Here is a 55,675-nt window from a genome sequence, read left to right as displayed (position 1 = left end):
AGCTCCTCGAGCACGTTGAACATCTTGGCGGCGTCCACGAGCCCGTCCGGGTCGCGGACGACGATCTCGACCCCGGGACCGACGGCGGGCAGCCGCCCGGACAGGATGCCCTCGGTGCCCGCGCGCTCCTGCGCGAGGTCGACCGCCGCCTGGGCCTGACCGGTGCCCGACTGCAGCTCGTCGCGTGTGCGCGACAGCTCGGCGACCTGGTCGGCGAGCTGCTCGGAGCGTTGCGTCACCTCGTCCAGGAGCCGGACGAGGTCGTCCTGCCGGGCGGACGACAGCGGGTCCTGGGCGGACTGCTGCACCTGGACGACGAGGGCGAAGCCGAGCGCAGCGCACAGCACGGCGGCGAGCAGCTGGGACCTGTTGGCCCGCGGGCGCATCGCACCGGCCAGCGCACGCCAGCCGCCGGCCGGTGGCGGCCCGTCCGGCGGGGCGACGTCCTCGCGGTCCGCCTGCGGCTCCGGCGGCACCACCGCGGACACCGCCGGGACCGATCCCGTCCCGGGGCCCGGCCAGGTCCCCGGCACGCTGCCGGCGGACGTCTCGCGCGGTGGGGCCCCACCGTCCGGGCCGACGATCGAGGCCACGGGCACCGACAGGTCGAGGGGGTCCAACGGCTCGTCCGACGGCCCGGCAGGCCCATGGGCGTCGGCGTCGTCCGCGGGGTCCGGCTCGGCAGGCTCCGTCGCCTCGGAGCCCTCCTGCGCGTCCTCCGGCGTCGTGGCGTCGTCCGGGGCCCCAGGAGTGTCCTGCGACCCGTCGCGCTCGCGGTGCTCGTCGCTCATGCTCACGCCCTGAACAGGTGCCGTCGGATCGACGCGGCGTTCGAGAAGATCCGGATGCCGAGCACGACCACCACCGCCGTCGACAGCTGCGAACCGACACCCAGCTGGTCGCCGAGGAAGACGATGAACGCCGCCACGAGGACGTTCGACAGGAAGGACACGACGAACACCTTGTCGTCGAACAGCCCGTCGAGCTTGGCGCGCAGCCCCCCGAAGAGCGCGTCGAGCGCCGCCACGACGGCGATCGGCAGGTACGGCTGCAGCGCGACCGGCACCGTCGGGTGCAGGACGAGCCCTGCCACCACACCGATCACCAGACCGACCACGGCGATCATGGACTCTCCTCCTGGCTGTCTTCCACGCTGTCTTCCACGTCCGGCTCCCACGGTTCTGCGTACCGCAGACCCTGCCCACCCACGCTCGGCAGGTCGATCTCGTCCACGGGGTTCATGCTCGACCCGATACCCCACTCCGAAGAGAGGTACTGGGTGTACGCCGGAGCGCCGGTCCGAGCGTACGCGGCCTGCATGCCTTCCGGGTCACCGATGGCACGCACCACGTACGACGGGCCCGGCAGGGGTACCAGATCGACCAGGATCGCCTCGCCCGCGTGCCGGATCGCCGACAGCGACGTCAGCCGCTGGTCGCCCACGCTGATCGCCTCCGCACCCGACGCCCACAGCGCGTTGACCACCGTCTGCAGGTCCACCGCCTGCACCCGGGTGTCCGAGGGCTCGACGCCGCCGAGGTCCGCGTCGCTGTCGCTCAGCGTCAGCTCCAGGCCCGGCCCGGACACCGCGGTGGCACCCGTCACGACGCCGTCCAGCCGCAGCTGGTCCAGCAGACCCTGGTCCGCGGCCGACAGCGCCTCCGCCTGCAGCTGCTCGATCTCCTCGGTGAGCGCCACCGTCTGCGCACGCAGCGCTTCCGCCGACGCCTGACGCTCGGAGATCTCCTGCTCCAGCACCTCACGGGCCGACGGACCCTCCGACGGCGCACGCAGCTGCTGGGCGGCGGCGACCGTCATGAGCCCCAGCAGCACGGCGACGAGCAGGAGCAGCAACGGACCCGCACCCCGCGACGGGACCTCGCCCTCCGCCCGGCGGCGCGCAGCCTCCGCGTACCCCGCGTCCAGGGGCTTCTCCATGACCTCGACCAGGAGCGTCATCGACGCGTCCGGCCGCCGGGCCGGCGGCACCCCGGTCATCCCCGACCCTCCGCACGGCCGCGCTCGCGCAGCACGAGCCGGCGCGTCTGCACCAGATAGTGCCAGCCGGCCAGCCAGTACAGACCGATCCCCCACCAGGCGAACGCCCACCCCACCGCGTGGGAGACGGTGCCCACCACACCCGGCGACTCCGCCAGCAGCAGCAGGGGGAACGCGTACAGCAGTGCGAAGGTCCCCGCCTTGCCCACCATGCTCACCGCCAGCGGGCCGTAGCCGTGACGAGCCAGGACCGGAGCGAGACAGGCCAGGAGCACGTCACGCAGCACCACCACGGCCAGCACCCACCAGGGCACCACGCCGCGCCACAGCAGACCGACGAGCGTCACCAGGATGAACAACCGGTCCGCCGCAGGGTCCAGCACCTGGCCGAGCTTCGTCACCTGGTCGAGCCGGCGCGCGAGGTAACCGTCCAGCCAGTCGCTCGCGCCCGACACCGCCAGCACGACCAACGCCCAGACGTCCTCGCCGGACACGATCAGCACCGCGAACACCGGAACGAGCGCCAGGCGCACCATGCTCACGACGTTCGGCACCGTCCACACGGCCGCGTCGCCCTGCCCTGCCTGCACGATCACCGCCTGTGTCCACCGAGTCCCCTGCCGCGCACATCCTACGCAGGGCCGGGCAGATCCTGCCGCAGTGGGCAAACTCACCGGCCTCCGGCCCGCCGCTCGGCGCTCGCGGCCCGTACGATGGGATCAATCCATTCGGAGTTCGTCGTCTTCCCGCGTGTTCGTAGGCCCTGGCAGATCAAGCAGACAGCCAGCCAGGTGCAGGTGTGTGTCCGGGACCGAGCGACCGCCGCGCCCCACGGCGTGGCAGGACTCCCCCCGCACCCGACGAAACGGTCACCCTTCGCCATGAGCACCCCTGACTCCACGCTGCCCACCGAGCCCCAGGTCACCTTCGCCGACCTCCACCTTCCCGCACCGCTGCAGAAGGCCGTGGACGACCTCGGCTTCACCACCCCCTCCCCCATCCAGGCCGAGGCGATCCCCGCCCTCCTGTCCGGCCGCGACATCACCGGTGTCGCCCAGACCGGCACCGGCAAGACCGCGGCCTTCGGCATCCCGCTGCTCGCCGCCCTCGACCCGGCCGCCGACGTCTCCCGCGGGCACGTCCAGGCCCTCGTCCTGGCCCCCACCCGCGAGCTCGCCATGCAGGTCGCCGACGCCGTCGAGAGCTTCGCCGCCCACCTGCCCGGCGTCCGGGTCCTGCCCGTCTACGGCGGTGCGCCCTACGTGCCCCAGCAGCGCGCCCTGCGCGACGGCGTCCAGGTCGTGGTCGGCACGCCCGGTCGCGTCATGGACCACCTCGAGCGCGGCTCGCTCCACCTCGACACCGTCAAGTTCCTCGTCCTCGACGAGGCCGACGAGATGCTCCGCATGGGCTTCGCCGAGGACGTCGAGAAGATCTTCGGCCAGGCCGCCACCGAGCGACAGGTCGCCCTGTTCTCCGCGACGATGCCGCCCGCCATCCGCGCCGTCGCCGACACCCACCTCAACAACCCGGTCCAGGTCGCCGTCTCGCGGCAGTCCAGCACCGTCACCGCCGTCGAGCAGACGTACGCCGTCGTGCCGTTCCGCCACAAGGTCGGTTCGCTCGTGCGCGTGCTCGCCACCTCCGAGGCCGACGCCACCATCGTCTTCACCCGCACCCGCGCCGCCGCGGAAGAGGTCGGGGTCGCGCTCGTCGAACGCGGCGTCTCCGCCGCCACCATCTCCGGCGACGTCGCCCAGAAGGAGCGCGAGAAGATCGTCGAGCGGCTGCGCAACGGCTCCCTCGACGTCCTCGTCGCCACCGACGTCGCGGCCCGCGGGCTCGACGTCGACCGCATCGGCCTCGTCGTCAACTTCGACATCCCCCGCGAGCCCGAGGCCTACGTCCACCGCGTCGGCCGCACCGGCCGCGCCGGACGCACCGGACGCGCCCTGTCGTTCGTCACCCCCCACGAGCGCGGCAAGCTCAAGCACATCGAGCGCACCATCCGGGCCAAGCTCACCGAGGTGGAGGTCCCTTCCCCCCGCGACGTGTCCGCACACCGCGCCCGCACCATCCTCGGGACCGTGCCCGCACGGCTCGAGGCCGGCCGCCTCGAGCTGTACACCGAGCTCCTGAGCGAGCACCTCGCCCCCCGCGAGGACGGGACCGCGCCCGACGCCGCCCAGGTCGCGGCAGCGCTCCTGGCGCTCGCGGTCGGCGACGACGGCCCTGCCCACCGTGCTGCCCAGGAGGAGCACGAGAAGGAGCGCGCCGAGGTCAAGGGTGGCCGCACCCGCGAGACGCAGCGGGCCGAGCGCGGCGACCGCGACGGCGACCGGACGCACCGCCACCCGCGAGCGGACCGCGAAGGCCGCGGCATCCGCCGTCCGGCGGAGGGCACCCGCTACCGCATCGCCGTCGGGCACACCCACGGCGCCCAGCCGCGCGGCATCGTCGGTGCGCTGACCAACGAGGGCGGTCTGCGCGGTGGCGACATCGGCAAGATCGACATCTTCGGCAACTTCTCGTTGGTCGACATCACCAAGCCGCTGGACGACGCGACGATGAACCGCATCGGCCGCGCCAACGTCGCCGGCCGCCAGCTGCGGATCTCGGTCGACAAGGGCGCCCCGGAGCGTCGTGCGCCCCGCACGGAGCGCCGCCCCGCCCACGCCGCGCACTGAGTCGGGCGGCTCAGGGCCTGTCGGGGGCCTCGCCGAGCTGACGGGCCAACGCCTGCAACCGGCGGGCCTCCGCCATCCCCCGCTCGCCGTCGGCCCGCTGGATCCCCATGACGGCCAGCGTGCCGCCGTCGGCGAGGTCCAGGGTCACCCAGGGGTCGTTCACCGTGAGCCGCACCGCGACGATCTCGGGCCACGCGACGCGGCGCCTACTGATCACGTTGCGCACGGTGAGCCCGTCGGCGTCGGGTCGCGCGTGCACGCCGCCCAGGCGCCAGAGCAGCCACACCGCGAAGAGCGCAAAGGCCACGAACGTGACGCGGGTCGCGGGACCGAGCAGGACCCCTTGCGGGGCGAACAGCCCGATGACGATGCTCCCGCCGGCGGCGAAGATGCCGGTGACGACGACGGCGACGCGCGTCCACCACGGACGGAAGGTCCGGAACGGGTCCCGCGCGCCGTCGTCGTCCATGGCTTACAGGCGGCTGGCGTGGATACGGGTGACGAGGATGCCGCGGGCGCCGACGTCGTACAGCGCGTCCATGACCTGGTTGGTCTCCGAGCGCCGCACCATCGACCGCACCGCGGCGGACTGGCCGTTGTGCAGCGGTGACACCGTCGGCGACTCGAAGCCCGGCGTGACGGCCACGGCGGCGTCGAGCAGCTCGGTCGGCACGTCGTAGTCCAGCAGCACGTACTCGCGGGCCGTGATGACGCCCTGCAGGCGTCGGGTGAGGATCTCGATCCCCGCCGGGACGTCGTCGCCCGACCGGCGGATCAGCACGGCCTCCGAGCGCAGGATCGGCTCCCCGAAGACCTCGAGCCCCGCGGCCCGCAGGGTGGTGCCGGTCTCCACGACGTCGGCGATCACGTCGGCGACCCCGAGCCGCACCGAGCTCTCCACGGCTCCGTCGAGGTGGACGATCGCCGCCGGCTCGACACCCTGGCGTGCCAGGTGGGTCCGCACGAGGGTGGTGTACGACGACGCGACGCGCTTGCCGGCGATCTGGGCGACGTCGTCGATCGTCCCGGCCGGGGCGGCGAACCGGAACGTCGACCCGGCGAAGCCGAGCGGCAGGTGCTCGACGGCGTCGGCGTCGGAGTCGAGCAACAGGTCACGGCCCGTGATGCCCACGTCCACGGTGCCGGCACCGACGTAGACGGCGACGTCCCGAGGGCGGAGGAAGAAGAACTCGACGCCGTTGTCGGCGTCGGTGAGCACGAGCTCGCGGGTGTCGCGGCGCTGCCGGTAGCCGGCCTCGCGCAGCATGTCGGTGGCGGGCGTGGAGAGCGAGCCCTTGTTCGGGACGGCGATGCGGAGCAACGGGTTACCTCGTTCGGTTCGAGCGGGACGGCGGTGGTACGGACCGGAGCGCGCGCTGCGGTCCGGCGTCGAGCGGGCGACACCGGACCGGGCGCTCACAGATGCGCGTACACGTCCTCCAGGGTGAGCCCCTTGGCGACCATCAGCACCTGCAGGTGGTACAGCAGCTGCGAGATCTCCTCGGCGGCGGCCTCGTCGGTCTCGTGCTCGGCGGCCATCCACACCTCGGCGGCCTCCTCCACGATCTTCTTGCCGATCGCATGGACGCCTGCGTCCAGCTGAGCCACGGTCCCCGACCCGGCGGGACGGGTCCGGGACTTCTCGGACAGCTCGGCGAACAGGGAGTCGAAGGTCTTCACCCCACCAGCCTAGACGGCGACCCCCGGTCGTCCGGGCTCTGTTCCGGTGCTCGGGACGGACGTCACAGCGTGCTGTACGCGCTTGGCACACTATTTCTATCGATGGCACAGATCGGTGACGCAGAAGGGATCGTCCGCCGGCCGGTTCCTGACGGCGCTCAGTGCGTGTGCCGGTTCGCCATCTCCCGCAGCACCTCGATCTCACCCGCGACGTCGTCCGCCCCGAACACCGCCGAGCCGGCGACGAAGACGTTCGCCCCGGCGTCGGCGGCCCGCTCGATCGTGTCCCGCGACACTCCCCCGTCGACCTGGATCTGCACGTCCAGGCCGGCCTCGCTGACCGCCTGCCGGGCGCGCCGGATCTTCGGCAGGGTCCCCTCGATGAAGGACTGTCCCCCGAAGCCGGGCTCCACCGTCATCACGAGGATCAGGTCCACCTCCGCCAGCAGGTCCAGGAAGGGCTCCACAGGGGTCGCAGGCCGCAGCGCGACCCCCGCCCGGGCACCTAGCCTGCGGAGCTCGCGTGCGAGCCGCACAGGAGCCTGGGCCGCCTCGGCGTGGAACGTCACCGACGCCGCACCCGCCTCGGCGTAGGCGGGTGCCCAGCGGTCGGGGTCGTCGATCATGAGGTGCCCGTCGAGCGGCACCGGCGAGACCTGCGCCAGCCGCTCGAAGACCGGCAGGCCGAGCGTCAGGTTCGGCACGAAGTGGTTGTCCATCACGTCGACGTGCGCGGAGTCCGCCGTCGAGATCGCCTGGAGGTCGCGCTCGAGGTTCGCGAAGTCGGCGGACAGGATGCTCGGGTTGATCAGGGCTGCCATGGCTCCCAGCCTAGAGGCGGCGAGGGATCGGCACGTCCGGCCTGCTCGGCGGGCTCAGCCTCGCCCGCGCTCCCGACCCCGTACGGAGTTGAGCCGTGCGGCCTGGCGGACCAGGTGGTCGCGCTCGGGCTGGTTGGTCGCCGCCCGCGCCGCCTCGGTGTAGAGCCGCGCCGCCGTCACCAGGTCTCCGTCCCGCTCGTGCAGGTACGCGGCCGCCGCGGCGTGGCGCGGCAGACCGGGATCGAGCTGCACCAGCGCGGCCAGACCTGCTCGCGGTCCGTCGGCCTCGCCGACGGCGACGGCACGGTTGAGCCGGGCGACGGGGTTGTCGGTGAGCCGCAGCAGCTCGTCGTACCACTCCACGATCTGCACCCAGTCGGTCTCCCCCACCGTCCGGGCGTCGGCATGGAGCGCCGCGACGGCAGCCTGAGCCTGGAACTCCCCGAGCCGGTCCCGCGCGAGCGCCGCCTGGAGGATCTCGACGCCCTCCGCGATCAGGTCCGTGTCCCACCGGCCACGGTCCTGCTCGGCGAGCGGCACCAGACCGCCGTCGGCGCGGGTCCGGGCCGGCCGACGCGCGTGGTGGAGCAGCATGAGCGCGAGCAGTCCCGCGACCTCCGGGTGGGGGTACATCCCCCGCAGCTCGCGCGTGAGTCGGATCGCCTCGGCGGCCAGGTCGACGTCGCCGGTGTAGCCCTCGTTGAACACGAGGTAGAGAACCTTCAGCACCGTGGCCACGTCGCCGGACCGGTCGAGCCGGACACCCGCGACCGTGCGTTTGGCCCGGCTGATGCGCTGGGCCATGGTCGCCTCCGGCACGAGGTATGCCTCGGCGATCTGCCGCGTCGTGAGGCCACCGACGGCGCGCAGCGTGAGGGCGACGGCCGACGACGGCGTCAGGGACGGGTGCGCGCACAGGGAGTACAGCCGGAGCGTGTCGTCGACGGAGGCGGCCGGCTCGGGCGACGGTTCCGCCTCCACCCGAGCTTCCCGCTGCCGGCGGGCCGCGTCCGCGCGGGCGACGTCGAGGAACTTGCGCCAGGCGACCGTGACCAGCCACCCGCGCGGGTCCTGCGGGGGGTCGTCCGGCCACCGGCGCACGGCCTCGACCAGTGCCTCCTGCACGGCGTCCTCTGCCGTCGCGAAGTCCGCTCCGCGACGGCAGAGGACGCCGATCACCGTGGGCGTGAGAGCCCGCAGCAGCGCATCGTCCACCGGGTCACTCCGTGACGGTGGGCGCTGCCGTCAGGAACGGCCGGAGCTCGAGCCACTCGTGGATCGGGCGTCCGCCCGCACCGGGCGCCGCGGACAGCTCCCCGGCCAGCTCAACCGCACGCTCCTGGTTCTCGACGTCGATCACCATCCAGCCGGCGATCAGGTCCTTGGTCTCCGGGAAGGGCCCGTCGGTGACCGGTGGGCGACCCTCGCCGTCGTACCGCACGAACATGCCCTCGGGCGAGAGCGCCTGGCCGTCCACGTACTCGCCCGTGCCCTCGAGCCGGGCCGCGAAGTCGTTCATGTACTGGATGTGCGCGGAGACCTCCTCCGGCGTCCACCGGTCCATCGGGACGTCGTTGACGGCGGCCGGCGCGCCCCGGTAGTGCTTCAGCAGCAGGTACTTGGTCATCGTGCTCTCCTTCGTCGCGGAGACGGCCCCTCGTGGCCGCTCTCACCCCTGGGACGGAGCCCGGTTCGTGTTCTCGACATCCCGCCTCGACCCATCCTGGCCGGGCACCGGTACTCTCGCGCCGTGGACACACCAGCCCCTCGGCCGCTCGTCCGTGCCGCCACCGCTCGCGACCTGCCCACCGTCGCCGCGATCCTCGAGCCGTACGTGCTGCGCACCGCGGTGACGTTCGACGAGGAGCCCCCCGGCGTCGAGGCTTGGGCGGTGCGCCTGGACGACCTCCGAGACCGGGGTCTGCCGTTCCTGGTCGCCGAGGTCGACGACGTCGTCGTCGGCTACGCCTACGCCTCTCCGTGGCGCCCGAAGGCCGCCTACCGGCACACCGTCGAGACGACGATCTACCTCTCCCCCGCGGCCCAGGGCCGCGGGGTGGGGACGCGGTTGCTCTCGGCGCTGCTCGACGCGTGCTCGCTGGCCGGGGTCCGCGAGGTGGTCGCCGTCGTCGCCGACGATCCTGCCGCGGCCGGTTCCCTGCCGCTGCACCGCCGCCTCGGTTTCGAGGTGGTCGGCGTCCTGCGCGACGTGGGCGTCAAGCGCGGTCGGAGCGTCAGCACGATGCTGCTCCAGCGCTCCCTGCGCTGAGGCGTCAGTCGACCGACCGGCGCAGCACCTCGGCGCGCTCGACCACGGTGCGCCACGCCTCGGCAGGGACACCAGGGTGGGCGTCCCGGTCGATCTCGCCCAGCGCCGCCCTGAGGTCGTCGAGGGTGCGCGCCACGACCCGCACGGCGCGGCGCCGTGGCAGTCCCCACGAGACACTCTCGGCGACGAGGTGCTTCCCCGTGATCGCGTCCATGTCCCGCTCGCCCGCCACGTCCATCGCGAAGATCCGCGAGGCGTGGGAGTGGTGGAGGTGCATCGAGACGTCGTAGGCCGGGGCCAGCGCCACGGTGCCGTCCTCGCGGCGCAGCAAGGAGATGTTCTTCGCGTGGGCGTCGGTGTTCCCGACGGCGAGGTTGAGCGCGGTCAGCGCCAGGAGCGGGTCCGGGCGCGCGCCGTCGTCCCGCAGCACCTGGGCGATCCGGACGAGGGAGGGCAGCGCCCGTCCGTGCTGGAACTTGCGCTCCGGGTCGCGGGTGTTGATGCCCAGTGCCTGGGCGGCGTCCTCCTGGTGGATGCGTCGCAGCCCGCCGGGTGCGCCGTCGTCGGGGACGCGGTCGTAGCGGGAGACGACGATGCACCGCATGTCGGCGAACGTCTCGACGTGCGCGTCGATCGTGGTCAGGCCGATGCGCCGGGCGAGGTCGAGGGCCGCCGCCTCGGTGTCGACGAGGTCGGCGGTGGGCGAGTCCGCCGCACGGGCGACCTTGAGGATGTGCGTGGTCGGCTGCTCCGGCGACGCCCGCCACCAGTGCTCGCCGTCGCGCACCAGTCCGATCTTGGGCTCCATACCCGGCAGCGAGCTGGTCAGTCGTTGGCTACGTCCCTGCCCGCCCGCGCGGGCGACGCTCGCGTGCAGGAGCGTGGCGATGTCGTCCGCCTCCAGGGGACGCCCGCCGACGGCGGCAGCTCGCGGTGCGGCCCCGACCGGCACGAACTGCAGCGCGCCCACGGTGTCACCGCCGTAGGCACCGAAGAAGCCCACGGTGTCCTCGGGGTCTACCCCGGCGTCCATGGCCATGTGGTCGCGGACGCGCCCTTCCGGCATCAGCCCGTCGAGCCAGGCGGTCACGCGGGCAGGAGGCGGAGCGTGGTCCGGGTCCATCGGGAGCAGGTGGGACAGGACCCGCGAGCCGTAGCCCCAGCGGGCCAGAGCGTCGCGGTCCCACGTGAGATCGACACGGGGCGCAGCGCGACCCGCGTCGCGCGCGGTGAACCGCGCGACGCGGCTGCCGTACAGCCACGCGTCCAGCTCAGACGTCGTCATCGTCGCCTCGTTCCTCCAGGCGCACGTCGATGCCGAGCTCGTCGAAGATCTCGAACAGTCGGGTGATGTAGAGGTTCCCGACGCCGGACTCGACCTCGGAGACGTACTGCCGGGTCAGGCCGAGCTCGTCCGCGAGCGCCGCCTGGCTGAGGTGGCGGCGTTTGCGTGCCTGGCGGACGAAGCGGCCGAGGTCGCGCGGTCCCCGGGCTCGGGTCCAGCGGGGCATCTCGCCTCCTTGAGTCAGGATATCCATGCACTCGCTTGTGTCAGGTTATCCCGACGGTACCCGAGTGAGCAAGGATTTCCTGGCACTGCACGTCGCCGGATCGCCCGGCAGAAGGCCTGCTCAGGCCGTCCGGCGCAGCAGCGTCAGGTGCATCGCGTCGGTGCCGTGCACGTGCGGCCAGAGCTGGACGTCCAGACCGCCCGCGCCACCGTCGTCGGCCCCCAGGTCGATCTCGGCGCCCGGGACGAGGACGTCGCGCACCACAGCGCGGGCGTCGAGGCGTTCGACGTCGTCGCGGCGGCGCAGCACGTCGTCGACCACCAGGCGTGTCTCGGCCAGGTGCGGCGAGCACGTCACGTACGCCACCACTCCCCCGGGCCGCACGGCCTCCAGCGCGGAGGTGAGCAGCTCGGTCTGCAGGCCGGTCAGCGTGCCCAGGTCGGCGGGCGTGCGGCGCCACCGGGACTCGGGCCGACGCCGCAACGCGCCCAGGCCGGTGCACGGCGCGTCGACGAGCACCCGGTCGTAGGCGCCCGGCTCGTCGGTGCCGACCTCGCGCCCGTCCCCGGTCCGCACGGCCTCCACCGTCTCCTGCGGCACGGCACGCAGCCCCTGGCGCACCAGGCGGGTCCGGTGCGGCTGGACCTCGTTGGCCACGAGCCGTGCGCCCTGCCGGGCCGCGAGCGCCCCGAGCAGGGCGGCCTTGCCGCCCGGGCCGGCGCACAGGTCGAGCCAGCGTTCGTCGCGTCCCTCGAGGGGTGTGGCGGCCAGGGCCAGGGTGACGAGCTGGGAGCCCTCGTCCTGGACGCCGGCGCGTCCGTCGCTGACGGGGCCGAGGGCGGCGGGGTCCGTCCCGGCGGCGAGCACCCGTGCCGTGGGCGCCCAGCGTCCCGGCGTGAGGCGCACGTCGCCGTCCGGGTCCTGGTCGGCGGTCAGGTCGTCGGGCTCGACCAGCCCGGGACGCACGACCAGCGTGACGCGCGGGGCGGTGTTGTCGGCCTCGAGCAGGTCGGCGAGCTCGCCGGTCGGACGCCCGGAGCCGTGCAGGGCCTCGCGCAAGGCGCGGGTGATCCACACGGGGTGCGAGCCGGTCAGCGCGAGCGCGGTGGTCTCGTCCGGCGCCTCGGCGCGGATGCGGTCCAGCCAGTCGTCGAGGCTGGTGCGTCCCACGGCACGCAGCACGGCGTTGACCATCTGGGCGGGCCCGGCCCCCACGCGGTCACGGCACAGGCCGACGGTCTCGGAGACGGCGGCGTGGGCGGGCACCCGCATGCCGAGGACCTGGTGGGCGCCCAGGCGCAGCACGTCGAGGACCTCGGGGTCGAGCTGGTCCAGGGGGCGGCTGACGCAGCGGGCGAGGATCGCGTCGTAGCGGCCCTGCAGGCGCAGGGTGCCGTAGGCGAGCTCCGTGGCGAACGCGGCGTCACGGCCGGTGATGCCCCGCTCGCGCAGCAGCGGCGGCAGCACGAGGTTGGCGTAGGCGTCCGAGGCGTCCACCTCGCGCAGCACGTCGTACGCCGCGGTGCGGGCCGGGTCGGTGGCCCGCCGGCGCTGCGAGGGCGCCTGGGAGGTGCGGTGCCCCTGACCGCGGGACCGGGCGGCGCCACGCTGGCGCCCCCGTGCGTCCCGCCGGTCGTCGCGCTGTTCGGCGTTCATCGGGTCCCTCCCAGGGGTGCGTCGGCGTCGAGCACGGCGCGACCGGCGCCGCGCGCCCAGTCGGCGGCCGGCATCGGCTTCTTGCCGACGGGCTGCACGTCGCCGAGCGCGACGGCGTGGGTGGCGGTGCCCACCAGCACCTCGGCCTTGGTGGCCCGCAGACGGCCCGGGACCAGGTCGGTGACCTCGGGCCGCATCCGCACGGGTCCGATGCCGAGTCGCGGCGGGGGCGTCGCGTCGTCGGCGGCCGGCAGGGTGGTCCACGCCCCGGGTGCGGGCGTGACGGCACGGATGCGCCGGTCGACCGCGAGCGCCGGGTCGTCCCAGCGCACCAGGGCGTCGCCGCGGGTGATCTTGGGGGCGAGCGAGGCGCCCTCGGCGGGTTGCGGCTGCGGTGCGAGGCGGCCCGCGCCCAGCGCGTCCAGGCTCGCCACGAGCAGCTCGGCGCCGGAGACCGCGAGGCGGCCGAGCAGGTCGCCGGACGTGTCGCGGGGGCGGATCGTCTCGGTGGCCGTACCGAGGACCGGCCCGGTGTCCATGCCCTCGTCGAGCAGGAAGGTGGTGGCGCCGGTCACCTCGTCCCCGGCGAGGATCGCGTGCTGCACCGGGGCGGCGCCGCGCCACGCGGGCAGCACCGAGAAGTGCAGGTTGACCCACCCCAGGCGCGGCACGCTCAGGACGTCGGCGCGCAGCAGGTGCCCGTAGGCCACCACGGGTGCGGCGTCGATCTCGAGGTCGCGCAGGCGCTCGACGAACTCCTCGCCGCGGGGGGCGTCGGTGATCACCGGGATGCCGGCGTCCTCGGCGGCGACGCGCACGGGGCTGGGCGCCAGGCGCCGACCGCGTCCGGCCCGGGCGTCGGCTCGCGTCAGGACGGCGACCACCTCGTGCTCGGAGTCGATCAGCGCACGCAGAGCGGGGACGGCGGGTTCCGGGGTTCCGGCGAAGAGCAGACGCACCGTGCAAGTCTAGGGCCGGCGTCGTACCGGTACGCCGAGGTCCGCGAGCGCCGCCCGTAGCGCGCCCGTCCCGGTGAAGTGCACGCCGCGGAACCCCACCGCGCGGGCGGCCTCGACGTTGCGCGGGGTGTCGTCGACGAACACCGCGCGGGCGGGTTCGACGGCGAAGCGCACGGCGGCGAGGCGGAAGATCGCCGGGTCGGGCTTGGCGAGGTGGACCCGGCCGGAGACGACGACGTCGCGCAGGCGGCCGATGGCGGGCGCGGCGGGCACGGCGTGGTGGAAGGTGTCGGCGGCCCAGTTCGTCAGCCCGTACAGGCGCACTCCTGCCGACGCGAGCTCGTCGACGAGCGCGGCCGAACCGGGCACCGGTCCGGTGAGGGTGCCCGGGTAGGCGGTGCGGTAGCGCTCGGCATAGGCGGCGAGGTGGGGGCGGGTGGCCTCCAGGTGGGCGACGGCCTCGGTCCACGTGCGCCCGGCGTCCTGGGCGAGGTTGAACGCGGCGAAGTCGACCTCTGCCATCCAGGCATCGACGTCGGCCCGGTCCAGTCCGTCGAAGGCTCCGTAGGGGTCCCAGCCGACCAGGACGTTGCCGAGGTCGTAGATCACGGCGTCGATCGGTGCGTGGCCGTCGGCGGGCAGGGGGTCGGGCGTCATCAGAGCATCTCCGCGGGGTCGAGCTGGACACGGACCGTGCCGCCCTCACGGCGGGCGGCACGCACGGCCATCGAGGCGCGCAGCTGGCGGGCGAGCTCGGTGCCCTCGGCGAGCGGGACGCGCACGACGACCCGGACGGCCGCGTCGAGGCGGCTGCCGTCACCCGGCAGGTCGACCGGGCCGAGCACGGCGTCGGGCGTGGCGAGATCGACGCGGCCGACGACGGCGCGCACGGCGTCGACCAGTCCGGTGACGGCGGCGACGCGCACGGCCGGCGGCAGGTCGAGCTCGCGCCGTTCGTCCAGCTCGCGTTCCGCCAGGCCTGGCGCGTCGAAGCGCACCAGCGCGCTGGTGGGCGCGGGCGCGGCGTCCCCCACCAGCAGGACCTGACCCTGCGGGGCGGGCCGCACCAGGCTCGCGGCCGCGAGCCAGCGGTGGGCCGCCTCGGTCGCCGTGGCCAGGCCGGTGCCCGCCGTGGCCACCGCGGCGTCGAGCAGCAGCGCGGCCGCGTAGCCGGCGTCGGCCACGGGCTCGGCACCCGGTGTCGCCACCACGAGCGCGGGCGTCGCGTCGACGTGGTCGAGCACGCCGCCGGGCGCCGAGGAGGCCGAGACCCGCACGGGTACGCCGGGGAAGGCACGGCCCAGCTCCTCGGCGGTGCGTTCGGAGCCGACCCGCACGGCCCGCACCCGGTCGTGCCCGCACTCGCCGCAGCGCCACCCGCCGGCGAGGCGGGCGCACCACGTGCACTGCGGCGTCGCGCTCGCACCGCGAAGCCCCAGCGGGCCGTGGCAGTGGGCGCAGCGCGCCGCGGTGCGGCACCGGGCGCACGCCACCACCGGCAGGTAGCCGGTGCGCGGCACCTGGACGAGCACCGGCCCGTGAGCGAGGGCGTCGCGGGCGGCGCGCCAGGCCGCGCTCGGCAGCCGCGCGGCCGCACCGGCGCCCTCGCGGGCGAGCTCTACCGAGGTCAGCGCACGCACCCGCGGCGCCCGGGCCCGCACGACGTCGCGGGGTGCGCCGATCTCCTGCGCCCAGCCGCGCGCGAGCAGGGCCTGCGCCTGGACCGTCCGGCCGGGCGAGCCGAGCAGGAACGCCGCCTGCTGCAGCTCGCTGCGCAGCGCCAGGACCTCCCGGGCGTGCGGGTACGGCGCATGGGGCTCGGCGAGCGTCTCCTCGCCGTCGCCCCACAGCACCACGAGCCCGAGGTCCGGCACGGGCGCGAACATCGCCGCGCGCGTGCCGACCACCACGTCCGCCAGGCCGTGCCGGGCGCGCAGGAACGCCCGGTAGCGGGGTGCGGGACCGTCGTCCGCCTGCAGACGCACCGCACCCGTCACCCCGGCGGCACCCAGCGCGGCGCACACCCGGTCGACGTCCCGGGCGTCGGGTGCCACGACGAGGGCCCGGCGGCCGCCCGCCAGCGCCGCACGCACGGCCTGGGCGACGGCCGCCGCCCAGTGCGGCGTGCGCGCCGGCTCGGCGAGGGTCGGATCGGCGTGCGCCGTCCCGGGGGCAGTCCCCGGGCCGGTCCCGGGGCTGGTCCCGGGGCTGGTCTCCAAGCCTGGCAGCGGCGTCCACACGGCCCGTGGAGCCTGCCCGGCGAGCACCCGGCGGCAGAAGGCGTCCCCGCCCCGGTACGGCGCCCACGCGCCGTCCCAGCCCTGGCCCTCGGGCGGCGCAGGGGGCGCGGGCCGTGGCACGTCGTCCACGCCGTCCCCCTGCTCGGCGAGGGCGGCCAGCACCTCGGCCTCGACGCGGGCGTGCCGCGGCGGCACGGCGAGGCGCAGCACGTCGGACAGCGTGCCCGCGTACCGCTCGGCCACCCGGCGTGCCAGCGCGAGCACCTCCGGGCCCAGCACGGGGTCCGGCGAGACGACCCGCTTGAGAGCCACCAGCCGGCCGTCGTGGTCGGACGCCGCGGCGCGCGCCACGACGTAGCCGCTCACCTCCTGCGGACCGAACCGCGCCCGCACCCGGACCCCCGCGACGGCCTCGTCGGCCAGCGGGGCGGGCACCAGGTAGTCGAACTCACGATCCAGGTGTGCCGGGGCGAGGTCGAGCACCACCCGCGCCACCGGGTCCACGGCGGCCGGTCCCACCGGTGCCTTCGTCCGGCCGCGCCGGCGCGGCGTCGGGGCCGCCGGGACGTCGTCGAGCCCGAGCAGCGCGGGCTGCTCGGGCTCGTCAGGGATCGTCACGACACCATGCAACCATGCGGTACCGACGCGCCCGCCGGCACGTGCGCGAGCGGCGAGCAGCCTCGGGTGCGGCTCACACCGCCGCGCGCAGCGCGTCGACCCGGTCGGTACGCTCCCAGGTGAAACCGTCGAGCTCGCGACCGAAGTGCCCGTAGGCGGCCGTGGTGGCGTAGACGGGGCGCAGCAGGTCCAGGTCCCGCACGATCGCCGCCGGGCGCAGGTCGAACACCTCGCGGATGGCCGCGCTGATGCGCTCGGGCGCCACCGTCTCGGTGCCGAACGTCTCGATGTACAGCCCGACGGGGTGCGCCTTGCCGATCGCGTAGGCCACCTGCACCTCGCAGCGCCGCGCCAGGCCGGCGGCCACGACGTTCTTGGCCACCCAGCGCATCGCGTACGCGGCCGAGCGGTCGACCTTCGAGGGGTCCTTGCCGGAGAACGCCCCGCCGCCGTGCCGGGACATCCCGCCGTAGGTGTCGACGATGATCTTGCGACCGGTCAGGCCGGCGTCGCCCTGCGGCCCGCCGACGACGAACTTGCCCGTCGGGTTCACGATGAGCCGCACGTCGGCGGTCTCCAGGCCGACCGACGCGGCCACCTCGTCGACCACCGGGTCGATCACGTGGTCGGCGACCTCCCGGTAGAGCTTGTCCTGCTCGACGTCCGCGTCGTGCTGCGTCGACAGCACCACCGTGTCCAGACGCACCGGGCGGTCGCCGTCGTAGCCGACCGTCACCTGCGTCTTGCCGTCCGGTCGCAGGCCCGCCACCGCACCCGACTTGCGGACCTCGGCGAGGCGCTCGGCCAGGCGGTGCGCCAGCCAGATGGGCAGCGGCATCAGCGACGGCGTCTCGTCGGTGGCGTACCCGAACATGAGCCCCTGGTCGCCCGCGCCCTGCGCGTCCAGCAGGTCCTCCTCGGCGGCGCCGCCGGTGCGGCGCTCGAGCGCGGTGTCGACACCCTGGGCGATGTCCGGCGACTGCTGGCCGATCGACACGGACACGCCGCACGAGTCGCCGTCGAAGCCGATGGCGGACGAGGTGTAGCCGATGCCGCGCACCACCTCGCGCACGATCTGCGGGATCTCGACGTACGCCTCGGTGGTCACCTCGCCGGCCACGTGGACCAGCCCCGTGGTGACCATGGTCTCCACCGCGACCCGCGAGCGAGGGTCCTGCGCGATGAGCGCGTCCAGGATGGCGTCGGAGATCTGGTCGCACACCTTGTCCGGGTGGCCCTCGGTCACGGACTCTGACGTGAACAGGCGCAGCGCATCGCTCATGCGGTCAGCCTACGTCCCCCGCCGCCGCTCGCCCAGCGCCGACCGTCAAAAACGTCTCACTTGATGAGAACGTCTCACATGCTGGGAAGAATCTTGGCCACGGCGTCCCACAAGCCGTCCGCGACCTCACGCTTGGACCCGGCGACCGAGGTCACCGTCTCGCCGCGCGCGTCCAGCACCGTCACCTCGTTGACGTCCGTGACGAACCCCAGATTCTCCCCGACGGCGTTCACGGCCAGCAGGTCGGCACCCTTGCGGCGCGCCTTCGCCCGACCGTGGTCGAGCACCGAGGCGCCGTCGTCGCCGGTCTCCGCCGCGAAGCCCACCACCACCTGGCCCGGCCGCAGCCGGTCCGCGGCCAGCTCGGCGAGCACGTCCGGGTTCTCCACCAGCTCGATCGGTGCGGGTGCCGCACCCGCGACCTTCTTGATCTTCGCCGTCGGCGGGGCCGCCGGACGGAAGTCCGCGACGGCCGCTGCCATGACGACGACGTCGGCACGCTCGGCGGCGGACCGGACGGCCTGCCGCAGCTCGGCCGTCGAGGCCACCGCGACCACCGCGGCGCCTGCCGCCGCCAGCGGCTCGGTCAGGTCCGCGGCGAGGTTCGCGGCCACCAGCGTCACCTGGGCACCCCGGGCCGCGGCGGCCGCGGCGAGCGCGACCCCCTGGCGGCCGCTGGACCGGTTGCCGATGAAGCGCACCGGGTCGATCGGCTCGCGGGTACCACCCGCCGAGACGACGACGTGCCGGCCGGCCAGGTCGCGCGGCACGGGCCCGGCCGCACCGGCCGCCGCCTCGAGCGCGACGCGGGCGATGTCCTCGGGCTCGGGCAGCCGACCCGCGCCGGTGTCCGCACCGGTCAGCCGTCCGCTGGCGGGCTCCACGACGTGCACGCCGCGGGCACGCAGCGTCTCGACGTTGGCCCGCGTGGCCGGGTGCTCCCACATCTCGGTGTGCATCGCCGGGGCCATGACGACCGGGCAGCGTGCGACCAGCAGCGTGGAGGTGAGCAGGTCGTCCGCGCGGCCGCCCGCGGCCCGGGCCAGCAGGTCCGCGGTGGCCGGCGCCACGACCACCAGGTCGGCCTCCTGACCGAGCGCCACGTGCTGGACGCCGGGCACGTCGTCGAACACCTCGGTGCTCACGGGCTCGCCCGACAGCGCCTCGAAGGTGGGCGCGCCGACGAACCGCAGCGCGGCCGCCGTCGGCACCACCCGCACCGCGTGCCCCTGCTCGCGCAGCAGCCGCAGCAGCAGCACGGCCTTGTACGCGGCGATGCCGCCGCTGACTCCGAGCAGGATCCTCATCGCGGCGAACCCGGGTTCCGGGTCAGACGATCTCGTCGCCGGCGGCCTGGTCGGAGTCCACGACCTCGACACCCTCGGGGACCAGCGGCGTGGCCGGCTGCTCGGGAGCCGGCTCGGCGGGCTCCGCCGTGAGCAGGCCCTGGTTGATCTCGCGCATCGCGATCGACAGGGGCTTCTCCTGCACGCGGGTGTCGACCAGCGGGCCGACGTTCTCCAGCAGGCCCTCGTTGAGCTGCGCGTAGTACGCGTTGATCTGACGGGCGCGCTTCGAGGCGTACAGCACGAGGCCGTACTTGGACTCGCTGTGCGCGAGCAGGTCGTCGATCGGCGGGTCGGTGATGCCGATGGGCTGGGGCACGGTTCCGGCCATGAGTGTCGCTCCAAGCAGACGTACGGACCGGTGGCGAGGGCCACCGGCAGTTCAGAGGGGAAGGTCTGCGACCAGTCTACCGGTCGCGATCAAGCAGACCGGGAGGCCGCAGGGGCGCCACCCTGCGCACGCACGCCCAGCAGCCGCGCGAGGTCGTCCGTGGCCCGGGTGACGTCGTCGTTGACGATCGTCACGTCGAACTCCGGCTCGGCCGCCATCTCCACCGCGGCCGTGGCCAGGCGGCGCTCCCGCTCGGCCTCGCTCTCCGTGCCGCGCCCCACCAGCCGCCGCACCAGCTCCTCGTGGCTCGGCGGCGCCAGGAACACGAACTGCGCGTCGAGGCTCGCGGCGCGCACCGCGTCGCGCACCTGCCGGGCGCCCTGCAGGTCGATCTCGAGCAGGGTCGGGCGCCCGGCGGCCAGGTGCTCGGCCACCGGGCCGCGCGGCGTCCCGTACCGGTGACGCCCGTGCACCACGGCCCACTCCAGCATCTCCCCGGCAGCGACCATCCGGTCGAACTCCTCGGGGGTGACGAAGAGGTAGTGCACGCCGTGCACCTCGCCCGGCCGTGGTGGCCGGGTCGTGGCCGACACCGACAGCCACACCTGCGGGTAGCGTGCGCGGATGTCGGCCGAGACGGTGCCCTTGCCGACGGCCGTGGGTCCGGCCAGCACGGTCAGCCGTGCGGGTCCCCGCGGGACGTCGTCGTCGGGCACGGCGTCTGCTGGAGCCGGCACGCCGGCAGGTGATGCGGAAATCTCAGCCAAACCTCTCGATGAGCGCCTGGGCCTGGTGCGGCCCGAGGCCACGGACACGGCGGGTCTCGGCGATCCCGATCTCTTCCATGATCGCCCGGGCCTTCACCTTACCGACTCCCGGCAGCGACTCGAGCAGCGAGACGACCTTGAGCTTGCCCACGACGTCGTCCGCCTGGCCCTGCTCGATCACCTCCCGGAGCGACCCCTGGGAGTACTTCAGACGGTTCTTGATCTCCGCCCGGATGCGTCGCGCCTCGGCCGCCTTCTCGAGGGCCGCCGCACGCTGTTCCGGCGTGAGTGGAGGAAGGGCCACGCAAGTCACCTACTCAATCGAACCGACAGGACGTACTGCTCCCTCGAAAGTAGCCACGACCTGCGGCGGCGGCAATCGCTGGGGCGTGCTCACACGGACCCGGTCGCACATTCCACCCCGCAAAGCCCCGCAAACGCGACCAAGCGGGCGCGTCGTGTGACTCTTCCGACATCACCGCCGGTCAGCGCGGCGGACGCAGCGCCGCCCGGGCCTGAGCGGTCGACCGCTGCGCCGCGCCGCGCAGCTCCGCCGCGTCGGGCCCGGCCGCGAGCACCCCGCGCGACGAAGAAGCCAGCACGTTGCGGCGCACCGCACCGAACACGTCGGCCAGCTCACGCTCCCCGGCTCCCTGCGCCCCCACGCCCGGGGCGAGGAGCGGACCGGCCACGGCCTCGAGGTCCGTGCCGGTCTCGCGGGCCGCGGCGCCGATGGTGGCACCCACGACCAGGCCGACCGACCCCATCGGCAGCCCGTCCGACACCGCACCGGCGTTGAGCGCCGCCGCCTGGGCCGCGACGCTCGCGGCGACGGTGAGGCCGTCCGGCCCCACCGCGTGCTGCACCTGCTGCCCCTCGGGGTTGGAGGTCAGGCACAGCACGAAGATCCCGCGTCCCGTCGCCGCCGCGAGCTCCGCCGCGGGAGCCAGGGAGCCGAACCCGAGGTACGGCGAGAGCGTCACGGCGTCACCCGCCAGCGGCGAGCCGTCGGCGAGGAACGCCTCGGCGTACCCGGCCATCGTCGAGCCGATGTCGCCCCGCTTGGCGTCGACGATCGTCAGCGTGCCCGCGGCGCGCGCGGCGGCGACGACGTCCTCCAGGGCGGCGACCCCCGACGAGCCGTGCCGCTCGAAGAACGCCGCCTGCGGCTTGAGCGCCGCCACCCGGCCGCCCAGCGCCTCGACGACGCGCAGGCCGAACTCGCGCACGCCCGCGGCGTCGTCGGCCAGACCCCAGTCGGCCAGCAGCGCGGGGTGCGGGTCGATCCCCACGCACAGCGGACCGAGCTCGTCCATCGCGGTCGCGAGCCGGGCGCCGAACGGCGGGCGCGCGGCCGCGGTCATGGCGGCCGCCTCCGCGGCGCTCACGCCCCGACCTCCGCGACCGGCCGGTCGATCCCGCGGCGCACGCGCGCGGCGGCGTCGTGCTCCTGCAGGCTCGCCACGGCGAACGGACCGCCGCGCACCGCCTCGACGGCCTGGACCGCCGCGGCCAGCTGGTCCACGGTGGTGACCATCGGCTTGTCCGCCGCGGTCGTCGCCGCGCGGATCTCGTAGCCGTCCGCACGGGCGCCCTGACCCGACGGGGAGTTGACCACCAGGTCGACCCGGCCCTCGGTGATGAGGTCCACCACCGTCGGCTCGCCGTCCGGGCCCACGCCGTCGGAGTACTTGCGCACCGCTGTCGCCGCGATCCCGTTGCGCGCCAGCACCTGGGCCGTCCCGGCCGTCGCGAGGATCTCGAAGCCGATGTCCGCCAGGCGCTTGACCGGGAAGACGATCGAGCGCTTGTCGCGGTCGGCCACCGAGACGAACACCGTGCCCGACGTCGGCAGCCCGCCGAACGCCGCGGCCTGCGACTTGGCGAACGCGTGCGGGAAGTCCTTGTCGAAGCCCATGACCTCGCCCGTGGAGCGCATCTCCGGGCCGAGCACCGTGTCGACCACGTGGCCCTCGGCGGTCCGGAACCGCTTGAAGGGGAGCACCGCCTCCTTCACCGCGAGCGGTGCGCCGAGGTCGAGCGTGCCGCCGTCGCCCACCGCGGGCAGGATGCCCTCGGCGCGCAGGTCGGCGATCGACTCGCCCACCATGACGCGGGCGGCGGCCTTGGCCAGCGAGGCACCGGTCGCCTTCGAGACGAACGGCACCGTGCGCGAGGCGCGCGGGTTGGCCTCGAGCACGTAGAGGACGTCGGAGACCAGCGCGTACTGCACGTTGAGCAGCCCGCGCACCCCGACGCCGCGCGCGATGGCCTCGGTGGAACGACGGATCCGCTCCACCTCGGCCTCGCTCAGCGACACCGGCGGCAGCACGCAGGCGGAGTCGCCCGAGTGGATGCCCGCCTCCTCGATGTGCTCCATGACGCCGCCGAGGAACAGCTCGGTGCCGTCGAACAGGGCGTCGACGTCGATCTCCATCGCGTCGTCGAGGAACCGGTCGATGAGCAGCGGCGCGGGCAGCGTGCCGGGGGCCTTCGCCGCGGCCACCGTGGCGGCGTCCGCGAGCGCCCGCTCCACGTAGCCGGTGAGCTGCTCGGCGGAGTACACGATCTCCATGCCGCGCCCGCCGAGCACGTAGGACGGGCGCACCAGGACCGGGTAGCCGATCCGCTCGGCGACGTCCTGCGCCTGACCGAGCGACCGGGCCGTGCCGAAGGCGGGGGCCGGCAGCCCGGCGTCGGCCAGGACCTGGCCGAAGAGCCCACGGTCCTCGGCGGCGTCGATGGCCTCGGGCGTGGTGCCGAGGATGGGCAGGCCGGCGTCCGCCAGCCGCTGCGCCAGGCCCAGCGGTGTCTGGCCGCCGAGCTGGACGATGACGCCCTTGACCGGGCCTGCCGCGAGCTCGGCGGCGTAGACCTCCAGGACGTCCTCGAGCGTCAGGGGCTCGAAGTACAGCCGGTCCGAGGTGTCGTAGTCCGTGGAGACCGTCTCGGGGTTGCAGTTGACCATGACGGTCTCGTAGGTGTCCTTGAGCGTCAGCGCCGCGTGCACGCACGAGTAGTCGAACTCGATGCCCTGCCCGATCCGGTTGGGGCCCGAGCCCAGGATGATGACCGCCTCGCGCTCGCGCGGTGCCACCTCCGTCTCGGCGTCGTAGGACGAGTAGTGGTACGGCGTGGTCGCGGCGAACTCGGCCGCGCACGTGTCCACGGTCTTGTAGACGGGGCGCACGCCCAGCGCGTGCCGCGCCTCGCGCACCGCGGCCTCGCCGCCCGGGCCCATCCGGCGCAGCTGCGCCACCTGGACGTCGGAGAGGCCGTGGCGCTTGGCCCGGCGCAGCACGTCGGCCGTCAGCGTCTCGGACGCCGCGGTGTCGAGGGCCACCTCGTTCATCAGCAGGATCTGGTCGAGGAACCAGGGGTCGATCTTCGTGGCGTCGAAGACCTGCTCGAGCGTGGCGTGCCCCGCGGCGACCGAGCGCAGCGCCTGCTGCACGCCGACCAGGCGCTGCTCGGTGGGCCGCCCGATCTCGGCGAGGAGCTCGGCCAGCGCGTCGCCGGACGGCGCCTCGCCGTGCCAGTGGAAGTCGACGCCGCCCTTGTCGATGCTGCGCAGCGCCTTGCCGAGGGCCTCGGTGAAGTTGCGGCCCAGGGCCATCGCCTCGCCCACGGACTTCATGGTCGTGGTCAGCGTGTCGTCCGCCGCCGGGAACTTCTCGAACGCGAACCGCGGCACCTTGACGACCACGTAGTCCAGGGTGGGCTCGAAGCTCGCCGGCGTGACCCGGGTGATGTCGTTCGGGATCTCGTCGAGCGTGTAGCCGACGGCCAGCTTGGCCGCGATCTTCGCGATGGGGAAGCCCGTCGCCTTGGACGCCAGCGCCGACGAGCGCGACACGCGGGGGTTCATCTCGATGACGATGATGCGCCCGGTCTCGGGGTCCACCGCGAACTGGATGTTGCAGCCGCCCGTGTCGACGCCGACCTCACGGATGACGGCGATGCCGATGTCGCGCAGCTGCTGGTACTCGCGGTCGGTCAGCGTCATCGCCGGGGCCACGGTGACCGAGTCGCCGGTGTGCACGCCGACGGGGTCCACGTTCTCGATCGAGCACACCACGACGACGTTGTCGTCCTTGTCGCGCATGAGCTCGAGCTCGTACTCCTTCCAGCCGAGGATCGACTCCTCCAGGAGCACCTCGGTGGTCGGCGAGTAGTGCAGACCCTGGCCGACGATCCGGCGCAGGTCGGACTCGTCGTAGGCCAGCCCGGACCCGAGACCACCCATCGTGAAGGACGGGCGCACGACCATCGGGTAGCCGAGGTCGTCCGCCGCCGCGAGGGCCTCGTCGACGGTGTGGATGATCTTCGAGCGGGCGGACTCTCCGCCGCACAGCTCGACGACGCCCTTGAACTCCTCACGGTCCTCACCCTTGCGGATGGCCGCGATGTTGGCGCCGATCAGCTCGACGCCGTACTCGTCCAGGACGCCGGCCTCGTGCAGCTCGATCGCCGCGTTGAGGGCCGTCTGCCCGCCGAGGGTGGGCAGCAGCGCGTCGGGGCGCTCCTTGGCGATGATCGTCGTGAGGACCTCACGCGTGATCGGCTCGACGTAGGTGGCGTCGGCGAACTCGGGGTCGGTCATGATCGTGGCGGGGTTGGAGTTGACCAGGATGACGCGCAGGCCCTCCTCCCGCAGCACGCGGCACGCCTGCGTGCCGGAGTAGTCGAACTCGCAGGCCTGGCCGATGACGATCGGGCCGGACCCGATGACCAGGACGGAGGACAGGTCGGAACGGCGGGGCATCAGTTCTCCTTCTCGCCGGAGCCGTCGGCCAGCAGCGCGAGGGCGCTGGCCGGCACGGTCACGGGCTCGCGGGTGGTCATGAGGTCGACGAAGCGGTCGAACAGGTAGGCGCTGTCGTGGGGGCCGGCGGCGGCCTCGGGGTGGTACTGCACGGAGAAGGCGGGCAGGTCGAGCGCCGTCAGTCCCTCGACCACCTGGTCGTTGAGCCCGACGTGCGAGACGATGACGCGCCCGTAGCGCACGTCGTCGGCGCGCTCGTCGTCGTAGGGGGCGGTGCTCACCGAGTCCAGCGGTGCGTCCACGGCGAACCCGTGGTTCTGCGCGGTGACCTCGACCTTGCCGGTGGTGCGGTCCATGACCGGCTGGTTGATGCCGCGGTGGCCGTAGGCGAGCTTGTAGGTGCCGTAGCCCAGGGCGCGGCCGAGGAGCTGGTTGCCGAAGCAGATGCCGAAGAACGGGATGCGACGGTCCAGCACGCCACGGAGCAGGTCGATCTCGGCGGTCGCCGCCGAGGGGTCGCCGGGCCCGTTGGAGAAGAACACCCCGGCCGGGGCGTCGGTCGGCAGGAGGGCCGCGACCTCGTCGACGGTCGTCGACTGCGGCACGACGTGCACGCGCACGCCGCGCTCGGCGAGCCGCACCGGCGTCATGGTCTTGATCCCCAGGTCCACGGCCACGACGGTCGCGACGGGGTCCGACCCCTCGGCCAGGCCGCGCGGCTCGACGGTGTAGGCCTCGGCGGTGGTGACCTCGCGGGCCAGGTCCGCGCCGGCCATCGGCGGGGCGGCCCGGACCTCGGCGACGAGCTCCGCGACGTCGCGTTCGACGCCGTCGCGCACCAGGTCGTCGCCGGAGAAGATGCCGGCGCGCATCACGCCGAGCTCGCGCAGGTGGCGCGTCAGGAACCGGGTGTCGACCTCGGCGATGCCGACCACGCCCTGCTCGGCGAGCTCGTCGGCCAGGTCGCCCCGCGAGCGCCAGCTCGAGGTGCGCCGCGCCGGGTCGCGCAGGACGTAGCCGGCGACCCAGATCCGGTGGGACTCGGGGTCGTCGTCGTTCACGCCGGTGTTGCCCACGTGGGGAGCGGTCATCACGACGATCTGGCGGTGGTAGGACGGGTCGGTGAGCGTCTCCTGGTAGCCGGTCATGCCGGTGGAGAAGACGATCTCACCCACGGTGGTGCCGCGGGCGCCGTAGGCGGTGCCGCGGGCGACGGTACCGTCCTCGAGGACGAGGACCGCCGGGTCGGTGCTGGTGCTGGAGGTCACTTGGTGTCCTTCGTGCTCGGGGTGGACGGGGTGATGAGGGAGCCGGCGGCCTCGACGAGCCGCGCGCGGTCGGCCGTGTAGCGCGGACGCAGACCGGTGTCGAGCAGCGTGGCGTCGGTCTCGCCGTCGGAGGGGACGGACCAGGTCAGGACGACCAGCCCGGACCCGCCGACGTACTTGCCGGCCATGCCGGGAGCGGTCCCGACGCCGTGCAGGGCGCGGGCCGGGACCAGGAGCGGCGGGCTGCCGTCGCGGTCCACGACGATGCCCCCGTCGAGGACCGTGACCTCGGCGGCGCTGCGGTCGCCGAGGCCGTAGGCGCCCACGCGGGCGAGCCAGTCGCCCGCCAGGGTGCTCGAGACGTAGGTGGCCTCGACGGGGCCGAGCCGGACCGCGCCGAGCGCATCCTCGGCCGCGGGCACCCCGGGGGGACGCGGCACCAGGTGCCCGGTGCGCGCGGCGATGCGCCGCCGGCCGGTCAGCACGAGCACGAGCAGCGCCACGCCGATGACGACCCAGATCCCCACGGCGACGGGCATCGGCAGGTTCATCGTGCCCCCACCACGCCGGCCTCGACCGGTGCGCCGTCGAGCACGGTCGCCCGCCCCCGCAGGAAGGTCGCCACGACCCGGCCGGGCAGCTCGTGCCCGCGGAACGGGGTGTTGGCGCTCGCGGTCGCCTGGTCGGCGCCGTCGATCGTCCGCGTCGCCGCCGGGTCGACCAGGGTCAGGTTGGCGGGCTCGCCGACGGCGATCGGCCGACCCTGCGTCGCCTCGACGCGGCCGATGCGTGCCGGGTTCGCGGAGAGCACGCGCGCGACGTCGGCCCAGCTCAGCAGGCCGGTGTCCACCATGGTCTGCTGCACCACGCTCAGCGCGGTCTCCAGACCGGTCATCCCGAACGCCGCGGCACCCCACTCGCAGTCCTTGTCCTCGCGGGTGTGCGGGGCGTGGTCGGTGGCGACGATGTCGATGGTGCCGTCGGCCAGGCCCTGCCGCACGGCCTCGACGTCGGCCGCCGTGCGCAGCGGGGGGTTGACCTTGTAGGTCGGGTCGTAGGTGCGGGCCAGCTCGTCGGTGAGGACCAGGTGGTGCGGCGTGACCTCGGCCGTGACGTCGATACCGCGCGACTTCGCCCACCGGACGATCTCGACCGAGCCGGCCGTGGACAGGTGGCACACGTGCAGGCGGGAGCCGACGTGCTCGGCCAGCAGCACGTCGCGGGCGATGATCGCCTCCTCGGCGACGGCGGGCCAGCCCGCCAGGCCGACCTGGGAGGAGACGACGCCCTCGTTCATCTGGGCGCCCTCGGTCAGGCGGGGCTCCTGGGCGTGCTGGGCCACCACGCCGTCGAACGCCTTGACGTACTCCAGCGCCCGGCGCATGAGGACGGGGTCGTGGACGCACCTGCCGTCGTCGGAGAACACCCGCACCCGCGCCGCGGAGTCCGCCATCGCGCCCAGCTCGGCCAGCCGCACGCCGTCGAGGCCGACGGTGACGGCACCGACGGGGTGGACGTCGGCCCAGCCCGCCTGCTCGCCGAGACGGTGCACCTGCTCGACCACGCCGGCGGTGTCGGCGACGGGCGAGGTGTTGGCCATCGCGTGCACCGCGGTGAAGCCACCGACGGCGGCGGCCCGGGTCCCGGAGGCGACGGTCTCGGCGTCCTCGCGGCCCGGCTCGCGCAGGTGGGTGTGCAGGTCGACCAGGCCGGGCAGGAGCACGTGGTCGGCCGCCTCGACGACCGTCGCGCCGTCGACCCGGGCGGTGCCGGCTGCCGTGATCTCGGCGACGACGCCGCCGGCGAGCACGACGTCGACCGCGTCCCCGCCGAGGGGGCGCGCGCCGCGCAGGACGTAGGTGGTGGTACCCGTGGTGGGGTCGGTGCTCACAGGTCGTTCCCTTCTGCCGAGCTGTCGCCGGCCATCAGCAGGTAGAGGGCCGCCATGCGCACGGCGATGCCGTTGGCGACCTGCTCGACGATCACGGCCTTGTCGGAGTCGGCGGCCTCGGCCGAGATCTCCAGGCCGCGGTTCATCGGGCCGGGGTGCATGACGATCGCGTGGTCGGCGAGCCGGGCCAGCCGGCGCGCGTCCAGGCCGTAGTAGCGGCTGTACTCCAGCGGGCTGGGGAAGAACGCCCCGGCGCCGCCGGACATCCGTTCGCGCTGGACGCGCAGCATCATCACCGCGTCGGGGCGCCAGTCGTCCAGCGTGGCGTCGAGGTCGTAGGAGGTGCGGCACGGCCACGTCTCCACCCCGACGGGCACGAGGGTGGGCGGGGCGACGAGCGTCACCTCGGCCCCCAGCGTGCGCAGCAGCGCCACGTTGGCGCGGGCGACGCGCGAGTGGAGCACGTCCCCCACGATGGCGACGCGCAGGCCCGCGAGGTCCGCGCCGACCCCGTCGGCGGCGCCGCCCGGCAGACCCGAGCCCCGCACCGCGAGGTGGCGGCGGATCGTGTAGGCGTCCAGCAGCGCCTGGGTGGGGTGCATGTGCGTGCCGTCGCCCGCGTTGAGCACGGCGGCGTCCAACCAGCCGGCGTGCGCCAGCTGGTAGGGCGCACCGGAGGCCCAGTGCCGGACGACGACGGCGTCGGCGCCCATCGCGTGCAGCGTCAGGGCGGTGTCCTTGAGCGACTCGCCCTTGGACACGCTGGAGCCCTTGGCGGAGAAGTTGATGACGTCCGCGCTCAGCCGCTTGGCGGCCGTCTCGAAGGAGATCCGCGTCCGGGTGGAGTCCTCGAAGAACAGGTTGACGACGGTGCGCCCGCGCAACGTGGGCAGCTTCTTGATCTCCCGCGACTGGGTCGCGGCCATCTGGGCCGCGGTGTCGAGCAGGCCGACGGCCTCCTGCTTGGACAGGTCCGCGGTGGACAGCAGGTGCTTCATCGCGCGCCCCTCTCCCCCGCCGCGTCGTCCCGCCCGGCGATGACCACGGCGTCGGCGACGTCGTCGACCTCGGCCAGGCGCACCCGGACGCGCTCGCTCTGGGCGGTGGGCAGGTTCTTGCCGACGAAGTCGGGCCGGATCGGGACCTCGCGGTGGCCGCGGTCGACGAGGCAGGCCAGACGCACGGCGCGGGGACGACCGAGGTCGCCGAGGGCGTCCAGGGCGGCGCGGATGGTGCGTCCGGAGAAGAGGACGTCGTCGACCAGCACGACCGTCTTGTTCTCGATGCCGGCCGCGGGCAGCCGGGTGACGCCGACGGCGCGCGTGGGCTGGCGCCGCAGGTCGTCGCGGTACATCGTGACGTCCAGCTCACCGACGCAGGCGTCGACGTCGAAGGCCGGGTCGATCTGTGCCAGGCGTTCCGCCAGCCGCCGGGCGAGGGTGACGCCGCGGGTGGGGATGCCGAGGAGGACCAGGTCGTCCGTCCCCCGGGCGCGCTCCACGATCTCGTGGGCGATGCGGGTCAGCGCGCGGGCGACGTCGCTCGCGCCGAGGACGGTCGTGCCGTCCGGTTCAGAGTCTGCGGGCAGGGCAGGACCAGGGCTCAACGGGACTCCTTCTCCGCCTCACGGGACGGTTTTAAAGGGGGTCTGTCGCGATCACTCTAACGCGCCGTCCTGGAGACGAGGCAGCCGACGACCAGCATGTGGTCGTCGGCTGCGTCACACCCGCCCGCGCTCGCGCCGGGCTGCTGCGCGTCAGGCGAGCAGTGTCGGCTTGATCTCGAGGAGCCGGCCCAGGAGGCCGTTGACGAAGGCCGGGGAGTCGTCGGTCGACAGCTCGTGGGCCAGGTCCACGGCCTCGTCCACCGCGACGGCGTCCGGGATGTCGTCGTTGAAGATCAGCTCGAACGTGCCCACCCGCAGCAGCGCGCGGTCCACGGCCGGCATCCGGGCGATCGTCCACCCGCGCGAGTACGTCTCGAGCAGCTCGTCGATGCGCTCACGGTGCGCGACGACGCCCTCGACGAGGTCGACGGTGTACTGCGGCACGGACGCCTCGGCGTGCGGCTCGATGACGCGGTCCTGCAGCAGCACGAGCGGGTCGACGCCGCGCGCCTCCGACTCGAAGAGGATGTCGGCGGCCCGCTTGCGGGCCTTCGTCCGGGAGGCCATGTCAGTCGTTCACACGGCCGAGGTACGAGCCGTCACGGGTGTCGACCTTGACCTTGGTGCCCTGCTCGAGGAACAGCGGCACCTGGATCTCGGCGCCCGTCTCGAGGGTCGCCGGCTTCGTGCCACCCGTGGAGCGGTCGCCCTGCAGGCCGGGCTCGGTGTAGGTGATCTCGAGGACCACGGACGACGGCAGCTCGACGTACAGCGGCTGGCCGTCGTTCGACGCGATCATGATGCTCATGCCCTCGAGCATGTAGTCCTTGGCGTCGCCGACGGTGGCGGCCGGCACCATGATCTGGTCGTAGGTGTCGGTGTCCATGAACACGAAGTCCGAGCCGTCCATGTACAGGTACTGGAAGTCGCGACGGTCCACGTTGGCCGTCTCGACCTTCGTGCCCGCGTTGAACGTCTTGTCGACGACCTTGCCCGAGAGCACGTTCTTCATCTTGGTCCGGACGAACGCGCCGCCCTTGCCCGGCTTGACGTGCTGGAACTCGAGGATCGACCACAGCTGCCCGTCGATGCGCAGCACGGTGCCGTTCTTGATGTCGTTGGAGGTAGCCACGTTCTTGTCTGTCCTCGGCGGGTCTCGGGGTCAGGCGGTGAGCCTGTCGGAAAGGCGTGCGGCGCCCACAATGGGCCCGGAACATCCTACAGCGCGCCGAGGGCTGCGTGCCCGGCCAGCCCGAGTGCGGCCGACCACACCAGGGACGCGAGCGTGCCCACGACGAACCTCTCTCCCGCCACGGGGTGCTCGCGCAGCTCGGGCAGCCGGCCGAGCGCCTTGACGGCCACGACGACCGCCACACCCTCCGGGTAGCCGGCCAGGATCGTGCCCGTGATCGCGAAGCGCTCGAGCAGACCGATCCAGGTGCCGTTGCCCAGCACCGCCAGGGCCTCGGCCCGAGCCGTCGGCCCGGACTCGGCGTGCCGGAGCACCAGCGGGACGAGCCACGCCCCCAGCGCCACGCTCACGGCCAGCACGGCCACCGAGACGCCCGCGATCGCCAGGCCAGTCGCCACCGGTCACTCCTCGTCGTCGTGCGGTCCGTCGGGACGGTCGTCCACGGCGGTCGCGGCGGCGTCCGCCGCCCGCAGCAGGCGCCCGGCCAGCGGTCGTGCCGCCTGCTCCTCCGCCCACAGCGCGGTCCGCAGCCGTTGGCTGACGGCCTGCTCGCTCACTCCGAGCCGCGCCGCGGTCGCCCGCTGCGGGGCGTCCACCCCGCTGTGCTCGGCGAGCGTATCGACGGCCTCCCACCCGGCGTCGGACCGACGCGCCGCCACCGCACCCAGGAGCCGCAGCAGCGCCTGGGTGTCCCCTGCGATCGTGGCCGCCGGCTCGTCCGGCGGACCGACGACGGCGATCGGCACCGAGCTGCCCCGGCCCTTCGCCTCCTCGACGGCCGCGCGCGCCCGCACGAACGCCCGCCCGGACGCGGCACGGGAGCTCTCGGGCAGCGGCCCGTCCACCGCGCCGACGCCCACGCCGACCGACCATCCGCCGTCGCGCAGGAGGTCGGCGATGAGCTCGACCGCCAGCCGGGCGCCGTCGTCGTCGGCACCGAGAAGGCCCTGGACCTCGTCCCCGACGGTCCGTTCGAAGGACAGCACGAGGCCGGGCACCGCGTGACCGTCGGCGGTGGTCCTGCCCCGCAGGCGCTCGAGCAGCGGGGGCACGAGGTCCCCACGGGTGGTGCTCGCCTTCTGGTCCACGGTGAGGACGATCATGCATCAAGCCTAGGGCCTTGATTGCATCAGGTCAAGGCTAAGGCCTTGATAGAAGCCTGTCTAGGCTGCGAGCTTGTTCCTCACCGCGTCCAGGGCGAGCCGGTACGAGTCGAAGCCGAAGCCCGCGATCGTCCCCGTCGCGATGCCCGCGACCACGGACAGGTGGCGGAACGACTCCCGCGACGCCGGGTTCGACAGGTGCACCTCGACCAGCAGCAGGCCCGACGTCGTCACCTGAGCAGCGGCGTCGCGCAGCGCGTAGCTGTAGTGGGTGAAGGCTGCAGGGTTGAGCACCACGTGCGAACGCGTGTCGACCGCCTCGTGCAGCCACCCCACGAGGGTCGACTCGTCGTCCGTCTGGCGCACCTGCACCGCGAGGTCCCGGTCGCTCCCCCAGCCCGCGGCCGCCCGCTCGAGGTCGGCCATGGACGCGTGGCCGTAGATCTCCGGCTCGCGCACGCCCAGGCGTCCGAGGTTGGGGCCGTTGAGGATCATCACGCGTGCCGCGCCGTCGTCGACTGTCATGGGCGTGAGCGTACTCACCGCCCGGCCGTGACGACGCGCGCCGACACACCGGCTCGCACCCCTTGACCTCAAGCCCGCTGGAGGTCCGATCCTGGTCAGCGCCGGTACGGGGAGGCCGATGAGAACTCGCTCCCCGCACGGTCCTCCTGACCAGCACCGCCCGCTCGGTCCCACCACCTTGGAGACACCATGACCAGCATCCCGCCCCCGTCCGCGCTGCGCGCCGCGCTCGACGGCACCGCCACCGTCCTGACCCCGGGGGCCGACGCGTTCGAGGCGGCTCACCAGATACGGCTCGGCGGGGTGGACGCCGTGCCGGTCGCCGTCGTACGCCCCACCGACACCACCGGCGTCGCCCGCACCGTCCGCCTCGCCGCCGAGCACGGGCTCGAGCTCGCGGTCCGCTCCGGCGGGCACTCCGCCCTCGGCCGCGGTCGACAGCACGGCGCGCTGGTCCTCGACGTCCGCGGCCTCGACACGATCCGGATCGATCGCGGCGCCGGCACGGCGACCGCCGGGGGCGGGATCACGGCCGGCGCCTACACGGCGGCGACGGCCGAGCACGGGCTCGTCACCCCGTTCGGAGACACCGGCACGGTGGGCGTCGCCGGGATCACCCTCGGCGGCGGCGTCGGCTTCCTGTCCCGCCGGCTCGGCATGACGATCGACTCGTTGCGGGCCGCGCAGGTCGTCACGGCCGACGGCAAGGTCCGTCTCGCCTCCCCAGACTCGTACCCGGACCTGTTCTGGGGGATCCGGGGCGGCGGCGGGAACCTCGGCGTCGTCACCGAGCTGACGTTCGACGTCCACGAGCTCGGCACCGTCGTCGGCGGTCCGCTGATCCTGCCGGGGACGCCGGCCTCCGTGGCGGGAGCGGTCTCGCTGCTACGGGCGGCCCCGCGCGAGCTCGCGGCCATCGTCATGGTCATGGTCGCCCCGCCGATGCCGTTCCTGCCCGCAGAGGTCCACGGCCGGCTCATCACCATGGTGAACCTGTGCTGGTCAGGGGACGTCGACGAGGCGGAGGCAGCCGTCGCGCCCCTGCGCGCGCTCGGCGACCAGGAGGGTGGCGTGCTCGCCGACCTGGTAGCCCCCGGCCCGTACCCAGGGCTGCTGGTCGGTCCGGAGGGCCCGCCCCTGGCGATGCGCTACCGCTCGTTCTTCGCCGACGACCTCGACGAGGCAAGCGCGGCCGAGCTCCTGGCCGCCCTGGAGTCGAGCACCGCCACGATGCGGGCGGTGCAACTGCGGGTGCTCGGCGGAGCCGTCGCGGACGTCCCGGCCGACGCCACCGCGTTCGTCCACCGCGACGCCGCGATCACCGGCGTCGTGGCCGCGGCGGAAGGGACGTCAGCCGCGGTCGCCGAGCACGCCGGGTGGGCGACGGCCCTCGCCGACCGGCTGCGCGCGGGCCGGCCGGGCGCCTACGTGAACTTCGTGCCCGACGGTGACCCGGCTCTGCTCGCGGACGCCTACCCAGGAGCCACCGGCCGCCGGCTGGCGGCGCTCAAGGGGACGTACGACCCGCACAACCTGTTCCGCGGGAACCTCAACGTCGAACCCGTTCAGGCTCCCTGAGCCGTCCAGCCCGTCGCCGCGGGCGCCAGTGCACCGACGGCCTCCTCGGCGGTGACGAGGTCGGCCATCGTCACGCAGCGGCCAGGCGCGACGTCGACGACGCGCTCGGCGGCCAACGCGGTGAGCAGGCCGGTGGCCCGCGACTGCCCGGACCCGACCGCGGTGAGCTGCCGACCGTTCCTCCGGACGGTCGCCTGGAGACTCCAGGCGTCCGACCCGAGCAGCGGCGCTCCGCCGATGAGCCTCCCGCCGCGCCCGAGGCGGCCGACGACAGCCACGGCTGCGGTCGCCGTGGCACTGGAGAACGTCAACCACGAGCGGACGACGAGATCGTCCGTCAGCACATGGTCGGCGAGGTCCGTGCGCAGGTGGGTGCGGCGACGCCCGTCGGGACCGACGATACGTCTCCGCTCGTGCAGGTTGCGCACCCGCCCGCCCTCGGGCGGCGCGTGCAGGTCGCTACCGACGAGGGCCTCCGTCCACGCCACCGCGGCTGCCCCGTGCTTCTCCCCGGACCCCAGCATCACGGCCAGGTCGACCTCGTCGCCGCGGCGCGCTTCGGTCGCGGATATCAGGACCGTGGACAGTCCTGGCACGAGCCCGGCACCGAGCACCACGGACGTGCCAGCAGGAACACTCGCACGGAGGGCGACGAGGTACCTGCTGGTCGCGCTGATGTCCACCAGGGCCGCGCCGTCCAGCACCTCGGCGAGCCGTGGGTCCTCGATGCCCGAGGCGTTGATCACCACGTCGTGCCCGGCAGCGGCACGGCCGAGCTGCTCCAGGCCGGCGCTCCCGGTCAGATCCACCCGGGCGCCGCCGTCGGGTCCCGAGCGGCCTGCTGGGGTGACGTCATGCCCGCCCGACCGCAGTGCGTCCACGACATGTCGCCCGACCGCGCCACGGGCGCCCACGACCAGTGCTCTCACGATCATCTCCAAACGTTCAGTTGGACCTTGACCATATACCAACTGATCGGTTGGACCCTAGGATGTGCCCATGCCCTGGGACACCGCGCGCACCCGCGAGCGCCTGCTGGAGGCGGGCAGCCGACAGTTCGCGGCCACGGGGTTCGCCGGCACGTCCGTGGCGGACATCGGCCGCGATTCCGGGGTGAACAAGGAACGCCTGTACGCCTACTTCGGCAGCAAGCGGGAGTTCTTCGATCACGTGCTGGCCTATCGCCTCGACGGGCTGCTCGACGACCTCGACGTCCCGGGTACCGGACCCGAGGCTGTCGGCGCATGGGCGGGGCTCCTGTGGGACCGCTATGTCGCCGACCCGGACATCGCCCGCCTGCTCGCCTGGGAGGGCCTCGAGCTCGACGGGCCGGCGGCCGCCGCGCACCGGACATCGGCGTGCGCCGAGGTCACGAGACGGCTGCAGGACGTCCTGCCCACCGCCGACGAGCAGGCCGCTCGCCACCTTCTGCTGTCGGTGATCACCCTGGTGACCGGCGCATGGACACTCTCCGGTCTTGCTGCACTCGTCACGCCCGCCGACGACAGGAACGACAGGCGCGCTGCCACGGTCCGCCACGCCGTCGTCCTGGCGCGGGCCGTTCAGACTCCCTGAGCCGTCCAGCCCGTCCATCGGTCGACGTGCACCCTGACCACCGGGCCGGTGGGGCGGCGCTCGCGGTACGGCGGGTAGCGACCGGCGAGAGCGTCCAGCGCGATCTCGCGGCCCGCGCCGTCGTGCTGGATCGAGGCCTCCCCGTCCGCACGGACCCACCACAGGTGGGCCCAGTCCTCGTCGTAGGCGTCCACCAGCAGCGCGGCCCGCGGGTTCGCGGCCAAGTTGCGCAGCCGCCGCAGGTCGGTCGTCGACTTGGGCTTGTGGTCGACGGCGGACACGAGCTGCGTACCGTCCGGGCCACCGAGCAGGGCGAAGGTGACCGGGACCACGTGCGGGACGCCGTCCGCGTCGGCGGTGGCGAGCACCGCGCGCCGTGCCTCGGCGAACCGGCGCCGGCACTCGGCGGCGTCGAGGGCGGGCACCGGCGCTACCCCCGCATCACGTCGATCTCGTCCCGTCGCAGCCGCACCAGCCGGTCGACCACCTCGTCGGGCAACGGGTGCTCCGGCTGGAAGCCGATCGAGCCCTTCGTGACCCGGAACCCCTCCAGGTCGGCGACCACCGCCTCGATCACGGGCGGACTGAACGGGTACACGCCGACGTGCTTCTTCGTCCGCACCACGCTGATCAGGGGACTGTCCCGGTACCGCAGGGCGGGCATGCCGTAACCGGCACCCTCCTCGGCCTCCGGCACGATCTCGCGTGCCCGGGCGAGCACGCGCCCGACGGCCGACGCCTCCGGCTCCTCGAGGGAGTCGACGTACTCGCTCACCTGGCCCATGCGTCCATCCTGCGCCACCGGACCCCTCCTCGCCGGTCCGGGTCGCCCCCTCCTCAGGCCTCGACCGGGTCCGTGACGACCAGCATGAGAACGAGTCCCGCGAGGATGACGGCCACGATGGCCAGCACGCCCCAGATCGTGGCGCCGGTCAGGGCGATGACGACGCCCCACAGCGCCGGTGTCAGGAACGACACCGCGCGACCCGTCGTCGCGTACAGGCCGAAGATCTCCGACTCCTGGCCGGCGGGGGTCAGGCGGGCGAGGAACGACCGTGAGGCCGTCTGCGCGGGTCCGACGAAGCAGGTCAGGGCCAGCCCGGCGACCCAGAAGACGATCCCGCCCAGCGGGTACAGCGCCACGACGACGATGCCGCAGGTCACCAGCGCGGCGAGTGACCAGACGATCACCCGGCGGGCGCCGAGGCGGTCGTCGAGGCGCCCGGCGACGATCGTGCTGGCCCCCGCCAGCAGGTTCGCCGCGATGCCGAACGCGATCACCTGGTCGGGTGCGAAGCCGAACGACACGGCCGCCACGATCGCCCCGAAGGTGAAGACACCGGCCAGCCCGTCGCGGTAGACCGCGCTGGCGAGCAGGAACCAGAACGTGGTGCGCGACGTGCGGAACAGCGCGACGACGTCGTGCCACAGCTCGACGTACCCGGCGAAGAAGCCCACCTTGGCGCGGTCGCCCGCGGGCGGCGCCTCCGGGACGTTCCGGAACAACGGCCAGGCGAAGGCGACGGCCCACACCCCGCAGCCGACGGCGATCGCCCGGTAGCCGAGCCCGTCGTCGGTCGGCATGCCGAAGAAGTCGAACGCCTGGGCGACGACGACCACCAGCAGCGCGACGATGCCACCTACGTAGCCGAGACCCCAGCCGAGACCGGAGACCCTGCCGACTGTCCGCGGCGTGGAGACCTGGGTGAGCATGGCGTTGTAGTTCACGCCGGCGATCTCGCTGGCCACGCTGCCCAAGGAGATCAGCGCGGCGCCGAGGACGAAGTAGGCGGGGTCGGCACGGACGAACCCGAGCCCGAACATGCACACGACCAGCAGGATGGTGCCCGCACCCAGCCAGGCCTTGCGCCGTCCCGTGACGTCGGCCCGGCGGCCGAGCACCGGGGCGAGGAGCGCGACGAGCACCCCGCCCACGGCGATCCAGGCACCCAGCGCGCTCGTCAGGCCCGCGAGCGCCCGCGTGTAGGCCGGGTCGTCCTCGCCCAGCTCCACGACGGCGGGGTCGAGGAACGAGTCACCCGTGAGGTACAGCGCGGTGAAGACGAAGGTGAGCACCACCGTGTTGAAGGGTTGCGTGGCCCAGTCCCACAGTGCCCACGACCGCACCCGGCGGCGGCGCTCGGCCGGCGGCAGCGCGTCGACGGGGTGGGAGGAGTCGTGGTCCGACGGCTTCGTCGGCGGGGCGTCGCTCATGGGCGCCGAGTCTGCCGCATCCGGGTGAACGCCGGGTAGCGCCGCGCGGTCGGTCCCGTCGCAGGGCGCCGGGCCGCGATGTCGTCGTACGGTACCCACGTGCCAGCGCTGCCGAACGACACCTCGCCCGACGACGTCGTCTGGGAACCCGACCCGCTGCTCGACGGCTTCGTGTCCGCTCCGGTCGGCCCCGCGACGCTCGTGCGGCGTGCCGAGGGCCCGACCACGCCGCGCGGTGTCGTGCTGCACGTGCACGGCTACAACGACTACTTCTTCCAGGACCACCTGGCGGACGCCGTGCACGAGGCGGGGTACGTCTTCTACGCGGTGGACCTGCGGCGCGCCGGGCGCTCGCTGCTGCGCTCGGCCGACGATGCCGGTGCCGAAGCGGGGATACCGCCGCACTTCACCACGTCGCTGCAGGAGCTCGGGGGCGACCTCGACGCGGCGCTGTCCCGGGTGCGCGCCGCCGCGCCGGGACTGCCCGTGGCGGTGCACGCGCACTCCACCGGTGCGCTCACCACGTCGATGTGGTCGCACGCACGCGGTGCGGACGGCCCCGACGCCGTCGTGCTGAACTCGCCGTTCCTGGACCTGGCCGGCTCGTGGCTCTCCCGGCAGGTGAACACCGGCGTGCTGGGCGTGCTCGGCCGGCTGCGCCCCCTGGCGGTCGTGAGCACCCACCCGTCGGTCTACGCCACGTACCAGCACGTGGACAACGGGGGGCGGTGGCGGTTCGACACCGACCTGAAGAAGCCCGAGGGACAGCCCGTCCGTGCCGCGTGGCTCCGGGCCGTGCGGCGCGCCCAGCTGCGCCTGGCGCGGGGCCTGGACATCCCCGGCCCGGTCCTGGTGGCGCGGTGCGCGTCCTCCGGCCCGGACAGCCCCGACAACCCGGGCCTCGACCGGCAGGACACGGTGCTCGACACCCGGCAGATCGCCCGGCTCGCGCCGCGGCTGGGCCCCGACGTCACCCAGGTCGTCGTCGACGACGGGGTGCACGATCTGACCCTCTCGGCGGACGGTCCGCGCCAGGAGTACCTCGGGGCCCTCGTGCGCTTTCTCGCCGACCGGCTGCCGGCGGTCGCCGCATGACCGGCGCGTCGCCCTCGCGGCACCCGTACTTCGGGCGGCCCGGCCCCACCGGCCGTCCCCCCGTCGCGGCGCTGGCGCACCGCGGCTTCTCGCACGGGCACGCGAACCTGGAGAACTCGATGGCGGCTTTCGCGGCGGCCGTCGACCTCGGTTACCGGTACGTGGAGACGGACGCGCACGGCACGCGCGACGGCGTGGCGGTGGCCCTGCACGACGAGTCGCTCGACCGCACCACCGACGGCACCGGACTGGTGGCCGACCTGCGCTGGGACGAGGTCCGCCGGGCCCGGATCGGGGGCACGGAGCCGGTGCCGCTGCTGACCGACGTGCTGGGCACCTGGCCGGACCTGCGCGTCAACATCGACGTCAAGGGCGACTCGGGCGTCGAGCCGGTCGCGGCGGCGATCGAGGCCACGGCGAGCCACGACCGGGTGTGCGTCACGTCGTTCTCCCCGCGGCGTCGTCGGGCGACCCTGGCGCGGCTGTCCCGGCCGGTGGCCACCAGTGCGGGTCGCGGCGAGGTGATCGGGTTCCTGGTGGGCGCGCGCCTCCGACTGCCCGCACTGGTCGGCCGTGCTCTGCGCCGGGTGGACGCGCTGCAGGTGCCGGTGGCCGAGGACGGCCTGACCGTGGTCGACGCGCGCACGGTCGCCGCGGCGCACCGGGCCGGGCGGTACGTGCACGTCTGGACCGTCGACGAGCCGGCCGAGATGCACCGGCTCCTCGACCTGGGGGTGGACGGGCTGGTCACCGACCGCGCCGACCTGCTGCGTGACGTGCTCCGCGACCGCGGGCACTGGACGTGACGCCCACCGCGGCGGGTCGTCGGATCAGGCGCCGAGCTGCACCGGGACGCCCGGGTTGCCCGACGGCGGCTCCTTGGAGATCTCCGCGTAGGCGGCGGCGAGCACGGTCGGGTCCGGCCCCTCGAGGCGGACCGGCCGGCCGACGTCGTCCAGCACGACGAAGCGCAGCAGGTCGCCGCGGGCCTTCTTGTCCCGGCGCATCGCCGCGAGGAGCTGGTCCCAGCGGTCCCCGCGGTAGGTGGTGGGCAGCCCGACGGCCGTGAGGATCTCGCGGTGCCGCTCGACGACGGCGTCGTCCAGCTTGCCGCCGAGCCGGCCGAGCTCGGCCGCGAACACCATGCCGACGGCGACGGCGGCGCCGTGACGCAGCTGGTAGCGCTCGACCAGCTCGATCGCGTGGCCGAGGGTGTGGCCGTAGTTGAGGATCTCGCGCAGTCCCTGCTCGGTGAGGTCCTCCCCCACCACACGCGCCTTGACGCGCACCGAGCGCTCGATGAGCTCGGTCAGCACCGCCCAGGTCTCCTCGGTGGCGTCGGCACCGGCCCACTCACGCAGGGCGTGGGCGTGCTCGGCGGTCAGCTCGAGGATGCGCTCGTCGGCGATGAAGCCGGTCTTGATCACCTCGGCCAGGCCGGCGACCAGGTCCCAGCGGTCGAGCGACTCCAGCGCGGCCAGGTCGCACAGCACACCGGCCGGCGGATGGAAGGCTCCCACGAGGTTCTTGCCCTCGGCGGTGTTGATACCCGTCTTGCCGCCCACCGCGGCGTCGACCATGGCCAGCAGCGTGGTCGGCACGTGCACCACCCTGATGCCGCGCAGCCAGGTCGCCGCCACGAACCCGGCGAGGTCCGTCGTCGCGCCGCCGCCGACCGACACGATCGCGTCGGAGCGCGTGAAGTCGGCCTGCCCCATGACCTGCCAGCAGAACGCGGCCACCTGGGCCGTCTTCTGCTCCTCGGCGTCGGGCAGCTCGGCGGCGAACGCCTCGTAGCCCTGGGCGACCAGGTCCTCGCGGACCGCCTCGCCGGTGGCCTCCAGCGAGGCGGGGTGCATCACCAGCACGCGGCGCACGTCCGGGCCCAGCAGCGCGGGCAGCTCGCCCAGCAGGTGCCGGCCGACCACGACGTCGTAGGGCTTGTCACCGTTCACCGTGACCCGGACCGTCATGCCTGTACCTCCTGGTGGATCTGGTCGGCCATCTCGTGCGCCGTGCGTCCGTCCGAGTGCACTCGCAGGGTGGCCAGTCGTTCGTAGGTGGGGCGGCGGGCCTCCATGAGCTCGGCCCAGCGCGCCCGGGGGTTGCCGACGAGCAGCGGGCGGGCCTGGTTGAACCCGACGCGGGGCGCGGCGTGGGCGAGCGACACGTCGAGGAACACGACGACGCCGCCCCCCGCCGCGTAGCCGGTCAGAGCGCTCTGGGTGTGGGCGTCCATCACCGCGCCGCCGCCGAGGGCCAGCACGCCGGCGTGGGTGGCGAGCGCGGTCGTGACGGCCTCGCGCTCCAGCTCGCGGAAGTGCGGCTCGCCGTCCTCGACGAAGATGTCCGCGACGCTCTTGCCCGCCAGCTCCTCGACGTCCGCGTCGGTGTCGCGGAACCCGGTGGCCAGCCGCCGGGCGAGGATCGTGCCCACCGTCGTCTTGCCGCTGCCGGGCGGACCGATCAGCACCAGCCGCGGCTGGGCGTCCGTCATCGCTGCAGCTCCGGGATGGAGGCGAGGTAGGCCTCGGCGTTGCGGCGGACCTCCGCCACCGAGTCGCCGCCGAACTTCTCCAGCGCGGCCTGGGCCAGCTCGAGCGCCACCATCGCCTCGGCGACGACGGCGGCCGGCGGGACGGCGCACACGTCCGAGCGCTGGTGGTGGGCCGTGACGGCCTCGCCGGTGGCGACGTCGACGGTGGCCAGGGCGCGCGGCACCGTGGAGATCGGCTTCATGGCCGCCGAGACGCGCACCACCTCGCCGTTGGACATGCCGCCCTCGATGCCGCCCGCCCGGTTCGAGCGACGCCGGATCCGGCCGTCGGCGTCGCGCTCGATCTCGTCGTGCGCGGCCGAGCCGCGGCGCTGCGCGGTGCGGAACCCGTCACCGACCGCGACGCCCTTGATCGCCTGGATCCCCATGAGCGTGGCGGCCAGGCGCGCGTCGAGACGGCGGTCCGCGTGGGTGTAGGTACCGAGCCCGGTGGGCACGCCGTAGGCGAGCACCTCCACGACTCCGCCGAGGGTGTCGCCGTCCTTGCGGCACGCGTCGATCTCGGCCACCATCGCCTCGCTCGTCGCCGCGTGGAAGCAACGCACCGGGTCGGCGTCGAGGGCCGCGACGTCGTCGGGCGTCGGCAGGTCGGCGTCCTCGGGCACCTCGACGGGCCCGATGGACGTCACGTGGCTCACGAGGCGGACGCCGAGCGCCTGCTCGAGGAACTTCGCCGCGGCCACCCCGAGCGCCACGCGCGTGGCCGTCTCGCGGGCGCTGGCCCGCTCGAGCACCGGGCGGGCGTCGTCGAACCCGTACTTGCGCATGCCCACCAGGTCCGCGTGGCCGGGGCGCGGTCGGGTCAGCGGGCGGTTGCGCGCGATCTCGCGCTCGTCGCCGGTGCCGGCGTCGACCTTGAGCGCCTCGGGCGGCACGGGGTCGGCCGACATCACGTCGACCCACTTGGGCCACTCGGTGTTGCCGACCTCGATCGCGAGCGGGCCCCCCTGCGTCACCCCGTGGCGCAGCCCGCCCAGGACGCGCACGGCGTCCTGCTCGAACTTCATCCGCGCGCCGCGGCCGTAGCCGAGGCGGCGGCGGGCCAGGGCGTCCTGGATGTCGGAGGTGACGAGCTCCACCCCCGCGGGCAGGCCCTCCATCACCCCGACCAGGGCCTGACCGTGCGACTCTCCCGAGGTCAACCAGCGCAGCATGGTCGCGATTCTTTCACGCTCGTCCCGCCCTCCGGGCCGCGTGGCCGGATGCCGGACGTCGCGGGAACCTTCCCGTCAGGCGGCCTCGGCGGTCAGGACGCCCTGCAGGGCCGCGTCCATCGCCGCCACCGGGCCGGGACGGCCGGTCATGAGGCGGACCTGCTCGACCGCCTGGTGCAGCAGCATGCGCTCGCCACCGACGACGGTCCCGCCGGCGGCGGCCCAGGCCCGCGAGAGCGCCGTGGGCCGCGGGTCGTAGACGACGTCCAGCAGCACGCCGGCCGGCCGGTCGCCACGCAGACGCAGCGTGTCCGCGACCGGGTCCGCCGCGTGCGCGGGCATCGTCGCGACGACCACGTCGGCACGGGCCAGCGCCGCCGGCGCGGCGACAGGCTCGAGCACCTCGAAGCGCGGGGTGACACCCATGCGACCCGCCGCCTCCTGCAGGCCCGCCGCGCGGGCCAGGCTGCGCACAAGCACCAGCGGGCTGGTGCAGCCGAGCTCGCCGAGCGCGGCCAGCGTCGACGCGGCGGTCGCTCCCCCGCCGAGCACGACGGCGTCGCGCACCGGCGTCCGGCGGGTGCCGTGCCGCGCGGCCAGGCCCTCACGGATCGCCTCGACGAGGCCGTAGACGTCCGTGTTGCTCCCCGTCAGGGTGATGCCGCCCTGCGACGGGCCGACCAGCACGGTGTTCACGGCGCCGACCGCCCGGGCCAGCGGGTCGACGTGGTCGACCAGGTCCATCACGGCGTGCTTGAGCGGCATGGTGACGCTCAGCCCGGCCCAGCCGAGGTCGAGGCCGCGCACCACGTCGCCGAGCTGCTCGACCGTGGTGTCGACGGCCGTGTACTCCCAGCCATCGAGGCCGAGCGCGTCGTAGGCGGCGGTGTGCAGCACCGGGGACAAGGAGTGGCCGACGGGATGCCCGATGACGGCCGCGCGGCGGGTGGCAGACATCGTCAGCTGTTCTCCGCCATCCACTCTTCGAGCTCCTGGCGATAGATGTTGTGCTGCTCGTTGGTCTCGGAGAACTTGGTCTCGCCCGTCTCCAGATTGACCGCCACCCAGAAGATCCAGTCGCCGTCGGCCGGGTTCATCACCGCTTCGATGGACGATGCACCGGGACTCGCGATGGGGGTCGGCGGGAGGCCGACGTGCGCATAGAGGTTGTACGGATTGTCCGGGTCGTCGAGGTCGGCACGTGTGAGTTCAGTCCCCGACTTCCCCAGCCCGTAGGCCACGGCAGCATCGATCTGCAGGATCATGCCTCGGTCGAGCCGGTTCTGGATCGCTCGCGCCATCTTCGGACGGTCCGGCTCGAACTTCGCCTCGCGTTCGATGAGCGACGCCTTGGTGAGCACCTCCTGCCGGTCGCCGTCGTCCACGCCGAGCGAGTCGAGCTCCGCCTTGGTCTGGTCGACCATCGTCGACAGCAGGTCGACCGCCTCGTCGTCCGGCTGCACGTTGTAGGTCTTGGGGAACAGCCACCCCTCCGGGTTGCCGTCCGCCGACTTGGGGAGCCCGATGGCCTTCGGGTCGGCCAGCGCCTCCTCGAGCTCCTCGCGCGAGAACTCCGTGACCGACGCGACGCGGTCCACGACCTGCTCGACGGTGTAGCCCTCAGGGATCGTGACCTCGGTCTCGATCTTCTCGTTCGCGAGCAGAGCATCGACGGCGTTGGCGGCGCTCATCTGCGTGTAGAGCTCGTAGGTGCCCGGCTGGATCCCCGCGGCGCCCGGCGCGGACTCGAACGCCTCGTTGAACGCGCCCACGCTGGCGACGACGTCCGCGTCGGCGAGCACCTGTCCCATCTGCGAGCCGGTCGCCCCCTCGGGGATGACCACCTGCACGGGATCGGTGCCCGAACCCTCGTAGTCCTCGGGCGCGCTGTTGAAGAGTGCCAGGTCGAAGCCGCTCAGCGAGCCGCTGAGCCGGTCCCAGAAGAAGACGCCGCCGGCACCCAGCAGGCCGAGCAGGACGACCATGATCACGGCGGTGCGCTGCTGGCGGCGGCGCCTGCGCTTGCGCGCCGCGCGCTTGCTCGCCGCCGAGCGGACGCGCGAGGGTGGTGCGGTCGGGCGCTGGGCCGTCGAGTGCTCGAAGAGGTCCGTCACGCCGGGATCATCCTTCGGGTCGTCGGTGCGGTGGTCGTCTGCCGGTCACGCATCGACGTGCTCGCCGGCCCGGTCTGCCGTGGTCCGCTCCACATCGAGTGCATGTTGCAGAATGATAACGGCTGCCGCCTGATCGATCACTGGTCTGTGCTTGGCAGTTTTCTTGCCCGCCGCACGCAGGTGGGCGTGAGCCGTCACCGTGGTCATTCTCTCATCCACCAGGTGCACCGGGACAGGGGCGACCTCCCGGGCGAGCCGGGCGGCGAAGCCCCGTGCGTCCGCCGTCGCCGCCCCCTCGTGGCCGGACAGGTGACGCGGCAGGCCGACGTAGACCACGGCCGCGAACCGCTCGGCCGCCTCGTGCGCGATCCGCGCGACGTCGGCGGTGACGGCCTGACCGCCCTCCGCCGTCGTCGGCACCTTGAGGACTCGCGAGACCGTCTCCACGGGAGAGGCGATCAGCCCGTCCGGGTCGGAGGCCGCCAGGCCGATGCGAGCCTTGCCGACGTCGACCCCGAGCCGGGCGCCACGAGGGAGCTCAGGCACCGACGGCCTCGCGCACCGCCGACGTCACGCCCTCGAGGGCCGCGGGCACCGCGGAGGTGTCCGTGCCGCCGCCCTGGGCCAGGTCCGGCTTGCCGCCACCGCCGCCGCCCAGCGTCTTCGCCGCGGTCTTGACGAAGTCACCGGCGCGAAGGCCGGCGTCGCGGGCACCGGCGTTCGTCGCGACCACCACGAGCGGGCGGTCGTTCGCGACACCGGCCACCGCTACGACCGTCGGGGCGGCGTCACCGAGACGCCCCCGCACGTCGAGCGCGAGCGCCCGCAGGTCGTCGGCCGATCCGACCGTGCCGGCGTCGTGCGCCACCACGCGGACGTCACCGACCCGCGGCGCGTCGGACGCCAGCGAGCCGGCCGCGGCCAGGAGCTGCCCCTGCCGCACGGCAGCGAGCTCCTTCTCCGTCTCCTTCAGGCGCGCCACCAGCGAGCCGACCCGCTCGGTCAGCTCGTCGGGGCGGGCGTTGAGCATGCCGGTCAGCTGGCCGACGAGGGCGTGCTCCTTCGCGTGGAAGCCGTACGCCCCCTCGCCCACCAGCGCATCCACCCGGCGCACGCCCGAGCCGATCGACGACTCGCCCAGCAGCGCGATGCGACCGAGCTCGCCGGTGGCGCGCACGTGCGTGCCACCGCAGAGCTCGCGCGACCAGTCGCCGCCGATCGAGACCACGCGGACGTTGTCGCCGTACTTCTCGCCGAACAACGCCATCGCGCCCAGCTCGCGCGCGGCGGCCAGCGACATCGTCGCGTCCGTCACCTCGAGGTTCTCCGTCAGCCGGGTGTTGACCCGCTCCTCGATCTCGGAGAGCGCGGACGCCGGCACCGCCGACGGCGACCGGAAGTCGAACCGGATGCGGCTCGGGGCGTTCTCGGAGCCCGCCTGCGTCCGGTCCGGTCCGACCATCTCGTGCAGCGCCTTGTGGATCATGTGCGTCGCCGAGTGCGCGCGGCTGATCGCCACGCGGCGGTCCGTGTCGATCGTCGCCGTGCCCGGGTCGCCCAGGGTCACCGTCCCCTCGACCAGGCGCCCGCGGTGCACCGAGAGCCCGGCGACCGGGCGCTGCACGTCGTCGATCTCGACGATGGCACCGGAGTCCAGCGCGATCGTGCCCTGGTCGGCGAGCTGGCCACCGGCCTCCGCGTAGAAGGGGGTGCGGTCCAGGACGATCTCGACGTCGGCAGGGGCGGTGGCCGCCGGTGCCGGGACACCGTCGACCAGGAGTCCCTCGACCTGTACCGCAGCCTGGACGTCGGTGTACCCCAGGAACTCGACCGGCGCGGACAGCTCCTTCTGGAGGCTCTCGTAGGCGCGCAGGTCGGCGTGGCCGGTCTTCTTGGCCAGGGCGTCGGCCCGGGCGCGCTGCTTCTGCTCGGCCATCAACGAGCGGAACGCCTTCTCGTCGACCTGGACGCCCTGCTCGGCCGCCATCTCGAGGGTGAGGTCGATCGGGAAGCCGTAGGTGTCGTGCAGGCGGAACGCCTCGCCACCACCCAGGACCGCAGGGCCACCGCCGGACTCCTGCTTGGCGCGCGACACCGCGGTGTCGAGGATCGTCGTGCCCGAGGCGAGGGTGCGCCGGAAGGCGTCCTCCTCGCCGTAGGCCACGTCGCTGATCCGCGAGAAGTCGGTCTCGAGCTCGGGGTAGGACGCCTTCATCGCGTCCTTCGACACCGGCAGCAGCGCAGGCAGCGCCTCGTCCTCGACACCGAGCAGGCGCACGGAGCGCACCGCGCGACGGATCAGCCGCCGCAGCACGTAGCCACGCCCCTCGTTGGACGGGCTCACACCGTCCCCGATCACCATGAGCGCCGAGCGCACGTGGTCGGCGACCACGCGCATCCGGACGTCGTCTTCCGCCGAGTCGACGCCGCCCGCGCCGTAGCGCTTGCCGGACATCTCCTCCACCGTCGCGATGACGGGGTAGACCTCGTCGATCTCGTAGAGGTTCTCCTTGCCCTGGAGCAGGTAGGCGATCCGCTCGAGCCCCGCGCCCGTGTCGATGCTCTTGTGCTCGAGCTCGCCGAGCAGCGGGTAGTCCTTGCCCTGGCCCTCACCGCGCACGAACTGGTCGAACACGAGGTTCCAGATCTCCAGGTAGCGGTCGCCGCCCGGGTCCACGTTGCCGCCGACGGCCTCGGGCCCGTAGGCGGGCCCACGGTCGTAGTGCCACTCGGCGCACGGGCCCGCGGGTCCCGGCTGGCCCGTGTCCCAGAAGTTCTCCTCGCGCGGCAGCCGCACGATGTGCCGCGGGTCGAGGCCGACGCCACGGGTCAGGGCGTCGTACGCCTCGTCGTCCTGCTCCCAGATCGTGACCCACAGCCGGTCGCCGTCCAGGCCGTAGCCGCCGGCCGACTGCTCCGTGGTCAGCAGGTCCCACGCGAAGTCCACGGCCTCGCGCTTGAAGTAGTCACCGAACGAGAAGTTGCCGTTCATCTGGAAGAACGTGCCGTGCCGCGTGGTCCGGCCCACGTTCTCGATGTCGTTGGTGCGGATGCACTTCTGCACGCTCGCGGCCCGCGGCCACGGGGCGGTCTCGGTCCCGAGGATGTACGGGATGAACGGCACCATGCCGGCGATCGTGAAGAGGATCGTGGGGTCCGGCGAGACCAGGGGGACGCTCGGCACGATCTCGTGCCCCTTGGACTCGAAGTAGTCGAGCCAACGCTTGCGGATCTCGGCGGTGCGCATGGTGTCCTTCGTGAAGTGGTCGTTGGTGCCCGACGACGATCGGGCAGGCCCTGCCCAGGATTATCTCCCGTCGCAGGTGGAGCTCAGAACGAATAGCCGAGCTCGTCCTCGTCGGCGTCGATCTCGGCCTGCGGGTCGGTCGCAGCAGCCGACCCCCGCGAGGCGTCACGGGCCGCGTGGCGACCGTGCGTCGTCTGACGCGCGGCGCGCACATCGTCCGGGTGCACCTGCCCCTCGGCCAGGAGGGCCGCCACGAGCTCCGCCTCACGGGCGTCGCGCGCCGCGCCGAACTCGCTCCGGAACGACGACAGGAACGTACCGGTCCGGCGTGACGCCGTCCGGCCCAGCTCCGTGGCGCGGTCCGCGGCCGCCTCCGGGGTGTAGCGGGCGACGACGCGGCGGCCCTGACGGATGACGACGACCGTGATCGTGACGCCGACGCCCACCCAGAACAGGCGACGGATCACCGCACGTCACCGCCGTCGTCGGCGGACTGCCTCCGCCAGGCCGTGCCGAACGCCTGGCGCACGCCGTAGGAGAACGCCGCCACCTTGATGAGCGGGCGGCCGAGGGTCGAGGCGTACAGGCCCGTGAGGGCCGAGACGTTCTCGCTGACCTCTGCCGCGGACGTCGTGATCGTGTCCACCTTGACCAGCTGCTCGTTGGTCGACGCGACCGTCGTGGCCGCCTCGTCCAGGATCGGCACGGAGTGCTCGGTCAGCTCGCGGATGGATCGCGAGGTCTCGTCGAAGGCCCTGCCCAGCTTCACGAGCGGCACGGCCAGGAAGCCGACGAGCAGCACGAACGCGAAGGCGGCGACCAGCCCTGCCACGTCCCCAGCGGACATCTCTCATCTCCTCGATCGGGTGCTGGGCCACCCTATCCGAGAACGACGGACGCCCCGCTCCCCTGGCGGGGGGGCGGGGCGTCCGGTCGGTGTGCTCGTGGGTCAGCGGGCGTAGTACTCGACGACCAGCTGGACCTCGCAGGTCACGGGGACCTCGGCGCGCTTCGGGGCACGCGTCAGCGTGGCCGAGAGCTTCTCCAGGCTGACGTCCAGGTAGCCCGGCAGCTGCGGCAGCACGTCGCGGTGGGCGCCGGCAGCGGCGACCTGGAACGGCGTGGTGGTCTGCGACTTGGGCTTGACCTGGAGGGTCTGGCCCGGCTTCACGCGGAACGACGGGCGGTCCACGATCTTGCCGTCGACGAGGATGTGACGGTGCGTGACGGCCTGGCGGGCCTGCAGGATCGTGCGGGCGAAACCGCTGCGCAGGACGAGCGCGTCCAGGCGGGTCTCGAGGTCCTCGACCATGACCTCACCGGTCAGGCCGGGGTGCTTGCGGGCGACCTCGTAGACCTTGAGGAGCTGCTTCTCGCGGAGCGCGTACTGCGCACGCAGACGCTGCTTCTCGCGAAGACGCACCGCGTAGTCCGACTCGGTGCGGCGGCGGGCACGGCCGTGCTCGCCCGGGGGGTAGGGGCGCTTCTCGAAGTGCTTGACGGCCTTCGGGGTCAGCGGGATGCCGAGCTTGCGGCTGAGGCGCACCTGGCGGCGCGACTTGGTGACAGCAGTCACGGTTGCTTCCTGTCCTGTCGTGGGATGGTGAGGTCACACCCGAGGCGCACCCGGCCGCGAGGCCGAGGGGGTCGGGTGCGGGACCAGCCGTCGGAGCGAGATGCTCGCAGGGCCGAGGTCCCAGGCGGTCGCCCGCGAGGGCAACCCCACCATCCTACCTCACGCCCTGCTCGCCCTGCTCGCCCGAGAGCAGCGCGCGGACCCGCTCGAGACGTTCGGCGATCTGCCGTTCGTACCCACGATCGGTCGGCTCGTAGTAGCGCCGCCCGACGAGCTCGTCGGGCAGGTACTGCTGCGCGGCGACGCCGTGCGGCTGGTCGTGCGAGTAGACGTAGCCCTTCCCGTGCCCGATCGTCTCCGCGCCGGCGTAGTGGGCGTCCCGCAGGTGCGCGGGGACGACGCCGACCCGACCGGCGCGCACGTCCTCCAGCGCCGCACCGATCCCGGCGTACGCCCGGTTCGACTTCGGCGCGGACGCCAGGTGCACCACGGCCTCGGCAAGGACGATCCGCCCCTCCGGCATCCCGATGAGCTGCACGGCCTGCGCCGCCGCGACGGCCGTCTGCAGCGCGGACGGGTCCGCCATGCCGACGTCCTCCGCGGCCGAGATCACGAGGCGCCGCGCGATGAACCGCGGGTCCTCCCCCGCCGCGATCATCCGCGCCAGGTAGTGCAGGGCGGCATCGACGTCGGAGCCACGGATCGACTTGATGAACGCGGAGACGACGTCGTAGTGCTGGTCGCCGTCGCGGTCGTAGCGCACCGCCGCGACGTCGACGGCCCGCTCGACCGCGGCGAGGTCCACCGTGACCGCTGCACCGGGGTCCGGCGCGCCGTCGTCCGGTACGTCGCTCAGCACGGCACCGGCCGCCGCCTCCAGGACCGTCAGCGCCTTGCGGGCGTCGCCGCCGGCCATCCGCACCAGCTGGTCCTCGGCGTCGTCGGCGAGGACGACGGCGCCACCCAGGCCACGCTCGTCGGTGACGGCACGCCGCACGAGCGCCCGCACGTCCTCGGCCCCGAGCGGCTTGAGGGTCAGCAGCAGGGACCGGCTGAGCAGCGGGGAGTTGACGGAGAACGACGGGTTCTCGGTCGTGGCCGCCACGAGGGTCACCCACCGGTTCTCCACGCTGGGCAGCAGGGCGTCCTGCTGCGTCTTGGAGAACCGGTGCACCTCGTCGATGAACAGGACCGTCTCCTCGCCGCCCGTGGCCAGCCGGCGGCGGGCGTCCTCGATGACCTGACGGACGTCCTTGACGCCCGCGGTCACGGCGGAGAGCTCCACGAAACGGCGGCCGGAGCTGGTGGCCACCAGGTAGGCGAGCGTCGTCTTGCCCACCCCGGGCGGGCCCCACAGGATCACGGAGCCCGGCGCGGCCCGACGAGCCGACTCGTCGGCGGGCTCGACCAGGCGGCGCAGCGGCGAGCCGGGCACGAGCAGGTGGGACTGGCCCGTCACCTCGTCGAGTGCGGAGGGGCGCATGCGGACCGCGAGCGGTGCGCCCGGACCCGGCCGCGTCGTCACCGGGGTGCCGTGCTGACCGGTGATCGCGGTGTCGAACAGGTCCATGCTCCCCAGCCTACGGACGGCCACCCACACCGCGGGCCCGTCCCACCGGTCCCGCGCTGTGACGAACCGCTCCCCTCCGGTCGCGGCAGGGCCGGCCCGAGCCGCCGGGCGGACCGGCTGCGCACGCTGCCGGCCCGCCCTGACGAGCGTCAGGCGTCCTGCTCGCCCTTCTTCTCCGGCTCCGCGTCGACGCCGGCCTCCTTGCGCTGCTCCGGCGAGATCGGCGCGGGCGCCTTGGTCAGCGGGTCGTAGCCGCCGCCCGACTTCGGGAAGGCGATGACGTCGCGGATCGAGGGCGACTTCGTGAGCAGCGCCACGATGCGGTCCCAGCCGAAGGCGATCCCGCCGTGCGGCGGCGCGCCGAACTTGAACGCGTCGAGGAGGAACCCGAACTTCTCCTGGGCCTCCTCCGGACCGATGCCCATGACGTCGAAGACCCGCTCCTGCACGTCGCGCTGGTGGATACGGATCGACCCACCACCGATCTCGTTGCCGTTGCAGACGATGTCGTAGGCGTAGGCCAGCGCCTCGCCCGGGTCCGACTCGAAGCGGTCGAGCCACTCCGGCTTCGGCGACGTGAACGCGTGGTGCACCGCCGTCCAGGCGGAGTCGCCCAGCGTCACGTCCCCCTCGGCGGCGGCCTCCCCGGTGGGCTTGAACAGCGGGGCGTCGACGACCCACACGAAGGACCAGGCGTCGTCGTCGACCTGGCCGGTCCGCTCGGCGATCTCGACGCGGGCGGCGCCGAGCAGAGCGCGGGAGTCCGTCGTCTTGCCGGCCGCGAAGAACACGGCGTCACCGGGCTGCGCGCCGGTCGCCTCGGCCAGGCCGGCCCGCTCGGCGTCGGAGAGGTTCTTCGCGACGGGGCCGCCGAGCGTGCCGTCCTCGGCGAACGTCACGTACGCGAGGCCGCGAGCGCCGCGCTGCTTGGCCCAGTCCTGCCACGCGTCGAACTGGCGCCGTGGCTGCGAGGCGCCACCGTGCATCACGACGGCGCCGACGTACTCGTTCTGGAACACGCGGAAGGGCGTCTCGGCGAAGTAGTCGGTGAGCTCGACGAGCGGGTTGGCGAACCGCAGGTCCGGCTTGTCGGTGCCGTAGAGGCGCATCGCGTCGGCGTAGGTGATGCGCTCGATCGGTGTGGGCACCTGGACGTCGACGAGCTGCCACAGCGCGACGAGAAGCTCCTCCGTCAGCGCGATGACGTCGTCCTGGTCGACGAAGCTCATCTCGACGTCGAGCTGGGTGAACTCCGGCTGGCGGTCGGCGCGGAAGTCCTCGTCGCGGTAGCAGCGGGCGATCTGGTAGTAGCGCTCGACGCCACCGACCATGAGGAGCTGCTTGAACAGCTGCGGCGACTGCGGCAGCGCGTACCAGGAGCCGGGCGCGAGGCGGGCCGGCACGAGGAAGTCGCGAGCGCCCTCGGGCGTGGACCGGGTGAGCGTCGGCGTCTCGACCTCGACGAACTCGTGGCCGTCCAGGACCCGGCGGGCGGCCTGGTTGACCCGCGAGCGCAGGCGCAGCGCGGCGGCGGGCCCGGGACGGCGCATGTCGAGGTAGCGGTGCGCGAGGCGGGCCTCCTCGCCGATCTGCTCGGTCTCGGCCAGCGCCGTCGAGACCTGGAAGGGCAGCGGCGCGGACTCGTTGAGGACCACGACCTCGGCGGCGATGACCTCGACCTCGCCCGTGGCGAGGTTGTCGTTCGCGTTGCCCTCGGGGCGGCGGGAGACCTCGCCGGTGACCTGCAGGACGAACTCGGCGCGCAGGGGGTGCGCCACGGCCTCGTCGCGGATGACGACCTGGGCGATGCCGGAGGCGTCGCGCAGGTCGATGAAGGCCACTCCTCCGTGGTCCCGGCGGCGATCGACCCAACCCGTGAGGGTGACGGTCTGGCCGATGTGCTCGGCCCGCAGTGAGCCGGCCGTGTGGGTGCGGAGCACGAAGTGGTCCTTTCGAACGGGATGTTTGCGGCTGCCGGTGCCTGAGGGCGTCCCGGCGTGGGCGCGCGCGACGCCCGTGCCATCCTACTGGGGCACCGCACCGTCACCGCGAGGAGATCACCATGGCCCGCCAGATCGCGACCAACACCACCGTGACCCGCGACGAGCTCGTCGAGTTCCTGCGCTCGCGCCGCAACGGCGTGCTCGTGACCACCCGGGGCGACGGCCGCCCCCAGCTCAGCCCGGTGACCTACGGCATCGACGCCGCCGGCCGGATCGTGGTCTCCACGTACCCGGAGCGCGCGAAGGTGACGAACCTGCGCCGGCGTCCGCAGGCCTCCTTCATGTCCCAGGGCGAGGACTTCGGTGACGCCTGGGTGCAGGCGGACGGCACCGCGGAGGTCCTCGACCTGCCGGAGTCCGTCGAGCCGCTGGTGGAGTACTACCGGGCGGCCGCCGGGCAGGAGCACCCCGACTGGGACGAGTACCGCGCCGCGATGGTCGAGCAGGGCAAGTCGGTGGTGCGCCTCACCATCGAGCGCTGGGGACCGATCGCGACCGGCGGCTTCCCGGCGCGCCTGGTCGACCAGGCCTGAGGCTCAGCCCGGGTGCGGCGGGCGGGTCATGGCCCATGCCGGCGGGCCGTCGCCCAGCCGGTAGCGGGCCACGACGTCGAACCCTCGCCGGGCGTACCACTCGACGTTGTCGGGACTGACGGTGTCCAGGTGCGTCGGGATGCGCGCGGCGTCGGCGTGATCCGTGACGCGGCGCACCGCCGCAGCGCCGTAGCCCTGCCCACGACGCTCGGGGGCGGCGCCCAGGGCGTTGAGGTAGGCGTGGGTGCCCTCGGGCCGGTGCTCCCTGGTCTCGGCCAGGCCGGCCCCGACCGCCGCCGCGTGGTCCGGGCCGACGACGGCGCTCAGGTACCCGCCGACGGTGGGCAGCGTCACCGCGGCCGGGGGCGGTTCGACCGACTCGACCACCCGCCAGAGGGCCACCGCGGCCGGGGAACCGTCGTCGGCGGCGACCACGTCGACCTGTCCGGCCGCCTCGTACGCCTCGACGAGGAGGCCCATGAAGACGGCGAGCGCCTCCGTCCTGCCCGACGCCTCCGGGAAGACCCACGAGAACATCGGGTCCTCCGCGAAGGCGCGTGCGAGCAGGGTGCGCACGGCCGGGACCTCCGTCATGGCGTCACCCTAGCCGTCCGTCAGCACTCTCAGAAGAGGACCTGCTCGACGCCCGCGCCGGCCACCTCGAGCCCGGTGCCGTCACGAGGCATCCCCGCCACGGCGCCTCCCGTCGTGGTCTCGACCATCGATCCGGCGGGATAGTCGCCCTCGTCGTGCGGACGGAGCTCACCGTACCGGCCGGTCGCGCCGGATCCCGAGCGGTGCCCGGCCGGGCCGAACCCGCGTTCGTCGAGGAGCGGTCTCACCCGCTCCCACAGCCACTCGCGGTAGGCCTTCAGGGCGTAGGTGCCACGTGTGAAGACGCGTTCGTACCCGGCCACGAGGTGCGCGTGGTCCTGCTGGAGCCACTGGAGGTACCACTCGCGCGTGCCGGGCTTGAGGTGGAGCGGGACCACCGTGACACCGGTCGCCCCGGCGTCGGCGACGGCGTCGAGCAGGCGTCGCAGGTGGTCGGTGGAGTCCGTGAGCCAGGGCAGGACGGGTGCCACCATGACGCCGCAGGGCAGGCCCGCGGCACGCACCGCCCGGACGAGGTCGAGCCGGGCACGGGGCGTCGGCGTACCCGGCTCGACCGCCTGCTGCAGCTCTTCGTCGGCGAACGCCAGGGAGACGCCGAGGCCCACCTCGACGCGCTCGGCAGCGCTGGCGATCAGCGGCAGGTCGCGCCGCAGGAGCGTGCCCTTGGTGAGGATCGAGAACGGCGTACCCGAGTCCGCGAGCGCCGCGATGATGCCCGGCATCAACCGGTAGCGTCCCTCGGCGCGTTGGTACGGGTCGGTGTTGGTCCCGAGCGCGACGGCCTCGCGCCGCCAGGACGGACGGGCCAGCTCTGCCCGCAGCACGTCGTCGACGTTCGTCTTGACCACGACCTCGGAGTCGAAGTCCTTGCCGGCGTCCAGGTCGAGGTACTCGTGCGTCGGGCGGGCGAAGCAGTTGTGGCTGATCACGCCGTCGGCGACGAAGTCACCGGTGCCGGTCGTGATGTCGACCATCTCCTGCTCGTACCCGAGGTTCTCGACGCCGACCACCCGGAGGTCGGCCGAGGACCTGACGACGTCCCCGATGATCGCGAGCTGCCGCGCGGCAGCGACGTCGCGGAAAGACCTCGGCATGCCCTGACCGAAGCCCATCAGGTGGTCGTCCACCGCCAGGAACGATCGCGGCGCTTCGCCGGGGCCGTTCGAGGCGACGTGCTTCCACCCGTGATCGCGCGCGAGAAACCTGTGGTCTGCGCTGGCGACCAGCTCGGTCCCGTCGGCAAGAGCCACGCGGTACGCCGTCCTGACCGTCGGCCACCTCGCGAGCACCTGGGTCGTGACGTAGCGCCGGTCCGTGCCGTCGAGCTCG

Annotated in this window: 58 protein-coding genes (2 of these 58 only partly in view); 7 read left to right on the top strand and 51 right to left on the bottom strand. The window is 73.7% G+C overall.

What is annotated here, in order from left to right; genetic code table 11:
• The 4 genes in view from BCL65_RS14615 to BCL65_RS14600 are tightly spaced (at most 2 nt apart) and all read right to left on the bottom strand, a layout consistent with a single transcriptional unit that may run on beyond the window.
• On the bottom strand, positions 1–791 hold the 5' portion of the coding sequence (locus BCL65_RS14615; RefSeq protein ID WP_106269233.1) for a DUF881 domain-containing protein. The gene continues 304 nt to the left of window position 1, outside the view; only the first 791 of its 1,095 coding nucleotides appear in the window; its start codon is at positions 789–791; its stop codon lies off the left edge, out of view.
• Positions 792–793: 2 nt separating this feature from the next.
• Entirely contained in the window at positions 794–1,126 is a 333-nt protein-coding gene (locus BCL65_RS14610) for a small basic family protein (RefSeq protein ID WP_106269232.1), read from the bottom strand.
• Positions 1,123–1,998 (bottom strand): DUF881 domain-containing protein, encoded by an 876-nt coding sequence (locus BCL65_RS14605; RefSeq protein WP_106269231.1) that lies wholly within the window; start codon positions 1,996–1,998, stop codon positions 1,123–1,125. The genes BCL65_RS14610 and BCL65_RS14605 overlap by 4 nt, the downstream gene beginning before the upstream one ends.
• Positions 1,995–2,588, bottom strand: coding sequence for a CDP-alcohol phosphatidyltransferase family protein (locus BCL65_RS14600; RefSeq protein WP_106269298.1), 594 nt, complete (start codon positions 2,586–2,588; stop codon positions 1,995–1,997). Before BCL65_RS14600 ends, BCL65_RS14605 begins: the two co-directional genes overlap by 4 nt.
• 291 nt (positions 2,589–2,879) lie before the next feature.
• On the opposite strand from BCL65_RS14600, the gene BCL65_RS14595 reads away from it, so the two are divergent.
• Entirely contained in the window at positions 2,880–4,685 is a 1,806-nt protein-coding gene (locus BCL65_RS14595; protein WP_106269230.1) for a DEAD/DEAH box helicase, read from the top strand.
• 10 nt (positions 4,686–4,695) lie between these two features.
• Here the strand turns inward: BCL65_RS14595 and BCL65_RS14590 are convergent, their stop codons facing one another.
• From BCL65_RS14590 to BCL65_RS14565, 6 genes are all read right to left on the bottom strand, one after another.
• Positions 4,696–5,154, bottom strand: a complete 459-nt coding sequence (locus BCL65_RS14590) for a PH domain-containing protein (protein ID WP_106269229.1) — start codon at positions 5,152–5,154, stop codon at positions 4,696–4,698.
• 3 nt (positions 5,155–5,157) lie between these two features.
• Complete coding sequence (gene hisG, locus BCL65_RS14585; protein ID WP_106269228.1) at positions 5,158–6,006, bottom strand: ATP phosphoribosyltransferase; 849 nt, start codon at positions 6,004–6,006, stop codon at positions 5,158–5,160.
• A gap of 95 nt (positions 6,007–6,101) precedes the next feature.
• Entirely contained in the window at positions 6,102–6,365 is a 264-nt protein-coding gene (locus BCL65_RS14580) for a phosphoribosyl-ATP diphosphatase (RefSeq protein ID WP_106269227.1), read from the bottom strand.
• A 158-nt stretch (positions 6,366–6,523) separates the two neighbouring features.
• The gene (rpe, locus tag BCL65_RS14575; RefSeq protein ID WP_106269226.1) at positions 6,524–7,186 is read right to left on the bottom strand and encodes a ribulose-phosphate 3-epimerase; all 663 of its coding nucleotides are present in this window, start codon (positions 7,184–7,186) and stop codon (positions 6,524–6,526) included.
• A gap of 54 nt (positions 7,187–7,240) precedes the next feature.
• The gene (locus BCL65_RS14570) at positions 7,241–8,401 is read right to left on the bottom strand and encodes an RNA polymerase sigma factor (protein ID WP_106269225.1); all 1,161 of its coding nucleotides are present in this window, start codon (positions 8,399–8,401) and stop codon (positions 7,241–7,243) included.
• Positions 8,402–8,405: 4 nt separating this feature from the next.
• A complete protein-coding gene (locus BCL65_RS14565; protein ID WP_106269224.1) occupies positions 8,406–8,813 on the bottom strand; it encodes a YciI family protein in 408 nt (135 codons plus the stop codon).
• Positions 8,814–8,936: 123 nt separating this feature from the next.
• On the opposite strand from BCL65_RS14565, the gene BCL65_RS14560 reads away from it, so the two are divergent.
• The gene (locus BCL65_RS14560) at positions 8,937–9,455 is read left to right on the top strand and encodes a GNAT family N-acetyltransferase (protein WP_106269223.1); all 519 of its coding nucleotides are present in this window, start codon (positions 8,937–8,939) and stop codon (positions 9,453–9,455) included.
• A 4-nt stretch (positions 9,456–9,459) separates the two neighbouring features.
• Here BCL65_RS14560 and BCL65_RS14555 read toward each other — a convergent pair whose 3' ends face one another.
• The 23 genes from BCL65_RS14555 to BCL65_RS14445 all read right to left on the bottom strand — a co-directional run bounded on the left by BCL65_RS14555 (position 9,460) and on the right by BCL65_RS14445 (position 32,515).
• Positions 9,460–10,740, bottom strand: a complete 1,281-nt coding sequence (locus BCL65_RS14555; protein WP_106269222.1) for a type II toxin-antitoxin system HipA family toxin — start codon at positions 10,738–10,740, stop codon at positions 9,460–9,462.
• A complete protein-coding gene (locus tag BCL65_RS14550; RefSeq protein WP_165800034.1) occupies positions 10,727–10,966 on the bottom strand; it encodes a helix-turn-helix transcriptional regulator in 240 nt (79 codons plus the stop codon). Before BCL65_RS14550 ends, BCL65_RS14555 begins: the two co-directional genes overlap by 14 nt.
• 120 nt (positions 10,967–11,086) lie before the next feature.
• Entirely contained in the window at positions 11,087–12,622 is a 1,536-nt protein-coding gene (locus BCL65_RS14545; RefSeq protein WP_106269220.1) for an RsmB/NOP family class I SAM-dependent RNA methyltransferase, read from the bottom strand.
• The gene (fmt, locus tag BCL65_RS14540; RefSeq protein ID WP_106269219.1) at positions 12,619–13,581 is read right to left on the bottom strand and encodes a methionyl-tRNA formyltransferase; all 963 of its coding nucleotides are present in this window, start codon (positions 13,579–13,581) and stop codon (positions 12,619–12,621) included. The genes BCL65_RS14545 and fmt overlap by 4 nt, the downstream gene beginning before the upstream one ends.
• Positions 13,582–13,590: 9 nt before the next feature.
• Positions 13,591–14,238: an HAD family hydrolase gene (locus tag BCL65_RS14535; RefSeq protein ID WP_106269218.1), complete on the bottom strand. Its 648-nt coding sequence runs from the start codon at positions 14,236–14,238 to the stop codon at positions 13,591–13,593.
• Positions 14,238–16,439 (bottom strand): primosomal protein N' family DNA-binding protein, encoded by a 2,202-nt coding sequence (locus tag BCL65_RS14530; protein ID WP_165800035.1) that lies wholly within the window; start codon positions 16,437–16,439, stop codon positions 14,238–14,240. The genes BCL65_RS14535 and BCL65_RS14530 overlap by 1 nt, the downstream gene beginning before the upstream one ends.
• Before the next feature lie 73 nt (positions 16,440–16,512).
• A complete protein-coding gene (metK, locus tag BCL65_RS14525; protein ID WP_106269217.1) occupies positions 16,513–17,721 on the bottom strand; it encodes a methionine adenosyltransferase in 1,209 nt (402 codons plus the stop codon).
• A gap of 74 nt (positions 17,722–17,795) precedes the next feature.
• The gene (coaBC, locus tag BCL65_RS14520; protein WP_106269216.1) at positions 17,796–19,028 is read right to left on the bottom strand and encodes a bifunctional phosphopantothenoylcysteine decarboxylase/phosphopantothenate--cysteine ligase CoaBC; all 1,233 of its coding nucleotides are present in this window, start codon (positions 19,026–19,028) and stop codon (positions 17,796–17,798) included.
• Positions 19,029–19,050: 22 nt separating this feature from the next.
• A complete protein-coding gene (gene rpoZ / locus BCL65_RS14515; RefSeq protein ID WP_374956685.1) occupies positions 19,051–19,386 on the bottom strand; it encodes a DNA-directed RNA polymerase subunit omega in 336 nt (111 codons plus the stop codon).
• 101 nt (positions 19,387–19,487) lie between these two features.
• Positions 19,488–20,135, bottom strand: a complete 648-nt coding sequence (gmk, locus tag BCL65_RS14510) for a guanylate kinase (RefSeq protein WP_243401074.1) — start codon at positions 20,133–20,135, stop codon at positions 19,488–19,490.
• Positions 20,136–20,157: 22 nt separating this feature from the next.
• Positions 20,158–20,469, bottom strand: coding sequence for an integration host factor, actinobacterial type (mihF, locus tag BCL65_RS14505; protein ID WP_106269214.1), 312 nt, complete (start codon positions 20,467–20,469; stop codon positions 20,158–20,160).
• A gap of 181 nt (positions 20,470–20,650) precedes the next feature.
• On the bottom strand, positions 20,651–21,529 hold the full coding sequence (gene pyrF / locus BCL65_RS14500) for an orotidine-5'-phosphate decarboxylase (RefSeq protein ID WP_106269295.1): 879 nt from the start codon (positions 21,527–21,529) through the stop codon (positions 20,651–20,653).
• A gap of 20 nt (positions 21,530–21,549) precedes the next feature.
• On the bottom strand, positions 21,550–24,930 hold the full coding sequence (carB, locus tag BCL65_RS14495) for a carbamoyl-phosphate synthase large subunit (RefSeq protein WP_106269213.1): 3,381 nt from the start codon (positions 24,928–24,930) through the stop codon (positions 21,550–21,552).
• Positions 24,930–26,198 carry a glutamine-hydrolyzing carbamoyl-phosphate synthase small subunit gene (gene carA / locus BCL65_RS14490; RefSeq protein ID WP_106269212.1) on the bottom strand — a complete coding sequence of 423 codons (1,269 nt, stop codon included), beginning with the start codon at positions 26,196–26,198 and terminating at the stop codon, positions 24,930–24,932. The genes carB and carA overlap by 1 nt, the downstream gene beginning before the upstream one ends.
• Entirely contained in the window at positions 26,195–26,749 is a 555-nt protein-coding gene (locus BCL65_RS14485) for a PH-like domain-containing protein (RefSeq protein WP_106269211.1), read from the bottom strand. Before BCL65_RS14485 ends, carA begins: the two co-directional genes overlap by 4 nt.
• Entirely contained in the window at positions 26,746–28,089 is a 1,344-nt protein-coding gene (locus BCL65_RS14480; RefSeq protein ID WP_106269210.1) for a dihydroorotase, read from the bottom strand. The genes BCL65_RS14485 and BCL65_RS14480 overlap by 4 nt, the downstream gene beginning before the upstream one ends.
• Complete coding sequence (locus BCL65_RS14475) at positions 28,086–29,087, bottom strand: aspartate carbamoyltransferase catalytic subunit (RefSeq protein WP_106269209.1); 1,002 nt, start codon at positions 29,085–29,087, stop codon at positions 28,086–28,088. The genes BCL65_RS14480 and BCL65_RS14475 overlap by 4 nt, the downstream gene beginning before the upstream one ends.
• Positions 29,084–29,695 carry a bifunctional pyr operon transcriptional regulator/uracil phosphoribosyltransferase PyrR gene (gene pyrR, locus BCL65_RS14470; protein ID WP_106269208.1) on the bottom strand — a complete coding sequence of 204 codons (612 nt, stop codon included), beginning with the start codon at positions 29,693–29,695 and terminating at the stop codon, positions 29,084–29,086. Before pyrR ends, BCL65_RS14475 begins: the two co-directional genes overlap by 4 nt.
• Before the next feature lie 150 nt (positions 29,696–29,845).
• Positions 29,846–30,262: a transcription antitermination factor NusB gene (nusB, locus tag BCL65_RS14465; protein WP_106269207.1), complete on the bottom strand. Its 417-nt coding sequence runs from the start codon at positions 30,260–30,262 to the stop codon at positions 29,846–29,848.
• Position 30,263: 1 nt separating this feature from the next.
• The gene (efp, locus tag BCL65_RS14460; RefSeq protein ID WP_106269206.1) at positions 30,264–30,827 is read right to left on the bottom strand and encodes an elongation factor P; all 564 of its coding nucleotides are present in this window, start codon (positions 30,825–30,827) and stop codon (positions 30,264–30,266) included.
• A gap of 86 nt (positions 30,828–30,913) precedes the next feature.
• Positions 30,914–31,285: a hypothetical protein gene (locus tag BCL65_RS14455; protein WP_106269205.1), complete on the bottom strand. Its 372-nt coding sequence runs from the start codon at positions 31,283–31,285 to the stop codon at positions 30,914–30,916.
• 3 nt (positions 31,286–31,288) lie between these two features.
• A complete protein-coding gene (locus tag BCL65_RS14450) occupies positions 31,289–31,990 on the bottom strand; it encodes a hypothetical protein (RefSeq protein WP_106269204.1) in 702 nt (233 codons plus the stop codon).
• 60 nt (positions 31,991–32,050) lie between these two features.
• Entirely contained in the window at positions 32,051–32,515 is a 465-nt protein-coding gene (locus BCL65_RS14445; protein WP_106269203.1) for a type II 3-dehydroquinate dehydratase, read from the bottom strand.
• Positions 32,516–32,704: 189 nt separating this feature from the next.
• Between BCL65_RS14445 and BCL65_RS14440 the strand changes: the two genes are divergently transcribed.
• Positions 32,705–34,093: an FAD-binding oxidoreductase gene (locus BCL65_RS14440; RefSeq protein ID WP_106269202.1), complete on the top strand. Its 1,389-nt coding sequence runs from the start codon at positions 32,705–32,707 to the stop codon at positions 34,091–34,093.
• On the opposite strand, the gene BCL65_RS14435 is transcribed toward BCL65_RS14440, so the two are convergent.
• Positions 34,081–35,028, bottom strand: coding sequence for an NAD-dependent epimerase/dehydratase family protein (locus tag BCL65_RS14435; RefSeq protein WP_207767734.1), 948 nt, complete (start codon positions 35,026–35,028; stop codon positions 34,081–34,083). The genes BCL65_RS14440 and BCL65_RS14435 overlap by 13 nt on opposite strands.
• Before the next feature lie 64 nt (positions 35,029–35,092).
• On the opposite strand from BCL65_RS14435, the gene BCL65_RS14430 reads away from it, so the two are divergent.
• Complete coding sequence (locus BCL65_RS14430; protein ID WP_106269201.1) at positions 35,093–35,668, top strand: TetR/AcrR family transcriptional regulator; 576 nt, start codon at positions 35,093–35,095, stop codon at positions 35,666–35,668.
• On the opposite strand, the gene BCL65_RS14425 is transcribed toward BCL65_RS14430, so the two are convergent.
• Genes BCL65_RS14425 through BCL65_RS14415 form a run of 3 tightly spaced genes read right to left on the bottom strand, consistent with a single transcriptional unit; the run spans position 35,656 to position 37,882 of the window.
• Positions 35,656–36,093, bottom strand: coding sequence for a TIGR03668 family PPOX class F420-dependent oxidoreductase (locus BCL65_RS14425; protein ID WP_106269200.1), 438 nt, complete (start codon positions 36,091–36,093; stop codon positions 35,656–35,658). The two genes, BCL65_RS14430 and BCL65_RS14425, sit on opposite strands and share 13 nt — an antisense overlap.
• Positions 36,094–36,098: 5 nt before the next feature.
• Positions 36,099–36,452: an iron chaperone gene (locus tag BCL65_RS14420; RefSeq protein WP_106269199.1), complete on the bottom strand. Its 354-nt coding sequence runs from the start codon at positions 36,450–36,452 to the stop codon at positions 36,099–36,101.
• 53 nt (positions 36,453–36,505) lie between these two features.
• Complete coding sequence (locus BCL65_RS14415; protein ID WP_106269198.1) at positions 36,506–37,882, bottom strand: MFS transporter; 1,377 nt, start codon at positions 37,880–37,882, stop codon at positions 36,506–36,508.
• A gap of 99 nt (positions 37,883–37,981) precedes the next feature.
• Between BCL65_RS14415 and BCL65_RS18465 the strand changes: the two genes are divergently transcribed.
• Positions 37,982–38,977 carry an alpha/beta hydrolase gene (locus BCL65_RS18465; protein WP_279340825.1) on the top strand — a complete coding sequence of 332 codons (996 nt, stop codon included), beginning with the start codon at positions 37,982–37,984 and terminating at the stop codon, positions 38,975–38,977.
• Positions 38,974–39,783: a glycerophosphodiester phosphodiesterase gene (locus BCL65_RS14405; RefSeq protein WP_106269196.1), complete on the top strand. Its 810-nt coding sequence runs from the start codon at positions 38,974–38,976 to the stop codon at positions 39,781–39,783. Before BCL65_RS18465 ends, BCL65_RS14405 begins: the two co-directional genes overlap by 4 nt.
• Before the next feature lie 24 nt (positions 39,784–39,807).
• On the opposite strand, the gene aroB is transcribed toward BCL65_RS14405, so the two are convergent.
• From aroB to aspS, 12 genes are all read right to left on the bottom strand, one after another.
• Complete coding sequence (gene aroB, locus BCL65_RS14400) at positions 39,808–40,950, bottom strand: 3-dehydroquinate synthase (RefSeq protein ID WP_106269195.1); 1,143 nt, start codon at positions 40,948–40,950, stop codon at positions 39,808–39,810.
• Complete coding sequence (locus BCL65_RS14395; protein WP_106269194.1) at positions 40,947–41,474, bottom strand: shikimate kinase; 528 nt, start codon at positions 41,472–41,474, stop codon at positions 40,947–40,949. Before BCL65_RS14395 ends, aroB begins: the two co-directional genes overlap by 4 nt.
• Complete coding sequence (gene aroC / locus BCL65_RS14390; protein WP_106269193.1) at positions 41,471–42,688, bottom strand: chorismate synthase; 1,218 nt, start codon at positions 42,686–42,688, stop codon at positions 41,471–41,473. The genes BCL65_RS14395 and aroC overlap by 4 nt, the downstream gene beginning before the upstream one ends.
• A 75-nt stretch (positions 42,689–42,763) precedes the next feature.
• Positions 42,764–43,645 carry a shikimate dehydrogenase gene (locus BCL65_RS14385; protein WP_106269192.1) on the bottom strand — a complete coding sequence of 294 codons (882 nt, stop codon included), beginning with the start codon at positions 43,643–43,645 and terminating at the stop codon, positions 42,764–42,766.
• 2 nt (positions 43,646–43,647) lie between these two features.
• Positions 43,648–44,802 carry an endolytic transglycosylase MltG gene (gene mltG, locus BCL65_RS14380; RefSeq protein WP_106269191.1) on the bottom strand — a complete coding sequence of 385 codons (1,155 nt, stop codon included), beginning with the start codon at positions 44,800–44,802 and terminating at the stop codon, positions 43,648–43,650.
• Between the two features lie 45 nt (positions 44,803–44,847).
• Complete coding sequence (ruvX, locus tag BCL65_RS14375) at positions 44,848–45,348, bottom strand: Holliday junction resolvase RuvX (protein WP_106269190.1); 501 nt, start codon at positions 45,346–45,348, stop codon at positions 44,848–44,850.
• Complete coding sequence (gene alaS / locus BCL65_RS14370) at positions 45,341–48,049, bottom strand: alanine--tRNA ligase (RefSeq protein ID WP_106269189.1); 2,709 nt, start codon at positions 48,047–48,049, stop codon at positions 45,341–45,343. Before alaS ends, ruvX begins: the two co-directional genes overlap by 8 nt.
• 83 nt (positions 48,050–48,132) lie before the next feature.
• A complete protein-coding gene (locus BCL65_RS14365; protein WP_243401075.1) occupies positions 48,133–48,516 on the bottom strand; it encodes a hypothetical protein in 384 nt (127 codons plus the stop codon).
• Entirely contained in the window at positions 48,513–48,896 is a 384-nt protein-coding gene (locus BCL65_RS14360; RefSeq protein WP_106269188.1) for a DUF948 domain-containing protein, read from the bottom strand. Before BCL65_RS14360 ends, BCL65_RS14365 begins: the two co-directional genes overlap by 4 nt.
• A gap of 102 nt (positions 48,897–48,998) precedes the next feature.
• Positions 48,999–49,625, bottom strand: coding sequence for a 30S ribosomal protein S4 (rpsD, locus tag BCL65_RS14355; protein ID WP_106269187.1), 627 nt, complete (start codon positions 49,623–49,625; stop codon positions 48,999–49,001).
• 154 nt (positions 49,626–49,779) lie between these two features.
• Complete coding sequence (locus BCL65_RS14350; RefSeq protein WP_106269186.1) at positions 49,780–51,195, bottom strand: replication-associated recombination protein A; 1,416 nt, start codon at positions 51,193–51,195, stop codon at positions 49,780–49,782.
• 149 nt (positions 51,196–51,344) lie between these two features.
• Positions 51,345–53,135 (bottom strand): aspartate--tRNA ligase, encoded by a 1,791-nt coding sequence (aspS, locus tag BCL65_RS14345; RefSeq protein ID WP_106269185.1) that lies wholly within the window; start codon positions 53,133–53,135, stop codon positions 51,345–51,347.
• Positions 53,136–53,257: 122 nt separating this feature from the next.
• Between aspS and BCL65_RS14340 the strand changes: the two genes are divergently transcribed.
• The gene (locus tag BCL65_RS14340; RefSeq protein ID WP_106269184.1) at positions 53,258–53,731 is read left to right on the top strand and encodes a PPOX class F420-dependent oxidoreductase; all 474 of its coding nucleotides are present in this window, start codon (positions 53,258–53,260) and stop codon (positions 53,729–53,731) included.
• Between the two features lie 3 nt (positions 53,732–53,734).
• Here the strand turns inward: BCL65_RS14340 and BCL65_RS14335 are convergent, their stop codons facing one another.
• Together BCL65_RS14335 and BCL65_RS14330 are read right to left on the bottom strand one after the other, a co-directional pair.
• Positions 53,735–54,325 carry a GNAT family N-acetyltransferase gene (locus BCL65_RS14335; RefSeq protein ID WP_106269183.1) on the bottom strand — a complete coding sequence of 197 codons (591 nt, stop codon included), beginning with the start codon at positions 54,323–54,325 and terminating at the stop codon, positions 53,735–53,737.
• A gap of 29 nt (positions 54,326–54,354) precedes the next feature.
• Positions 54,355–55,675, bottom strand: partial view of an Rv2578c family radical SAM protein gene (locus BCL65_RS14330; RefSeq protein WP_106269182.1) — the 3' portion only. 323 nt of this gene lie beyond the right edge of the window; the window shows 1,321 of its 1,644 coding nt (coding positions 324–1,644); the start codon falls outside the window, past its right edge — the gene reads right to left on this strand; its stop codon occupies positions 54,355–54,357.

Origin of the sequence: Isoptericola halotolerans, assembly GCF_003003075.1 — a bacterium.
GTDB classification, from domain to species: Bacteria; Actinomycetota; Actinomycetes; order Actinomycetales; family Cellulomonadaceae; genus Isoptericola; species Isoptericola halotolerans_A.
This window is presented reverse-complemented; position numbering and strand designations above follow the sequence as displayed.

Bases quoted from the DNA above. Each gene is read 5' to 3' on its own strand.
- BCL65_RS14535 (WP_106269218.1), bottom strand. From the start codon at position 14,238: ATGACGCCCGACCCCCTGCCCGCCGACGGCCACGCACCGATCGACGCC.
- BCL65_RS14595 (WP_106269230.1), top strand. From the start codon at position 2,880: ATGAGCACCCCTGACTCCACGCTGCCCACCGAGCCCCAGGTCACCTTC.
- BCL65_RS14435 (WP_207767734.1), bottom strand. From the start codon at position 35,028: ATGATCGTGAGAGCACTGGTCGTGGGCGCCCGTGGCGCGGTCGGGCGA.
- BCL65_RS14605 (WP_106269231.1), bottom strand. From the start codon at position 1,998: ATGACCGGGGTGCCGCCGGCCCGGCGGCCGGACGCGTCGATGACGCTC.
- aroC (WP_106269193.1), bottom strand. From the start codon at position 42,688: ATGCTGCGCTGGTTGACCTCGGGAGAGTCGCACGGTCAGGCCCTGGTC.
- metK (WP_106269217.1), bottom strand. From the start codon at position 17,721: ATGAGCGATGCGCTGCGCCTGTTCACGTCAGAGTCCGTGACCGAGGGC.
- BCL65_RS14555 (WP_106269222.1), bottom strand. From the start codon at position 10,740: ATGACGACGTCTGAGCTGGACGCGTGGCTGTACGGCAGCCGCGTCGCG.
- BCL65_RS14450 (WP_106269204.1), bottom strand. From the start codon at position 31,990: ATGATCGTCCTCACCGTGGACCAGAAGGCGAGCACCACCCGTGGGGAC.
- BCL65_RS14415 (WP_106269198.1), bottom strand. From the start codon at position 37,882: ATGAGCGACGCCCCGCCGACGAAGCCGTCGGACCACGACTCCTCCCAC.
- BCL65_RS14565 (WP_106269224.1), bottom strand. From the start codon at position 8,813: ATGACCAAGTACCTGCTGCTGAAGCACTACCGGGGCGCGCCGGCCGCC.
- coaBC (WP_106269216.1), bottom strand. From the start codon at position 19,028: ATGAGGATCCTGCTCGGAGTCAGCGGCGGCATCGCCGCGTACAAGGCC.
- BCL65_RS14610 (WP_106269232.1), bottom strand. From the start codon at position 1,126: ATGATCGCCGTGGTCGGTCTGGTGATCGGTGTGGTGGCAGGGCTCGTC.
- alaS (WP_106269189.1), bottom strand. From the start codon at position 48,049: ATGCGCACCGCCGAGATCCGCAAGCGTTGGCTCGACTACTTCGAGTCC.
- pyrF (WP_106269295.1), bottom strand. From the start codon at position 21,529: ATGACCGCGGCCGCGCGCCCGCCGTTCGGCGCCCGGCTCGCGACCGCG.
- BCL65_RS14395 (WP_106269194.1), bottom strand. From the start codon at position 41,474: ATGACGGACGCCCAGCCGCGGCTGGTGCTGATCGGTCCGCCCGGCAGC.
- BCL65_RS14440 (WP_106269202.1), top strand. From the start codon at position 32,705: ATGACCAGCATCCCGCCCCCGTCCGCGCTGCGCGCCGCGCTCGACGGC.
- nusB (WP_106269207.1), bottom strand. From the start codon at position 30,262: ATGGCCTCCCGGACGAAGGCCCGCAAGCGGGCCGCCGACATCCTCTTC.
- BCL65_RS14360 (WP_106269188.1), bottom strand. From the start codon at position 48,896: ATGTCCGCTGGGGACGTGGCAGGGCTGGTCGCCGCCTTCGCGTTCGTG.
- BCL65_RS14385 (WP_106269192.1), bottom strand. From the start codon at position 43,645: ATGTCTGCCACCCGCCGCGCGGCCGTCATCGGGCATCCCGTCGGCCAC.
- aroB (WP_106269195.1), bottom strand. From the start codon at position 40,950: ATGACGGTCCGGGTCACGGTGAACGGTGACAAGCCCTACGACGTCGTG.
- BCL65_RS14485 (WP_106269211.1), bottom strand. From the start codon at position 26,749: ATGAACCTGCCGATGCCCGTCGCCGTGGGGATCTGGGTCGTCATCGGC.
- BCL65_RS14350 (WP_106269186.1), bottom strand. From the start codon at position 51,195: ATGGACCTGTTCGACACCGCGATCACCGGTCAGCACGGCACCCCGGTG.
- BCL65_RS14420 (WP_106269199.1), bottom strand. From the start codon at position 36,452: ATGGGCCAGGTGAGCGAGTACGTCGACTCCCTCGAGGAGCCGGAGGCG.
- BCL65_RS14405 (WP_106269196.1), top strand. From the start codon at position 38,974: ATGACCGGCGCGTCGCCCTCGCGGCACCCGTACTTCGGGCGGCCCGGC.
- BCL65_RS14430 (WP_106269201.1), top strand. From the start codon at position 35,093: ATGCCCTGGGACACCGCGCGCACCCGCGAGCGCCTGCTGGAGGCGGGC.
- BCL65_RS14590 (WP_106269229.1), bottom strand. From the start codon at position 5,154: ATGGACGACGACGGCGCGCGGGACCCGTTCCGGACCTTCCGTCCGTGG.
- BCL65_RS14340 (WP_106269184.1), top strand. From the start codon at position 53,258: ATGGCCCGCCAGATCGCGACCAACACCACCGTGACCCGCGACGAGCTC.
- BCL65_RS14475 (WP_106269209.1), bottom strand. From the start codon at position 29,087: ATGAAGCACCTGCTGTCCACCGCGGACCTGTCCAAGCAGGAGGCCGTC.
- rpe (WP_106269226.1), bottom strand. From the start codon at position 7,186: ATGGCAGCCCTGATCAACCCGAGCATCCTGTCCGCCGACTTCGCGAAC.
- BCL65_RS14545 (WP_106269220.1), bottom strand. From the start codon at position 12,622: ATGAACGCCGAACAGCGCGACGACCGGCGGGACGCACGGGGGCGCCAG.
- BCL65_RS14550 (WP_165800034.1), bottom strand. From the start codon at position 10,966: ATGCCCCGCTGGACCCGAGCCCGGGGACCGCGCGACCTCGGCCGCTTC.
- BCL65_RS14445 (WP_106269203.1), bottom strand. From the start codon at position 32,515: ATGACAGTCGACGACGGCGCGGCACGCGTGATGATCCTCAACGGCCCC.
- carB (WP_106269213.1), bottom strand. From the start codon at position 24,930: ATGCCCCGCCGTTCCGACCTGTCCTCCGTCCTGGTCATCGGGTCCGGC.
- BCL65_RS14335 (WP_106269183.1), bottom strand. From the start codon at position 54,325: ATGACGGAGGTCCCGGCCGTGCGCACCCTGCTCGCACGCGCCTTCGCG.